This window comes from Mycobacterium sp. 050134 (assembly GCF_036409085.1).
In the GTDB taxonomy this organism is placed as follows: Bacteria; Actinomycetota; Actinomycetes; order Mycobacteriales; family Mycobacteriaceae; genus Mycobacterium.
Genome location: NZ_JAZGLV010000032.1, coordinates 1 through 47,133, shown reverse-complemented (window position 1 = coordinate 47,133; position 47,133 = coordinate 1). Strand labels below are relative to the sequence as shown.

Genomic DNA, 47,133 nt, shown 5'->3' with positions numbered 1-47,133 from the left:
ATCAAGGCCCACTGGGCATCGGTAAGCAACTGAAACCGCGACATACCCCAAGCCTCACGCACAACACCCGAAACCATTGTCAGACACGCCCTAGTGCCGCACGACGAGCACGGAGCAGTCGGGATAGCCCACGATCGGATGACAGTTCGGCGTGACAAGCCCGGCGATCTCCCCGGCGTCGGCGCTGCCGACCACGGCCAATTCGATTGCGCTGCCGTGCCTCTCGCCGCGCCTGGCACCAGTGCCCGCGGCCACGGTCTCGACGTGGACGTCCGGATACCGTCGCACCCAGCTGTTCAGTCGGCGATCGATCTGCCGCACGGTGGCGCGGCGGCGGCGCCCCTCCTCCATCGCGGTGCGCACGACCTCGTCGTTGTCCGGCTCGTCGTTGAGCACCACCGAGATCACCCCGAGCTCGGTCGGTGATCCGTCGGGATTCGTGCGGATGATCGCGACCGGGCAGTGCGCACGCGCCACCAACCCGGCGGCGGTCGGGCCCAACAGCCCGTCGGACGCCCATCCGCGCCGGGAGGTTCCGACGCAAACCATTGCCGCCCCCAGTGATTCGTCGACCAACACCTCGGCGGGGTCACCCGAGAGGATCGCGGTCTCGATCTCGACCGGCTTGTGTTCGCTGAGCACGGCGCTCTGCGCCTGGGTCAGCGCCATTTCGCCGCGCTCGATCTCCCAGTCGGACGGTGGGCTGGCCACGTGCGGGCGCGCGGCGACGTACACGAGGCGCAGCGGCAGCTGGCGGCCGATCGCCTCGTCGACCGCCCACTTGGCGGCGTTCACCGCGGCCGTCGAACCGTTGACGCCCACCACCACCGACTTGGCGTCCAGCTCACTCATTTCGGCTCCTGACTGTCCTGGCTCAAGGCTATTGCGCCGCCGCGGGCCGCGAAGGGGCCGTTAGCCCTCTCCGGCGATGCCGTTCGTCCCCGGGACAGCGCTGAGATCGGCCGGTTCGCCGACGAGCTCGAACAACTTGTCCACGTCGGCGCGCTCGCAGGCCGCCGTGCCGGGCGTCATCAACATCGCCGCCCCAGCGGCGATCCCGTAGCCGACGGACTTGACCAGGGTCCATCCGCGGCTGAGCCCCACCGTGAGGGCGGCCACCATCGCGTCGCCCGCTCCGACTCCACTACCCTCGGGCATCGGGATGGCCGAAAAGCGTTGACTGCCATGCCGAGTCGCGAGCAGCGCGCCCTGCGATCCCAGGGATACCAGGACCACCTCGGCCCGGCGACTGTCGACGAGCTCGTGGGCGGCGGCCAGTTGCTCGGCCTCGGCGCCCAGGGGCCGCCCGACGCATTCGCGCAGTTCCCGCACGCTGGCCTTGAGGAGAAACACCCCCGACGAGACGTGCCGCAGTCCGCCTCCGGAGGTATCCAGGATCAGGCGGGCGTCCAGCTGCAGGCACATGTCGGCGACCTGTTGGTAGAAATCCGGGGGCGCGCCCGGCGGCAGGCTGCCGCTGGCCACCACGAAGTCGGCCGACTCCGCCGCGGCCCGCAGCTCGTCGAGGCAGCCCTCCTGTTCGGCGAACGTCAACTGCGGCCCCGGCAGGACGAACCGGTACTGCTCGCCGCTGCCGGTCTCGTTGACCGTGAAGCTTTCTCGCGTCGCGGCCGCGATGGCGACGTGTCGGAACGGCACCCCCGCATCCCGAAGGAGCAAGAGGACCACATCGCCCGTCGGTCCCCCGGCCGGGATGACCGCGGTGACCGACGCCCCGAGCACGTGGGCGATCCGGGCGACGTTGATGCCGCCGCCGCCGGGGTCGTAACGCGGCGGGTCGCAACGCAGCTTGTCGGTGGGCCGAACGACGTCGACGCTGGTCGTGATGTCGAGCGCGGGGTTCATCGTCAGGGTCACTATCTGTGACCGGCCGGGCGCCGCCGAAGTCTCCATCATGTCGTCGGGTGTGTCAGAGGCCGCTGGGGTAGGTTTCCGGCGTCTCGCCCGCGATCCACCGGCTCGTCACCTCGAGGGGCTCCAGGGCGCGGGTCCGGTCGATGTGGATCATCGCGTCGAACTGATCAGACGGGCGGACATGGAAGTAATGGCTCTGCCGTTCGGTTTCCGGTCGGTAGATCACCCCGATCGCGCGACCCAGCCGCACCGCGCTCATCGGCTCGCCGGCCTCCGGGCAAAGCGCCGCCGAGACCAGGAACGCGTCCTTGCCCGCCTCGTGCAGCAATTCCTCGATGCTGCCGTTGAGCGCGGGGCGCACGGCCTTTCGCTCCGCCACGCCGCCCCAGTCGGTGGCCGCGGTGACCGTGCCCGTGTAGGTGCTGAACCCGATGAGGCGCGACTCGTCGCCGAACCGCTCGCGCGCGAGCTGACCCAGCGTGAGCTGCCCGTCGGCGAAAACCTCGGTGGCGCGCGCGTCGCCGACGTGGGAGTTGTGCGCCCACACGACGATTCGTGCCTCCGGCGCCGCCCCGGCGTCCTGGTGGCGGTCCAGGTGATTCAGCAGCGCCTCCAGGGTCTGCCCCATGTGCTTGTCGCGCAGGTTCCACGACGTAACGCGCCCGGCGAACATTGCCCGGTAGTACTCCTCCGCGTCGCGCACCGTCTGCGCGTTCTGTTCGGCGTAGAACAGTTCGTCCTCGGCGAGCAGGCCGTCCCGGCGCGCGTAGGCCAGGGCGTTGCGCTGGATCTCGACCAGTTGTTCGATCGCTTCTCTTTCGCAGGACGGGCCCGCGCCGAATGCCGCGGAGAAGCCGTACGCCTGGCCGTCGTCGGCCGAGGCGTGGTCGAAGCAGGAGTAGCGTTCCCGCGCCCGCGCGGCCGCCTTGGGGTCGATCTTGTCGAGGTAGGCGATCACTTCCTGCATCGACCGGTGCAGGCTGTAGAGATCCAGCCCGTAGAAGCCGGCCTGGCGTCGATTGTCGGACTCCTGGCGCCGGTTGTGATCGCGCAGCCAGTCGACGAAGTCGCGGACCACGACGTTGCGCCACATCCAGGCCGGGAAGCGCTCGAAGCCGCTCAACGCCTCGTCGGCTCCGCGGTCTTCGCCGAGCCCGCGCACGTAGCGGTTCACCCGGTAGGCGTCCGGCCAGTCCGCCTCCGCGGCGACGGCGCAAAACCCCTTCTCCTCGATCAGCCATTTGCTGATGGCGGCGCGGGATTCATAGAACTCGTGTGTGCCGTGCGAGCTTTCGCCGATCAGGACGACGCGGGCGTCACCGATGAGCTCTTCCAGCGCGTCCCGCGGTGGGATGCCCTCGGGCGCATTGATGGCCACCTCCCTGATCACCTCGGCCGGCGTCCGCGCTGCGGGTCCTCGGGTTGGGCCGCCGGTGGTGGGAGTGGCCAGCAGCCGGCGCACCTCGTCGTCGGTGACCTGGCGGAAATCCCAGAACGATTCGCCGACGGCGAGGAACGGGGTCGGCATGCTCGCGCACACGACGTCATCGACGATGCCGGCGAACTCCCGGCAGGTCGATTCGGGGGCGGCCGGAACCGCGATCACGATGGCGGCGGGCTCGGCTTCGCGCAGGGCCTGCACCGCCGCGAACATGCTTGCGCCGGTGGCCAACCCGTCGTCGACGAGGATGACGGTCTTGCCGGTCACGTCGAGGGGCGGCCGTCCGCCGCGGTAGGCGGCCTCGCGCCGGACGAGCTCTCGTCCCTCGCGCTCGGCGATGGCGCGAAGTTCCTGCGGGGTGATCCGCAACCCGCGCACCACGTCGTCGTTGACGACGACACGCCCTCCGCTCGCCAGCGCCCCCACAGCGAACTCCTCGTGGCCGGGTGCGCCGAGTTTGCGGACGATGAACGCGTCCAACGGGGCGTGCAGCGCGGCCGCCACCTCCCACGCCACCGGGACGCCGCCGCGGGCCAATCCCAGGACAACGACGTTGCGCCGGTCGCGGTAGGCGCCGAGCAGGTCGGCCAGCACCCGTCCGGCCTCGCCGCGATCACGGAACACGCGGCGCGGCGAGCGCCGCCTGACATCAGCCGCTCTGGTCATGATGCGACAACCTCCGTCTGCTCGCTTGACGAGTCCATCGGATCAGCCACCTCGGAATCGGCGATAGGGACCGAAGTCCCGGCCTCGCGGGTCGTTCGTCGGCTCAGCCGCGACGGCGAAGCTCGCCGATGTAGGACATGACCCGATTGAGGATCAGCTCGTATGCGTCGCCGTCCTCGGCGAGGCGGACCAGCCCCCGGTGACGCAGGAAGCCCTCGACGCGTCTATCCAGCGTCCAGTCCGCATAGGTGTCGGTCGCGTACGCCGAGTGTAGGAACTGGAACGCGAGCCCGTCGACGTCGGCGTCGGTCAACAGCGGCGAACCGCCTACACAAGTGGCCATTTCACGTCCTCCGCGTTTGCTGGGCGGTCTCATGATGTCGGCGCCCGGAGTGTCGCGACTAGGGACTGAAGTCCCCTCTTGGCGGGGCTTAAGCGGTTCGCCTGTGCGGTGCTGAGGCGTCCCGCCGCTCAGGCGCGGTGGGTGCGTTCGGTGATCGCAGCTTGCACCGCGGCGAACCGGGACCGCGCCCGCTCGTCGGCGGCCTCTTGCTGGGCGGCGGTGACCACGATCGCGTCGGGCCCGGGATAGACGGTCGCCTCCTCCCCGGTGGCCAGCCACCGGACGCGGTAGGGCGGCACACCGTCCGGTGAGCGCACCGCGGTGATCAGGCCGCGCAGGTCCGGATGGCCGATCGTGCCGCTCTTGATCACGAGCCAGTCGCCGACGTCAGCCTTCATCTGCGATCCTCCCAACCACGTTGCCCTGCAACATTTTTGCTTTAGCGCCGAATCTCCAGGACCTCACGCAGGGGTCGCCGCGGCGTCGGCTCCGACGCAGCCTTGGTCGGCGGCTCGGTGCCCACTCGAACGAGCACCTGCGGCACCCCGGACCCGGCCGGCAACACATCCCGGACGATGTCGCGGCTGGCGCCCAGCTCGGTTATGTGAGTCACCGTGCAGGTAGCCAGCCCCGCCATGGTGCATTCCAGCAGCACCGCCGACAGCGCCTGGCCGGCGTTCAGCGCGTCCGTGCGGGCGTCACCGGGCGTGGACAGGGCAATGATCTTCGCCTCGTCGGGGCTGCCGGCGGAGCTCTTGCCGTTGTGATGTCTGGCCGGGAAACTGCGGTTCAAGCCGACGCCGCCGCCCCGCAGGTCGGGGGGCAGGGCGCTTTCCGGTATCCCTTCGTCATCCCTGGACGGCGCTGTCCACCAACTCAATTCGTGATGGTAGAGGTCGTCGTAGCGGCGCAGGGCCTCGGTGAGCCGCGAGGCCTCGATCAGGCGCGGCCGCGCGTCGTCGGCCAGCACCTCGAGGGAGACGAGATCGGTGTCGAACGCGCTGCGCAGCACGGGCTCGAACGACGCCCAGCCCTTCGGTGCGTGAAAAGGCCGCCGATCGGTGCGGCGCCGGGAGATGGCGGCGGCGCGATCGCGCCGGGCCTCGGCGACGTACTCGGACGGGGAGAAGTCGATCGAGGCTAGGTGGTCGAGGTTGTTCGGGTTGGGGAACGCGTCGACGCCGGTCTCCCAGCCCACCGCGGCCATGGCGACGCGGAAGTGATCGAGCACCGCCCCGCAGCTGATGATCGACTGCCGGCCGGAGCCGTCCGCCGAGACCACGATCCGGTGGGGGTCGGCGAACAGGTCAACGGTCGGGCCGCCGGCCACCCACCGCCAGGGCTGGCTGTTGTGCAGCGAGGGGGCGCGGCATGCCAATTCGACCGCTTTCTCGAGCACGTCGGTGTCCACCATCGTCTGCGTCATCGCCTTCCCTTTCCCGTCTGCTGTCTCACCCTCGGTCATGCCACGCCCCGGACGCCAGAGTCCTTGGTCCCCCGGGCCGCGCCTTAATGCCCGAGGGAAAACGTGGCGGCGACTGGTGACTTTCGTCTCTATTGCGGCGTCCGGCGCCCGGCAAACGATGAAGGCGCCCAAGCAAGAAGGAATCGGGACCCCATTATGGACGTCATCCGCAAAACCCCACATGACCTCGGCGTCCGGCCCAACCTGACGGACTATGCACAAGCCCGGACCCAGTTCCGGTGGTCCGACGTGCCGGCGTTGTGCGAGGGCATGGGGCCCGACAGGTGCAACATCGCCTACGCGGCGGTCGACAGGCACCTCGGGAACGGACCGGCCGCCACGCGCACCGCACTGCGGTTCGTCGCCGACCAGGGCTGGGACGGCTCGGTGGCCACCCGGGACCTCAGCTACGGCGAGCTCGGCCGTCTCATCAAACGCTTCGCGAGCGTGCTGCGCTCGCTGGGCATCGACAAGGGCGACCGGGTCTTCACGATCATGGGGCGCTGCCCCGAGCTCTACATCGCGATGCTCGGCTCGCTGCACAACGGCAGCGTCGTCTCCCCCCTGTTCTCGGCCTTCGGGCCCGAGCCGATCGCCACCCGGGTCAACATCGGTCAAGCCGACGTCCTGGTGACCACGCGGGCGATCTATCAGCGCAAGATCGCGAAGATCCGCGACCGGCTGCCGTCGGTGCGGCACGTCCTCGTCGTCGACGACGGCACGGCCGGTGATCCCCCGGCCGGAACGCTGAACTTCTGGCATTGGATGGACGCCGCCGACGAGAACGCGCCGATCGAGCAGACCACCGCCGACGACCCAGCCTTGTTGCACTTCACCAGCGGCACCACCGGCACACCCAAGGGCGCCATTCATGTCCACGGCGCCGTCACGATGCACTACGTCACCGGCCTCTACGCGCTCGACCTTCACCCCGACGACATCTATTGGTGCACGGCCGATCCCGGCTGGGTGACCGGCACCTCCTACGGCATCATCAGCCCCCTGCTGCACGGGGTCACCTCGATCGTCGACCAGGCCGAGTTCGACGCCGAACGGTGGTACCGCATCCTGCAGGACCAGGCGGTGTCGGTGTGGTACACGGCGCCGACCGCGATCCGGATGCTGATCAAGGCCGGCCCGGAACTCCCGGCGCAGTATCGCTTTCCGCGGCTGCGCTTCATCGCCAGCGTGGGGGAACCGCTCAACCCGGAGGCCGTCTGGTGGGGTAAGCGGGTGCTGGGGCTGCCGATTCACGACAACTGGTGGCAGACCGAGACGGGCGGCATCATGATCGCCAACACCCCGGCGTTCGACATCAAACCGGGCTCGATGGGTCGGCCTCTGCCCGGCATCGACGCGTACATCGTGCACCAGAATGACTCCGGCGCAACGGAAGTCGTCGACGAACCAAACGTCGAGGGCGAGCTCGCCCTCAAGCCGGGCTGGCCCTCGATGTTTCGGGGCTACCTGAATGCCGAGGAGCGCTATCGGAAGTCGTTCGCCGACGGGTTCTACCTGACGGGCGACCTCGCGAAGAAGGACGCCGACGGCTACTTCTGGTTCGTCGGGCGCAAAGACGACGTGATCAAGTCCGCCGGGCACCTCATCGGGCCGTTCGAGGTCGAGAGCGCGCTGACCGACCATCCGGCGGTGGCCGAGGCGGCGGTCATCGGCAAGCCGGATCCGACCGTCGGCGAGATGATCAAGGCTTTCGTCACGCTGAAGAACGGGGTGGTCGGCGACGACGACCTGCGGCTGGAGCTGATCGGCCACGCGCGCAAGCGGCTCGGGGCGGCGGTGGCGCCCAAGGAGCTGGAGTTCGTCGACTCCCTCCCGCACACCAGCAGCGGAAAGATCATGCGGCGCCTGCTCAAGGCCCGCGAGCTCGGTCTGCCCGAGGGCGATACCTCCACGATCGAGCGACAACCCGCCCAGCAGTCCGAAGGTGTGCTCTCATGACGGACACGAAGCTGGCCCACGAGCTGTTGTCGGACATGATCCGGGTCCGCCGCATGGAAGAGAAGTGCGCGGAGCTCTACAGCGCGGCCAAGATTCGCGGTTTTCTGCATCTCTATGTCGGCGAAGAGGCCGTCGCGGCCGGATCGCTGCGGACGCTCGCGGACGACGACGCGGTGGTCGCGACCTACCGCGAGCACGCCCACGCGCTGCTGCGTGGCATCCCGATGACGTCGATCATGGCCGAGATGTTCGGCAAGCAGGAGGGTTGCTCGCGCGGCCGCGGAGGGTCGATGCACCTGTTCGACGCGGGCAAGCGGTTCTACGGGGGCAACGCGATCGTCGCCGGCGGCCTGCCGCTGGCGGTCGGCATCGCGCTGGCCGACGCCATGTTGCGGCAGAAGCGCGTCACCGCCTGCTACTTCGGCGACGGGGCGGTGGCCGAGGGCGCGTTTCACGAGTCGTTGAACATGGCCGCGCTGTGGCATCTGCCGGTGCTGTTCTGTTGCGAGAACAACCTTTACGCGATGGGCACCGCACTGGACCGCGCGCAGTCGCAGACCGATCTCACCGTGAAGGCCGCTTCGTACCGCGTCCCGACTCTGGCCGTCGACGGCATGGACGTCGAGGCCTGCCACGCCGCCGCGCAAGAGGGCGTCGACCACGTCCGCGACACGGGCGGGCCGTTCTTCATCGAGTTCCGCACCTATCGGTTCCGCGCGCATTCGATGTTCGACCCGGAGCTGTACCGCGAGAAGGACGAGGTGGAACGGTGGCGCGAGCGCGACCCGATCCGGTCTTTCGCCCAGCGCGGCCTGGCCGACGGCACGATCTCCGAGGCGGACGTGAGCGAGATCGAGGACGCGGCCGCGGCCGAGATCGAGGCGGCGGTGGCGTATGCCGAAGCCGGAACGTGGGAGGACACCGCGGACCTGGAACGGGACGTGCTGACACCGGCCGCGGAGGCGACGCGATGAAGACCACCTACCGGACCGCCGTGCATGACGGGCTGCGCGACGCCTTGCGCGACGACTCGCGCGTCCTGCTGATGGGCGAAGACGTCGGACGGTACGGCGGAACCTATGCCGCGTCCAAGGGCCTGCTCGAGGAGTTCGGCCCCGAGCGGGTGCGCGACACCCCGCTATCGGAGCTGGGCTTCGTCGGCATCGGGATCGGCGCGGCCCTCGGCGGGCTGCGGCCGATCGTCGAGGTGATGACGGTGAACTTCAGCCTGCTCGCCCTCGATCAGATCGTCAATACCGCTGCGGCGCTTCGGCACATGTCCGGGGGGCAGTTCTCCGTTCCCCTCGTGGTGCGGATGGCGACCGGCGCGGGCCGCCAGCTCGCCGCCCAGCACTCGCACAGCCTGGAGCCCTGGTACGCCCACATCCCCGGCATCAAGGTCGTCGCCCCCGCCACCGTCGAAGACGCGTACGGCATGCTGGGGCCCGCCCTGGCCGACCCCGACCCGGTGCTGATCTTCGAGCACGTCCAGCTCTACAACACCTCCGCCGACATCGAGACGCTGGCCTCCACCGACATTTCCCGGGCGGCGATCCGGCGCACCGGCACCGACGCCACGATCGTCGCGTACGGCGGGTCGCTGTGGAAGGCGCTCGACGCGGCCAACGAGCTGTCGCTGGCCGGCATCGACTGCGAGGTCATCGATTTGCGGGTGCTGCGGCCACTCGACGACGACACCATCCTCGGGTCCGTCCGCAAGACGCACCGGGCCGTCGTCATCGACGAGGCGTGGCGCAGCGGCAGCCTGGCCGCGGAGGTCAGCGCGCGGGTGATGGAGGGCGCTTTCTACGACCTGGACGCGCCGGTGGCCCGCGTCTGCAGCGCCGAGGTCCCGATGCCGTACGCGAAGCACCTGGAGCAGGCCGCCCTGCCCCAGACCGCGGCCATCGTCGCCGCCGTGCACGGGTTGTTCGGTGATCCGTCATGATCGAATTCACCATGCCCGCATTGGGTTCCGACATGGACGAGGGCACCCTGAACGAGTGGCTGATCAAGCCGGGCGACAAGATCACGCGCGGCCAGATCGTTGCCGTCGTCGAGACCACCAAGGCGGCCGTCGAGGTCGAATGCTGGCAGGAGGGCACGGTCGGCGAGTTACTCGTCCCGGTGGGCGACACCGTCCAGGTTGGAACGCCGTTGGCCACCCTGCTGGCGCCCGGCGAACACGCCGAGAAGCGGCCCCGGGCGGCGGCGCGCGCCGCCGCTAAGGCCCCCGCGGCCGCCGCGCCGTCCGCACCCGTCGCCCGCCCGGGTACCCTCACCGCGCCCGGGCATCGCCGCTGGGTCTCGCCGGCGGCGCGCCGCCTGGCGCAGAGCCTGAGCGTCGATCTGGACGCCGTGACGGGCACCGGCCCCCAGGGGGCCGTTACCATCAACGACGTCGAGCATGCGGCCGCCGTCCGGGAACCGGCCAAGCCGGCGACCCGACCGGCGGCGACGTCGGCGGCCAAGCCGGGCGCCGAGCGCGCGGCGCAGATGCGCAAGTCGATCGCCGCCGCCATGAGCCGGTCCAAGCGGGAGATACCGCACTACTACCTCGCCGACGAGATCGTGCTGGAGAAATCGCTGGCCTGGCTGACCGCGCGCAACGCTCAGCGCTCCATCGACGAACGGGTGCTCCCGGCCGTCCTGCTGCTCAAGGCCGTGGCCCTGGCCGCGCAGCGGTTCGGCGAGTTCAACGGGTTCTGGCGGGAAGACGGTTTCGAACCCGCGACCGGCGTCCACGTCGGCGTCGGGATCTCTCTGCGCGGCGGTGGTCTCGTCGCACCGGCAATCCACGACGTGCCGGACAAGAAGCTCGACGAGTTGATGGACGACCTCACCAACCTCGTGGCGCGGGCGCGCTCCTTCTCGCTGCGGAGCTCCGAGATGTCGGACCCGACCATCACCGTCACCAACCTGGGCGACAAGGGCGTCGACGCGGTCTTCGGGGTGATCTACCCGCCGCAGGTCGCCATCGTCGGGTTCGGTCAGCCGGCCCAGCGCGTCCGGGTCATCGACAACGGCATCCGAATCGTCCCGACCGTGCACGCCACGCTGGCCGCCGATCACCGGGCCAGCGACGGACACCGCGGCGCGCTCTTCCTCGGCGCCATCAACGAGTTGCTGCAACAGCCCGACCTCCTGGAGAAGTGATGTGCGATGACGACGACGAATGAAGACACCCGGTCGGTGGTGCTGTCCGTATTGACCAGCATCGCACCGGAAGTCGAGCCCGATGACATCAGCGACGACGTGCTGCTGCGCGACCAGGTCGACCTCGATTCCATGGACTGGCTCAGCTTCCTGCGCGGCATTCACAAGCGCCTGCACGTCGACATTCCCGAAGCGAACTACGCCTCGCTGCGGACCCTGGCCGATGTCGTCGGATACGTGGACAAGAACGCGCCGCCGCCCGGCGCATGAGCGCGCCGTCCCGGGGCACGTCGAGGACTTTTGCCACCGAACGGCCCTGCTGGCGGGGACGAACGGCCCTTGGGACGAAGTTTGCTGGGCCGTAACGTCGATGACAACTGGAAGGCAGGTTGAGCCCATGCAGACGACGGTGGATGCCCGAGTTCTGCAGAAGGCCGTGCACCTGGCCTGCCGGGCCCCGTCGGTGCACAACAGCCAGCCGTGGCGGTGGGTCCGCGACGGCGGGGTTCTGCACCTATTCGTCGATCGTCACCGCACCGTGCCGGGTACCGACAGATCGGGCCGGGAAACGATCCTCAGCTGCGGCGTCGTGCTGGACCACCTTCGCGTCGCCATGCTTGCCGCGGGCTGGGATTCGCTGATCACTCGGTTTCCCGACCCGCACGACCCGGACTACGTGGCATCGGTCGCGTTCCGGCCCGCCACTCAGGTGACCGGCGCCCAGCGCGACCGCGCCCGGGCGATCCTGCAGCGCAGGACCGACCGCTTGCCGCTGGGACGGCCCACGTATTGGGATTTGTTCGAACCCGTCCTGCGTGAAGCATTCGACGACGGCCCGGTGGCGCTGGACGTGCTCTCCGATGACGTGCGGCCGCTGCTCGCCAAGGCGTCCCAGCTGACCGAGATCATTCGCGGTGATGACGCCTCGTATCACGCCGAACTCGAATGGTGGACCTCGCCTTTCGCCCTGGCCGATGGCGTGCCGCCCAGCGCGCTGGTATCCGACAGGGAACGGCAGCGGGTCGACGTGGGGCGCGAGTTCCCGATCCGGGGCCACCAGGATCGGCGGCCCGCGGTCAAGGCGGACTGGTCGAAGATCCTCGTCCTGTCCACCCGCGGTGACACCCGGACGGACGTGTTGCGGTGCGGGGAGGCGTTGTCCGCGTTGCTGCTCGAGTGCACGACGGCATTCATGGCGACCTGCACCCTGACCCATCTGATCGAGGTGGACGAGAGCCGGGACATCGTGCGCAGCCTGCTCGACGAGCGTGGGCACCCCCAAGTGCTGATCCGCACCGGGATAGCGCCGGCGACGGAACACCCACCGGCACCCACGCCGCGTCGTCCGCTGCGCGACGTCCTCGAGATCCGCTAGGTGCGGCCGGTGGTCGAACAACTTTGGTCCCTGCAGGGCATGACCTTCGGCCGGCGCACACGCGGCCCCCTGGCAATAAACTGGCTGCGTATCAACGCATTCCAATGGCTTGCAATGGCTTGCAATGGTTTCCAATGGCTTTCACAAACCTTCACAAGGGGAACGGCTGATGTCGGTAATCGATGACGGAATCAATATCCTGCCGGTGAGCGAATGCTGGGACCTGATCTCGGGGGTGACGTTGGGACGGCTGGTCACCAGCGTCGACGGTCAGCCCGAGATATTCCCGGTCAACTACGCCGTCCAGCGCCGCACCGTGCTGTTCCGCACGGCCGAGGGCACCAAGCTGGTGAGCACCGCGATCAACCGTCACGTCCTGTTCGAGGTGGACGACCACAACGTCGCGGAGGGCTGGAGCGTGATCATCAAGGGCACCGCCCGTTCGCTGCACACCTTCGAGGAACTCGAGGACGCCGAGCGCGCCCAGGTTCTGCCGTGGACCTCGACGGAGAAGTCGCACTTCGTGCGGATCGTTCCGGAGACCGTCACGGGTCGCCGATTCCGGTTCGGCGTGCCCACCGAATAGCGAATTGAGCGGCGGGCGCGCGACGCCGAGATCGCCGAGGTGGTCACGCCTCGCCGGAAAACCCAACCCACAAGGCAATCTCGGCGATCGGCCGGTCAGGCACCAACCGGCCGGCCCTAACCCGCCCGCGGGTGGCGTGGGCGTGGCACGAACTCCAGCGACAGCAGCACCATCAGCGCCGCCGGGATGTGGTGGGCGCACAGGACCACGTATCGCCGCTCCGACAATGCGTGGAACTTGCGCAGGTATCGGTACAGCGACTCGAGCCGGATCAGCGGGTCGAGCAGGTGGATCAGCCGCAGCGCGGCCCGCTGCGACAGTCCGGGGTCCACGGCTTCAAAGATCTCTGGGAACGCCGCGAATGCCAAGGAAAGACGCTCCCCACCATGGCTTTTGGCGTTGGCGATCATGTCGACGGTGAGACGTTCGTCGACGCCGTTGGGGGCGTCCGGGCGGCGGAACGGCACGTCCAGACTGACCTCGGAACCCTGGCCCGCGGTCGGGTACCGGTGAAAGGCGACCACCCTGCCCGACCGGTCGCGGGCAATGGCCAGCGTGACGCCGGGGAAGCGGCCCTGCAGGGCGCCGTCGAGGTTCATGCAGAAGCCACGCTCGGTGCGTGCGGCGCGGTGGGCGGCGTAGAGCACCTCGGTCAGCTCGCCCACCAGCGCGTCGCCGAGGCGCTGCTCGTCGGCGAATTCGGTGGTGACCCCGAAGTTATGGGTGCGTTGCACCGCCTGGCGCAGGTTGCGATAGCGGCGGCCCTTCAGCGTGAAGTGGCGGACGTCGACCACGACATCACGGCCCATCGGTACGGCCAGCATCGGTTGCCCCACCGTCTCCCTGCGCCACAACCGCAGGTGGCGCTCGCCGCCCGCCAGCACGATGATCTGCCAGCCCCGGCCGCGGCACATCCGGACGAAATCGGCCGCCAGGTCGTCGAATCGGGACGCATCGCCGATCGGGTCGCCGCTGACGACGGCGAACCCCAGCCGGGTGCGGTACGCGATCGCCGCGGTGTCGTCGGCGTTGAAGTGGTAGCTCTTGCTCGAATGCATGGCGAACGGCGCCAGCGCATCGGATCGCGTGGCGTCGACCAACGCCCACACCCGCTCCAGCAGCTCGGGCTGCGGTCGCGCCGTGGTGGGCGACATCAGCGCGAGCCCACCAGCAGCGACCAGCACGTTGCCCACCACCGGGAACGCCAGGAAATGCGCGAACACCCCGGCGCCCAGCGTGGCGGCCGCGATCAAGGCGTGCCCGATGGTCACTGGACGGCCCAGGAAGATGCCGCGGGCGATGAGGGCCACCGCGGCCAGCAGCGCCACTGACCAGCCGAACCTGCCCGGCGCCACCCGGTCGTATCCGAGGTGCTGGCGCGCGACCAGGACCGTCAGCCAGCCCAGCACGCACAGCAGCAGGAACACACTGGCGAAACGGATCATCGGGGCGTCGGCACGGACGAGGACGCGCTCGCGGCCCCGCGCTGTGACGGCGCCGCCGCCCCGGCTGGCATTCATATCCGTCCACTTTCGGTCGGCCGCATCATAGGCAGGCTAACCGGCGCCGCCGCGCGCCCGCGAGTGCCGTTCGTCCCCAGGCGGCGACCTAATTGCCCGTCTTGCGGCGGCCCCCGAGTGCGGCGTCGATCTCTTCCCGGGCCAGGCGCACCGCCTCCGGCACGGCCCGCGCGACCGGCGGGGTCAACCCGGCGCCATGTCCCGTGTCGGCCGCCTCGACCGCAAGCACCACGAGGTCGTCGGGCAGCCGCCCCAGCGCCTCCCCCAGCCGATGGGTCTGCGCGACATCGACGCTGTGCGAACTCAATCCGACGCGCGCCGCGGTCAAGTCGGCGAGCGTGCAGCGCCGTACCCGTCCGTGGGCCGGCGGGGTGGCGACGGCGGCGTCGATCACGATCGCCAGCCCGGCACCGGACCACGCCTCCAGGAGCGCGAGCGGATCCGCGATCCCCGTCACGACGGCGACGTCGGGGAGGCCGAGGGCGCCAAGCGCCGCCGCGACGGCCGGTCCCACGCCGTCGTCGCGGCGGTGCTCGTTGCCCAGCCCGACCACGACGACCGGGGCGGTCACCCCCGGTCCACGGTCAGCGTCAGGAAATGCGCCGAGCAGGATATGCACGGGTCGTAGCTGCGAATTACGCGCTCGCACAGGTCGGTCAGCGCACCATCGTCGAGCGAGAGGTTCGTCGAGACCACGCGGGCCAGATCGGCTTCGATGGCCGCCTGGTTCTGCGACGTCGGCGGGACGAGCGTCGCCGCCGTCACCAGCCCGTCCGCGTCGATCTCGTAGCGGTGATACAGCAGGCCGCGGGGCGCCTCGCTGACGCCGTGACCGACGCCCGCGCGCGCCGGCACCTCGACGAAGGGCCGCGCCGGCCGCTCGTATCCGTCGATGATGCGCAGCGCCTCCTCGATCGCGTACACGACTTCGACCGCACGGACGACGATGCTGCGAAACGGGTTTCGGCATTCGCCCGAGAGCCCGGCCGCAGCCGCCGCCTGCGCCGCGATCGGCGAGAGGGCCGCGGAGTTCAGGCAGTAGCGCGCCAACGGGCCGGTGAGGTAGCGGCCGCCGTCGAGCGTGGCGTGCAGGGCGGTGGAATGCGGCACCTGCGCTTCCCGCACGTGCTCGGGGAAATCGGACACGGGGAACTCCGGTCCGGCGCTGCGGGCGATCACACCGTCTTCGATCGGGTACTTCCCGTCCTGGCGCAGCGCGAACATCTCGTGGTCGAGCTCGAGGTCGGGAAAGTCGAACCCGGCGACCCACTCGACCGTTGCGACCGCGTCGTCGAGCGCGCTGCGCAATTGCTCTGTCACCGGCGCGAATTGCCGACGGGTGGGCACCGAGTAGAAGCCACCGAGGCGCACGTTGATCGGGTGGATCGCCCGGCCGCCGACGAACTCCATCAGCCGGTTGCCGGCCTTCTTCAACCGCAGCCCGCGCTCGACGACTTCGCGATCGTCGCGGGCCAGCGCGATCGCGTCGGGGTAGCCGAAGAAATCGGGCGCGTGCAGCAGGTAGATATGCAACGCGTGGCTGTGAATCCACTCGCCGCAGTACAGCAACCGGCGCAGCGCGACCAGCTCGGGGTTCACCTCGACGCCACAGGCGCTTTCGATCGCGTTGCAGGCGCTGAGCTGGTAGGCGACCGGGCAGATCCCGCACACCCGGGCCGTCAGATCCGGGGGCTCGGTGTGGGCGCGCCCGCGCAGAAATGCCTCGAAAAACCGTGGCGGCTCATAGATGTTCAGCTCGACGCTGTCCAGAGCGCCGTCCTTCAGTGTGACGTGAAGCGCCCCTTCACCTTCGACCCGGGTGAGTGTCCCGACGCTCAGCGTTCGCCTGCCCTGCGTCACCGCGGTCCCCCCTCGCCGCCGCGTTCGGGGGCGAACGCCGCGACGTTGAACGTCGAGAACACCCGCTCGACCCCGCCCTCGGACATCCCGTCTCGGCGCAGCAGCGGGATCAACGTCGCGGTGCGCGGTGCCGCGGAGGGGCCGAAACACCCGTAACAGCCGCGACGATGGCTCGGGCACAGCGCCCCACACCCCGCGTGGGTGACCGGGCCCAGGCACGGCGTGCCGTCAGCCACCAGGACGCATGTGACGCCGCGCATCTTGCACTCGGTGCACACCGTCTTGGCCGGCAGCCGCGGCTTGCGCCCGATCAGCAGGGCGGCCAAGGTGTCGAGCAGCTGACCGCGGTCGATCGGGCAGCCCGGAATCTGGTAGTCGACTTTGACGTGCGCCGAGGCGGGCGTGGAGGTCGCCAACGTGTCGATGTATTCCGGCCGCGCGTAGACGACGGAGACGAACTCGTCGACGTCGACGAAGTTCCGCAGCGCCTGCACTCCCCCGGCCGTCGCGCACGCCCCGATGGTCACCAAAATCTTTGACTGCTGGCGGATTTCGCGGATGCGCTGCTCGTCGTGGCGAGTGGTGACGGAGCCCTCGACCAACGACACGTCGTAGGGACCGCCAACCATGGCGCTGGACGCCTCGGCAAACGTGGCGATGCGCACCTGGTCGGCCAGCGTGAGCAGTTCGTCCTCACAGTCGAGCAGCGTGAGCTGGCACCCGTCGCACGACGCGAACTTCCAGACGGCCAGGCTGGGGGCCATTCACAGCTCCTTGACTCGCAGTAGCGGCCCGGCGACGTCGTAGCCGACGACGGGGCCGTCGCGGCACACCAGCAGCGGACCCAGCTGGCAGTGCCCGCACAGCCCGATCCCGCATTGCATGTTCCGCTCCAGGGAAACGCGAACATTATGCGCGGCAACGCCTTTGGCGACCAAGGCCTCGGCGGCGAAGCGCAGCATCGGCTCCGGGCCGCACAGGAACGCGGTGGTGCGTGCCGCGTCCAGCGCGAGCCGGCGCAGCGGCTCGGTGACCAGCCCCACTTCGCCCCGCCAGCCCTGTACCGGCACGTCGACGGTCACGTGCAGCTCGATCTGGGGGTCGTCGGCCCACTTCTCGAGCTGGGCGGCGAACACGAAGTCCGACCGCGAGCGGGCGCCCACGATCAGCGTCACCTTGCCGTAGCGGGACCGCCGGGCCAACGCACCCAACACGGCCGGACGCAGCGGGCACAGCCCGACGCCGCCCGCGACCATGACCAGGTCCCGCCCGGCGGCCTCGTCCAAACCCCAGGTGGTGCCGAAGGGGCCGCGCACGCCGATGATCGAGCCCGGCGCCGAGTCGTGCAGTGCTCGGCTCACCGCCCCGACCGCGCGCACGGTGTGGGTGATCGACCCGTCGGTCACGGTGGGGTCGCCGCTGATGGAAATCGCCGCCTCGCCCACGCCGAAGGCGTAGAGCATCATGAACTCGCCCGGTTGCGGCGTCCGTAGGACGTGGCCGACCGGCTCCAGGCATAGCGTCGCGGAATCGGGGCTCTCCACGACGCGGCTGCGGACCCGGTATGGGACGGGCGCCATGGCCGACGGCGGTGGCGCGACACCGACCGCCTCAGTCATCGTGGGCCATTTTGTTCATTTCTTCGGTGATGTCGATGCCGGTGGGGCACCAGGCGATGCACCGGCCGCAACCCACGCAACCGGACATGTCGAACTGGTCGTGCCAGGTGCCGAGCTTGTGGGTCAGCCAATGGCGATATCGCGAGGCCCCCGACTGGCGGACGCTGCCGCCGCCGTGCACGAAGGTGAAGTCGAACTCGTAGCAAGACGACCAGTTCTGCCACCGTTCGGCGTGCTGACCGGTCAGGTCGCTGACGTCCTCGGTGCTGGTGCAGTAGCAGGTGGGACAGACCATCGTGCAGTTACCGCAGGTCAGGCAGCGGCCCGCCACCTCCTCCCATTGCGGCGATTCGCGCGACGAGATCAGCAGGTCCCGCAGATCGGTCTCCGGCATCTGGCGGCCCATCCGCCCCGAGGCCGCCGCCACGTCGGCCCGCGCGGAGGCGGCCTCGGCTTCGCCGGCCGGCCGGTGTGGGACGGCCGCCAGCACGCCGGCGCCCTCGGGGGTGCCGACCTCCACGAGGTAACGCACGCCGTCGGCGTCGACGCGCTCGGTGAGCGCGAGGTCGTAGCCGGGGCCGGCCGCGGGGCCGGTTCCCATCGACGCGCAGAAGCACAATCCCCCAGGTTCCGTGCAATTGACGGCCACCACAAAGATCTGGCGATGGCGCCGGACGAAGGAGGTGTCGGGGTACTGTCCGCGGCCCAGCACCCGATCCAGGGTCGCGATCGCGGCGAGGTCGCAGCCGCGCACGCCCAGGAAGGCGTACCGCGGCGGTTCGGGCTCTGGCTCGCCGAAGCCACCTGGGGCGCCGTCCCGGTCCCCCGCCCACAGGCGCCGCCGGGGCGGGTGCAGGAATTGCTTGAAGGACTGCGGTCCCGATGAGTGCCCGAAGGCCGCGTCGTCGTCGCGCCGGCGCAGCCGGTAGCTCCCCGGGGCCACGTCGACGCCCCAACCGTTGGGCAGGTCGGCGGCCGACTCGAGCTCGTCGAGCACGATCGCGTTGTCCCGCAGGGTCGGCCCGACCACCCGGTAACCGCGTTCGATCAGTACCTCGACAAGCCGGTGCAGGGCGGCCGCATCGAACACCGCGGCGTCGGACGTCATCGCCACATCATCCGCCTAATTCGACTGCGCTGTATAGGGTTACTGTGCTCGGCCCGGCAAAATTCATTGCCAATTTGTCCGGCCACCGTCTTCCACCAGGGACCGGATCTCACGCTCCCATGCCGCGTCACGCATCCGATTCAGCCGCGAATACACCACCGCCAGAGCCGATGTCATCGCGAAGGCCACGAACAGCAGCGTCACCGTGACCACACCGGCCGCGTCGGTGACGGCATGCCAGCCCGGGGTGGGCGGCAATACCGAATTGCCGTCCCTGTCGATCCAGATGTCGACGGTCTGGCCGGCTTTGACGGGCGTGAACAGCTCCAGCGTGCCCGTGCGCTCGCCGGGTGGTACCGGCCACCTGGCCTGCACCACCGCCGTACCGGACTCCTGCAGCAGGGTGTCGGTGACGGTTGCGACGACGCGATGCCGCTCGTGCGCCTCCTGGGCGTAGACGCGCTCGCGCGCGCCGTGTACGACGGCGCCGACCACACCGGTGAGCGGTACCGCCAGCATCGCCACCACGAGCGCAACCAGCACGACGAAGGCCTCGACGCGGTCGCTCCGCCGCAGCAGCGGATTGCGGCCGACGATGCGGGCGATCTGCCAGCGGCGGGGGTCCAACGTGAACGTCTCCATGCCATGGTCCTTGCGCGTCAGCGGATTGAGATTGTGAGAACTAGTGGACGACGTGCGGCTCGTGGTCGACCAGCCACTCGGCGAAATCGGAGATTTCACGGCGCGGCGTCGCCGGCAACGGGTCGGCGTTGATCGGCGCCCAGCCCACCCGCAGCAGCATCTGCGGATAGTCGTTGTCCCCGAAGATGTCCGAGCGGACGGCCTCGCGAGTCCCGGCCATCTCCAACGGTTCGGTGACCGGGCAGCTGGCCAACCCCAACGACGTTGCGGTCAGGAGCACGACGCTGGTGGCCTCACCGGCGCGCAGCCGGGCCAGCCGGTCGTCGTTACGGGTGCCCAGCGCGAGCACCACGGCGTTGTCCTCCTCCGGTGACGAATCCGGCGGCATGGGCAGCACCGCCCCGGCGAAGTACCGGCCCGGTATTTTCGCGTGCGGGTCCGGCACCGGCGTATTGCGCGCCGGAACGCCGGCCACCGACGCGTAGCGCCCGCTCCACGCCGTGAGTTCGGCGAGGTAGTCCTCGGTCCGGTGGTCCCGGACGGACTGGGCGACGATGTCGTGCAGCTTGTCGACGTCGTCGACCCGGCACAGCGTCACGCCGTTTCGTGCCGCCCGGGCCGCCATCAGGGCGATGTCCGCGACAGGCACCGGCCAGTGACTGTAGTAGCGCCGGTCGGTGCGCCGCCGCGGTATCGCCGCCGCAAGCGCGATATCGACGGGATCGGCGGGATAAGGTGCCAGCTCGATCGCGGCGAGGTGATCCGGGTCGGCCGGGTTCGGCAGCCGGTGCACCTTGGACCGCCAGCCGACCGCGGCGAAGGCGACTAGGCAGTGATGCAGCGCCGCGCCGCAACTCAGGATGAGGTCGCGGCCATCGGGGTCGGTGTTGGGCAGTTGCCGGCTGGCGTCCGCGTACAGGTGCAGGCTCGACGCGCCCACCCGCCACCGCCAGGGTTGGGTGTTGTGCACCGACGGCGCCCGAGATGCCAGAGTCAGGGCCGTCCGGGTGGTGCCTGCATCCGGAAACCGCGCGTTCATGACCATTGATCCCTTCGGTAAAGCTCTGTGTCGTCCACCATCGCGGAACGGTCCGGCCCGGCGCGAGGGCACGACGGCACTAGCCGGAAGGACTTTGTTCCAATGACGCCGGACACGGTGGTTTGCGCTCTACGCCGCGGCCGCGGGGGTCACGTCGACTGACAGCCGCTCCCCGACCGCGTAGGCCGTTGCCCAGTCACCGATGCACGCCGCTCGCGCCAGGTCGTCGACCAGTGGGGTGTGCACGCCCAGCTCCGCCAGCCACGCCGACACGGTGGCGGCGATCTGATGGCCGGGCACCGCAACGGTGCGCTCGCTGTGCAGGCGGTCGGTGACGCGATACATCGTCACCGACGATGCGGCGGGCCGAGGTTCGCGTCGCACATGTGCCGAAAACCTCATGATGGCCTCCTCGCTCAGCCTGAAAGGTTCATCCGACCATGTGACCGCGCCGCGACGTAGGGCCGAACGAAATGCGTGGGGGGTGCTTCGGTCGCACGTCAGACGTGCCGAGGTCCCTGGCGGAAAGGTCTTTGGTCACATCGCGTGGGTGGCGCGGCCGCGGGCGGCCAACGCCCCCGCGACCGAGGTGGTGGTAACCGTCAGCAGCGCGCCGAGCATCAGCGCGGCCGACTCCCCCACCCCGAGGAGGTGTTCCTCGGTACCGATGGTCGCGGCCGCCACCGGCACGCCGAGCTGCCCGGCCGAGAGCACCGCGAGCGTCAACGGCTGGCCCATCAACCGTCCCACCGCATGCGCGAGGATGGCGCCGAGCCCGAGGGCCAGCCCCAGCGCGATGAATTTGGGTTGTGCAGCCAGTTCGCGAACCTGCAGGGAGGCGCCGAGCCAGACGAAGAAGAGCGGGCTGAAGAAGCCCTCGGTCATGCCGAAGAGCTGACGTGCCAGCCGTCGTGGTTCCCCCACCACCGAGACCACCAGACCCGCCGCGAAGCCCGCCAGCATGATCGAGACGTGGGACGTCAACGCCAGTGCGGCCAACGCGAAGACGACGATCAGGTTGGTCCGTAACTCCAGCGCGAACCGGTGGGTCTCGGAATAGACGTGCAGGCGCCGGCGCCAGCCCCGGCGGTCGACCGCCCGCATCGCCACGAAGAACGCCGCCGCGCACGCCGCGACCGCAGCGGCCCCCAGCGCCGCCGCGGGCGCCCGCCGGATGTCTATCACCAACGGCAGCAGGACAATAGACGCGGTGTCGGCGATCGCGATCTGGGCCGTCACGGATAATACGGCGGGTCCCTGCAGCCGCAGCGAATCGATGACCGGCAGTGCCAGCGCCGCCGACGACGACGCCATCAAGACGGCGTACAGCGCCGCGTGGCCGGTGCCGAACGCGGCGGCCACCACGACCCCGAGCGCCGCCGCGACACCGCCTGCCAGGGCCGCCCGCGCGACCGCTGACGGCAACGTCGAGCGCAGCTGCATACCCCGGATCGGCACGTGGGTGCCGACGACGAACATCACCAGGGCGAAGCCGATGTTGGCAAACAGCTGGAAGGTGGGATCGCTGACTTCGACCAGGTGAAAGCCGGTCCGGCCGATCACCAGGCCGGCGACGAGCTCCCCGATGACCACCGGTATCCGCAGGCGCGGCAGCGCGGCCAGCAGCGGCCCGGTCAGGCCGATGGCGGTCAGCAGCGCCAGCGTGTGGAATCCGAACGCGTGCACTCAGGTCGCCTCGAGGTCAGTTTCCACGGGGTTATTCTGCATTCTTCGACGGCGCGGGCAACGTTCCCAGGCCGAACGGCGGCCATTCGGCCACGACAACTCGGCCCTCGGTTGCTAGCGAGGCGGCCGGTTACCCCATTGCAACGGCAGACCGGCCAGCGTCATCGAGCCGCCCTGCGTGAACAGGAAACGTGGAGTGAAGCCCTCTTCCAACGTGAAATCCGGTATCGCGCTTAGCCATTCGGACACGACGACGCTCAGTTCCATGCGAGCCAGGGCCTTGCCCAGGCAGCGGTGGACGCCGGCCGCGAAGCTGCGGTGCGACTTGGGACGGATCCGGCCGTCTTCGGCCACCGTCACCCATGCCTCCTCGCTGCCGTCGAGATTGGTGGACGCCAGGCACAGGCGCACCACGCAGCCCGCCGGTATGGTGACGCCGGCAATGGTGACGTCGCGCGTGGTGAACCGGCCGATGAACGGAAGCGGGGTCTCCAACCGCAGGAGTTCCTCGACGAAGGCCCACATCTGATCGGGCTCGCGACGAAGCAGGTTTTGCAGGTCACGGTCGCACGCCAAGTGCAGCAGGGCCGAGCCAATCCCCGCCTGCATCCCGTCCTGGGCGAAGCACAGCAGGGCGTAAAACCCGATCACCTCGTCTTCCGTAAAGGGGTCGGCACCGGATTGCAGGTGTGCCGCGAGCGCCGGCGGCTCGTCGCTTTCGATCGCGGTCACGAGATAGTCGAGTAGCTCGGCCGCGGGCGCCGAGCCGGGAACGTCCCAATCGACGGCTTCGGCCCACGTGGCCAGCATCTCTCGATCTGACCAGGGCAGCCCGCAGAGCGTCACCAACACCCCGAACGGAAAAGGGTTGGCGACGTCCCGGATGCCGTCACACGCGCCGTCGGGCGCCACGGACCCGATGAGCTCCGCCGCCTGCCGGCGCAGCTCGGGCATCAGCTCGGCCACGGCCTGCGGGCTGAAGAACGGGTGGAGCAATCGACGGAAGCGCGAGTGCTCGGGTGGGTCGTAGCCGATCGGGACCGGGATCGGCAGCGTCCGCACCCCGGGCCGCGGCCGCGCCATCTGCCGCCGGCGGGAGGCGAAGGTGGTGTAGTCGTGCAGCGCCGCGAGCACGTCCTCGCGGCGGGTCACGTAGTAGTAACCGCTAGCGTCGAGGAACACGGGGCTCCCCTGCAGCGCGCGCCAATGAGCCCGGGGGTTCGCCGCGATGAGTGACCTGTCGGCCTCGACGAACGGCGGCGGCGGAGGGGCGAAGTATCTCACCGACTCACCGCGGCACAGCGGAGCTGATGTCGTTCATGGCGAGATCGTAGAGCAGGGTTCCCGCGCCGGACTGCCGTGTTGGCTCGACGCTTCCAAATACGGGCGATGACCGTTTGACAAGTGGATGCGGGGGCGTGACAACGCGCGTTGCCACGCGTCACACGGAGACCGCGGCAAAACAACACCGGCACAAGCGTTCCCGCTTGAACCAAATCCCCTTTGCCACCGTCAACCTGCAAGCAGCGCCGCCAACCCACCTTGGAGAGTCGATGAGAACCCAGTCCACGGAGCAGTTCATCGACGGCATCCGCATCGAGTCATATGGCACCGCGTCGGACTCGCCACCGTTGCTGTTCGTCCATGGGGGATGCCAAGGCAGTTGGGCGTGGGAAAAGGTTGCGCCGCGGCTGGCCGAACCGGGCCGGCATGCGGTGTGCCTCAATTGGTATGGCCACCATGGCTCGAAGTCTCTCGGCAAGTCGCGGGCGCTCCGACGGTCACTGCTGGACGTCAGGACCGAGATCGCCGCCGTCGCACGCTCGCTGGACAGCGCACCGGTACTCGTCGCTCATGGCATGGGCGCGGTCCCCAGCCTCGCTTATGCCGCGGAGAACCCGGTCACCGCGCTGGTTCTGCTCGCACCGGTGCTGCCCGCGGGGTTCGGGGGTGGGTCCATCGACCTGATGGTCGACGGGTCGTCGATGTGGTTGCCGCCCCGCGGATTGATCAAGCCCCTTTGGTGGTCGCACGTGACCGACGACGAATCCCGGCGGTACGCGTCGCTACTCGTCCCCGAATCGCCCCTGGCCATCCTGGAGGCGACACGATGGCTTTGCCAAGTGGAGACCGGGAAGGTTCGGGCGCCGGTGCTGGTGATCGCTGGCGGCGCCGACCCACTCGTCCCCGCCGAGGTGGAGTCCCTCGCCGAAGCGATCGGTGCGACGTTCCTCTTACATGAGGGGGAAGGGCATGGAATGCCCCTCAATCCGGTCTGGTCGGAGGTCAGCGCCGAGATCGACGAGTGGCTCTGCGCGCTGAACTGAGCGGTGAGCCGGGATCCGCGTGCACGTCAGCTTGGTTGTCGTGGGAGTAGGCGCTGCCGATGCCGACTCCGAGGTTGAAGGACCCGAAGTTGCCGACGGGGTGAACTCAAGGGCCGGACCGGGAAGCGGGCAGCACGCGACGGAGGACCCGGGCCGCGACCCTCGGGTGTTGCCGCCAGCCCTCGGTGTCGCGATGGTCCCAGGCGTAGGCGGGCACGGCGCCCGTCACCAGCGTGGTCGCAGCGGGGATGCCCAGTTCGGCGGCGGACCAGGCATAGAGCGCATCGAGCCGCGGCGTGATCACCCCGATGTCGAGGAGGCGCCCAATCCTGTTCTCGTCCTTGACATATTGGCCGAGGTCGCCGTGCAACGGGTACTGGTCGGGCAAGACCCGCGACAGGGACATGAAGATTCCCGTCATCATCAGACGGGGGTCACCGAGCGACGGGGCGATCGGCCACAACCAACTCATCGCCAGCCGGGGCGCCGCCACTAGCGCGTGGGCATAGAGCACCCGGATCAGGACCAGGTTGATGAAGAACCTCTCCACGCGCGTCTCGGCTTCGGCCAGGTCACGATGGTCGAGATAGCCCTGGACGATGCTGGCGTTGTGCGCGCGATACCACGCCCGCACGGACGGGCTGCGTGCGAATTCGAACGAATGGGCCACGCTTGCCGACGACGGCGCGCCGCCAAGACCTACCAGGAGGGCGCGCGCCTCGGCGGTGTCGCGCAGCAGGCGCTCGTTGATCGCCCGCCACCAGGGACTCCCGGGCCTGGGCCCGAGTACGGGCTCCAGCAGCCCGCGCCGCAACTCCCACGCCATGAATGCCAGGGCCGCGCGCCGGTAGCGCAAGTGCAGCTCCGGCCTGCCGGAGGGCGCCTCATACAGCGATTCCATCAACGCAAGCCGCGCCGCGGGTGCGTCCCGCACCGCGGCGACTTGCGCCTCGGCGTGTTCAGCGGCGGTGGGCACGGTGCTCACACACTAGGTGGGTAATCCCACATCGCCGTCCCCAAACCGGCGGGAGCGTACGAGAAGTCGATGGCCCCCGCACGAATGGGTAGAAACCGGCGCTGAATCCGTCAGAGACAGAACCGATGTTGGTGGCATCGCCCCCGCCCGCGGTCGTGACCGTCGCCGTGTAAAGCTCCGTTCCGTCGGGCGTGAATACCGAGATCATCGTTCCCACCGGGAGATTGTCGCCCTCGGACAATCCCGAAAGGGTCGACGGCAGCACAAAGTTCTTCGGGAAGTCGCCGCCCAGGCCACCGGAATCGATGATCGCGTTCCCACTTCCCTGGCAGGTGATCGGCTGAATGGCCGATTGGGCACCGTCGTAACTGATCTGCACGTCCAGGGTAGTGGAATACCACCCGCCGCCGACAGAGGTGACGGCCGGCAACGGGTTGGGACCGAATTGGAGCTGGCCCGCCGGCTCGTTGATGGGGAAGCCCTGGCCAAGGTTGCCAGGCAGGTCGCGCAACGAGCTGACGAGCCCCTGGTCGTCCGCGGCGCCGATGCCGACGCCCCTATCCGCGCTGATCGCATATTTCGGGTTCGACCAGTCGGACTGCGGGATGTTCACCCAATTCCCCTTGCCGTCAATCTCTTCCACCCTAGTGAAGACGCCGATGGCGGTCGGGGCGGTCGAGATGCCATTGCCGAAATTCGCCGGCGTCTTGCATTCGGTGTGGTAGAACTTGCCCCAACCGCCGTAGCCGACTTCGCCCGAACCGGTTGCCGGGCCGAGGTTTTGGGGGACGTCCGGGATGAGCTGGGTGACGGTGCCGCCGGTGCCGTCGGCGCCGTTGCCGATCAGGGCCGGCCCGTCAGGTACGTCGCCGTCGAGTACGCCGCGAGGGCCTGCAGGTCGGACTGCAGCGGCATGGCGGCGGCCACCTCGGCGGCGACGTACCCGCCCTCCGGCCCGTACACCGCCTGCACGAACTGCCCGTGAAAGGCCGGCGCCTGGGCGGTCAGGCCTTGAAAGAGCTTGGCTTGCTGAGAAAACAGCGACGCGACCGCCGCCGACACCTCGTCCTCCGCGGCGGCGAACACCGCGGTGGTCGGAGCCGTGGCCGCCGCGTGGGCCTCGCCGAGGGACGAGCCGATGCCCGCCATGCGCGCTGCCGCCGACCCCAGGGCATCCGGCGCCGCGATCGATTACGACATTGCTGGACCCCAATCCGCACGCCTCTGTGCACGTCAAGCGATATGAATTTGGCCATACGTAACACGCGAGCGTGACGATTTGCCATTTCGGTGGGCCTTAATTTGCCGTTAAATCTGGTGACGGGCGGGTGGCCGGGCGCGTGGCAGTATCGGGGCATGTTTCGCGGAGAGAGCATCGGCGTCGCGCGACGCGTAGGGTCGCTGCCCAATCCCGACCGCTTTGCCGAAGGGGACCTCGAGCTGTACCACGTCACCCCGCCGTTGTGCGGCTACAACGTCGTGGCCGCGTCCAAGGCACTCTGGGCCGTGCGCGTCCAGCCCGCCGGTTCCCCCGAACCTCCCGAGGATCCGGTGTCCACCAGGCTCTACGGTGTGGTCGGCGAAGGCCTGCACGTCTTCCGGGAGGCGCCGCTGCCGGGAAGTGCCGACGGCCGGACCCCCGCCCGGGCGCTGGCCGACCTCGGCTATCAGGTCACGCCCGGCGAGGAGTAAAGCGGGAGGACGAGCCGGGTTGAGCCCAGTGCCCGATACGGCCGGCCAGCGTGTGGGGCGCCCGGCAATCGTTGGAAGGGGCGCCGCTGGCGTAGAACTACCTGCCGCCGCGGCGTGACTTGATGATGTCGAGGCGTTCCTTGAGGAGTTCGTCCAGTTCCTCGATCGAGCGGCGTTCCCGCAGCATGTCCCAATGAGTGCGCGGCAACTTGACCTTCTTGGGTTCGGCCGGGTCACCACCCTCGATCAGGTTGCCCTCCATGCCGTTGCGGCACAGCCAGGTGCCGGGGACCTCGGCGTCGGCGGCAAAGGGCATGTCGAACTCGTCGCCGTTCTCGGTGCGGTACCGTGCGATCCTTCGGGCCGCCAGGTCATGGTTGCGGTCGACCTCGTAGCTCAAGGCCCCGAGACGACTGCCCCTCATGAGGCGATCAGCCATCATCACCACTCCGCCCATGTTCCAGTCGGTCGGCGGTGGCCCCCATCCGGCCGGACAATCCTAGGAGGTCGTGCTCGCCCAGACCTGCGGGCAGCGGGTAGGCAAGGCGCCAGAATCCGACGGCGTAATTGCGCAAATCCTGGCGGAGCTGTGCCTCAACGGTGGGCATGACTTCTTCCTGTGGCAGGGATTTACTGAGACGCTCGGATTTACGTGCAGCCGGACTTGAAATCTGATGCCGTCCAGCCGTCAATCCGCAATACACCAGGCGGTGCTGTTTCGCGTCTCCCAACCGCTTCACCACCATACACCGGTAACTGGGGTAACCGGCCTGAATTGCCCCGGGCGCTGCGGGGCGCGAAAGCCGGCCGTCAAGGCGGTCGAACAAAGCGGGATTACGAAGATCCAACTGAGCGGCTGGCCGCCCGAACTGCCCCGTGCGACAGAACGATTCGACCGCTATGCCGACCGTCCGCTGGGCCGGTATCGATTACTGCGACTGAGTATTGCCGTCGCCAATCCGCGTCGCCCCAGGTCATTGCCCACGCTTGAGACGTGTGATCTATTGACGTCATTCCGGAATCTGTGTTCGGAGGCGGTCTCTGGTGCGTCGTGAGAGGTCGCAACAAGGAATTGGTCCGGAAGCGCTAATTTGCAGATCGTGCGCGCGGTGAGGAGGTACTGGCGTAGCAACGAACCCGTCGTGTACGGCAGGTCGTAGGTGTCACATAAAGCGCGCACCCGCTCGGCGATCTCGGGATATCGATTGCTTGGCAGATCGGGAAAGAGGTGATGTTCGATTTGGTAGCACAGATTTCCACTCATGAATGCCAGCACCCTGCCGGCGCGGAAATTTGCGGTACCCAACATCTGCCGGAGGTACCAATCGGGCTCTCCTTCGCCCTCCAGCACGGATGGGGTGAACTTTTCCGCCCCGTCCGCGAAGTGACCGCAGAAGATCACGCCGCATGCCCACACGTTGCGCAGCCCGTTGGCGACCACGTTGGCCCCCAGTGTGCGCCCCCACCGCCGGCGACTCAGCGCGGGGAACAGCAGATAGTCCTTGCCGACCTGCCGACCGATCTTGCGGAGCAGCGCCGTCTTGTGAGCCGCTTTACCCGCGGCTGTCGTCTCGCGCTCCTGCACTGAATACAGGCCGTGCAGCGCGACGCCCCACTCGAATAGCAGCGCCAGCAGCACCGCGCGCAACGGCTGCAGCAATGCACGCGGTCGCCACTCCTCGTCCCGAGTGACCCGCAAGACCCCGAATCCGAGATCGTCGTCCACGCCGACGACGTTCGCGAAGACGTGGTGGCGGTAGTTGTGGGAGTTCTTCCACTGGGACGTGAGGCCAGCCATGTCCCACTCCCAGGTACTGGAATGGATTTCCGGGTCGTTCATCCAGTCCCATTGACCGTGAGTGATGTTGTGGCCGAGCTCCATGTTCTCGATGCACTTCGCCGCGGCCAGGGCGGCGGTTCCGACGGCCCAGCCAAGCCTGCCCTTGCTGGTGCCGATGACCAGCCTCGCCGAGAGCTCGAGCGCTCGGTGAAAAGCAATGGCGCGCTTGATGTATGCTCGATCGCCCGCGCCGCGTGACGACTCGACATCAAGACGGATCGTTTCCAACGCGGCAGCGAGCTCCGCGAGGTCCGTCTCACTCAGATGGGCGTATTCAGGTACCTCGGTGATGGCCACGGAATCTCAATGAGACTCGGGCACGATGCCGCGCGGCGTCTGGGCGGCGACGCGCGGCCAGGGAAGAATTACGAACCTCAGCAATGTGGGTTCCGTCCGATCTTTTTGGATGGTTGTTTGTGCGCACGAGGCGAGGGGCGGCGCGGGTCAGGTAAGGGAGAGCTACTCGATCGGGCCGCGATCGTTGTTGTCGTGTGGATTCACCAGTACGGCTGCAAAGCCGATTCGAACGCCGTTGTCCCCCGCGTCACGGGAGCCCGGCGGCCCGGCGACCTGCCCGGAACCACGAGGTCCGGTGTACGGCTGTGCCATCTTGGAGCACCCGCCTTGTCGCCCTAGTCGTTAGTTGACATCTGAGGCTACATGAGCCGCGCGGATTTTACGCCTGGCCGCCGGTCCAGAGGTCAACCTTGCCCACCGAGGACGCCAGCCGATCAGCCTGCGGCGACGCGGTCGATGTGGGCGAGAAAGTGCGTCAGGACCGCCTCGGGCGCCTCGAGTTGTGGCCAGTGACCGATGTCGTCGGCGAGCATGACCACGTCCGGTTCGGGGATCACCTCGGCATAGCGGCGCGCCATGTGGGCGCCTGAGTTCGGGTCCACGGGCCCGTCGATCAGCCGCATGGGGACCGCGGTCTGCCGCATGGCGCGCACCCACCGATTGCGGTGCGTGTAGCGATCGTTGATGAACCGGCCAACCTTGTGCAGCACCCGGCGCCCGTCGTTGTAATCGAGGATCTGGTTGAATACCTCCATCATGTGCCGGGTCGGCTTGGTGTTCGGCCCGAACATCTCGCGCAGCGTCGGTTCCAGCAGCCGACGGGACAACGGACTGCCCTGCACATGACTGAGGATGCCGCCCAACGGAGTTCGCGACATCAGCTGCTGCGCCGCCCTGGGCGTGTAGGCCTCGATGAACATCCCGCCGTTGAGCCAGGTGATCGAGTCGATGTGCAGCGCGCCGTAGGCCTGCTGGCCAAATTCGTGACGGGCCAATAGCTCCTGACCCACGGAATCCCCGATGTCGTGGGCGAGGATGTGCGCGTTGCGGATTCCGAGGTGGGCAAGCAGCGCCTCATGCATGTCGGCGTGGTCGGCCACGGTGTATTCGTAGGCCACGGGCTTCGCGGAGAATCCCATGCCCATCATGTCCGGCGCGATGACCGTGAACCGCTGCGACAGCGTCGGCCACATCGGCGCCCAGTCGAACGAATTGAACGGGTATCCGTGGATCAGCAGCAGCGGCGGACCGCTGCCCTCGACGCGGTAGAAGATGTCGAAACCGAGGTAGTCGAAGTACTCTCCGTCGGTCAGCCAGCGTTTCAGATCAGCATCCATGCGGTCATTCTCCCTGTGCGGCCCGGGTGCGGGCTGCCGCCGTGGGTTATGTTCGCCTGTGGCGAGAGGGGACGAATCATGACGACGGGCAATTCGATACCGGCAGCGCGGGTCACCAGCACGGACCGTCGATGATCGAGTTCACCCTCACGAGGACCTCGACGGCGCCGATCGGGACCGTGTTCGACGGCATGACCGACCACCGCGCGATCGCGGAACACGTCTGGGCATGCCGGCGCAGCACACTGGACCGTGAAGGAATCCCCGCCCCGAACGGCCTCGGCGCGATCAGACGCCTGGTGGTCATCGGACCCCCCTTCGTCGAGGAGATCATTGAGTACGAGCGCCCCACGCGTTACGCGTACAAGATGCTGTCGGGTGCACCGACCCGGGATCACGTCGGCACGATCCGGCTGCGTGAGACAGGCGCCGGGACCGAGGTCAGCTGGCAGCTACGGTCGACGCTCAGGATTCCCGGTGTGGACCACCTGATGCTGCCGGTGTTCAAGAAGGTCATCGACGAGTTCCTCAAAGGCGGGATCGCCGCCGGCGAAAGCCGTGCCTGACGACGGTTCCCCTCGCTGCACCGACGCGGCTCCGACGATCGGCATCACCGCAGAGTGAAGCAACTGTTACAGTAACGAGGTGCCCGAGGTCATCGCCCAGGACGGGCGCGAGGTCTGCCCGCCAATCGCGACACGGCCCCTGGCAGCGGTGGCGGTGGTCGCCGGAACCGTTGCGTTGTTGTCCGCCATGCGTTATGGCTATTACTACGACGAGCTGTACTTCATCGCAGCGGGCAAACGACCGGCGTTCAGCTATGCCGATCAAGGCCCGTTCGTGCCGATGCTCGCGCGCGGGGTGGATTGGCTCTTCCCAGGATCTTTCACGGCACTGCGGATTCCGGCCATCATTGCGGGTCTGGTAGCGGTGGTCTTCAGTGCTGCCATCGCACGCGAACTCGGCGGCGGACGCCTCGCGCAGACCCTTGCCGCGCTGGCTTGCAGCACCGCCCCCGGCATCCTGGGCGAAGCTACGACGCTGAGCACCAATATTGTCGATACCGCGTTGTGGACCCTGCTGTCATGGCTCGTGGTGCGCTGGGCCCGGACTCGGTGCGATCGTTTGCTGCTGGCAGCCGGTTTGATGACTCTCGTGGCACTGCAAGTGAAGTGGCTCGTCCCGGTCTTCTGGATCACAACCCTGCTGGCCGCTGCAAGCATGGGGCCAAGGGAATTGCTCCGCCGCCCCGCGCTGTGGTGCAGCGCCACGGTGGTTGCCGCTTCGGCGATCCCGATGCTGATCTGGCAGGCACAGCACGGCTGGCCACAGGCCGGTATGGGTGCGGTGGTGCGGGGACAGACCAGCATGCTGTTCGGCCCCTTCACCTTCATTCCCCGAGCGGTGCAAATGTGCGGCGTGCTCGGCGGCGCGCTGCTGGCGTACGGGATATGGCAGCTGTGGCGGTCCCCGCGGTTGCGCCCGTACCGGTTTTTGGGCCTGGCGTTTTTGACCGTGGTGGCGGTCTTTGCGGTTACCGGCGGTCGCATCCAGTACGGCGCCGGGATTTACGCGGCCATAATGGCCGCGGGAGCAGTGGAAGCGGCGGCGGCGCCCGGCCGCTGGACCACAGTGGTCGCCGTGCCGGCCATCGCGGTGTCGATCGCCGCTTTCGCGTATCAGACCCCGTGGCGGCGGGCTACCCAACTCACTCCTGCCGCCGATTTCGCCGCCGGGATACAGGGACAGGCCTACGGTGAATTCGGCTGGCCGCAGCTGACGGAGGCTGTAGCCGAAGCCTACCGGAGGCTGGCGCCCCGGCGGCGCCGCGGCGCGGTGGTCGTGACCGAGCACTATCCCCAGGCCAGTGCGCTGGATTACGAGCGATCGGCCGCGGGTCTGCCGGCGGTCTACAGCCCCAAGCGCGGCTTCGGATACTTCGGCACCCCACCTGACACCGCCGAAACTGTCCTCTGGGTCGGCGGCACCGCACCTGAATTGCAGAAGTGGTTCGCCTCCGTCGTGCCGCTGGAGACGTTTGGGGTTCGCCTGGGCATGCCGCTGATCGCGCGCGGCATCACCATCTGGGAATGCGACGGCCCCAGGCTGCCGTGGTCGTCGGCATGGCCAAGAATGATGAGTCTCTGATCCGTGCAACGATTTCGCGCTTTGACGCCGGGCGCGGCCGAATGCCACGGGTTTCGCGAGTTCAGCGGCCGGTTCTCTTGGCGCTGGGGGCACCTTCCGCGTTGTCCCATGGCGCGAGCAGGAATTCGTTGACGAACCGCACAAATGTGTCGTCGACGTAGCTGGGATCGTCAGCGGTGAAGTATTCGATGATGAAACCCTGAAATGCCGCCAGCGCGATCCGGGAACGGGTTTCGGCGACATAGGCCGGAATACCCAGAGCCTCGAGCCGCGCTTGCGAGTTGCGGGTGAGCAACGACAACGTCTCCCAGGTATATGTGCGGTACGCGCTGTCGCGCCCGCAGGCCGCGCCGAACACCTGCAACACGATGCGGAGGGTTTCGCTGCGCTCGCCCCGGGTGCAGGCATGCCAATCCTCGAAGCACCATTTTCGATGCGCCGCCAGCGAAGTGGGACGCTCGACGTGTTCAGTCTCGGGGATGGCGGCACGCTGCTGGCTGTTGAGCACCGCAAGGATCAGTTGCTCCTTGCTGCCGAAGTAGTACACCAGCATCCGTGCGCTGGTCCCCAATTCGGCGGCCAAGGTTCGCAACGAAGTATCCAACACGCCTGTGCGCGCGAGGACAGCACTGGCGGCATCGACGAGGTCCGTGCGCTTTGCGTGGTCGATTGGCCGAGGCACGCTTTAATGTAGCACTGCTTCACTAATGCATAACGCGGGAACTGGGCTATGAAGGGGCGGCGATTCGCTCCTCTCTGATCGGACGACGCATTCGCAACAGCGGCGTGGCCCACCAAGGCGCCTCGGCCGCCAAGTGACTTTCGCCTCGCGCACGTGATCCAGATTGGCAAGCGGCGCGTCGTCGTCAGATCTCGATAACGATCTTTCCGATGGTGCGGTGGCTTTCGAGCAATGCGTGGGCGGTTTTCATGTTGTCGGCCGTAAGACCGGTGAGCAGGGTCGTGACAATGGGGCGTATTTGTCCACCGCTGGCGTAGCCGCTGACTGTCTCCAGGATGTCGCCTTGACTGGAGGGGGCGGCCCCGCTGGCGCGTTGGCTGAACACCAGTTCGGTGTGCAAGGACGCGGATTTTTGTACCAAAGGGGTGAGATCAACTGGGGTTCCAATGTCGATCGTCGACACGTGCCCGAATGGGCGTATCACCGCCGCGCTCGGTCTCGTAGCTGCACGTCAGCGCGATCACCGTCCGTCCTGTCTCGGCGGGTCCCGCTTGCCGCATCGATTCCATCTTGTTCTGTGGCCCAATCCGTGGCCAACCGCAGCGATGACGGGTCGGGTCGGCGCCATTGCGCGCGACGCACGGCTGAGGGCGCTAAATGCTGCCGCCGTCTCCCAGCCGCCAATCCCAATCACTTCCGGCCACAGTTCGATAAGCAGTTAGATCCGACCGCGGTGGGCCGCTGGTAGCCGTTGCTCGACCCACTGCCAATCGATTCGCTCCTGTTCGAGGCGCACTCGTTCACCCAGCCCGTCGCCAACCAGCTCCGAATAAAGGTCATACTCATCAGGCGTCAGCCGCGTCAGGACCGACTTCGCGGGCTGCGCTTCGATCACCCAGCGATTACGGTGGGTCAGCAGCGTGTCGCGGTCCATCATTACCGAGCGCGCTCGCGGGAGCCACGCCCGCAAACGGTCGAGAATGGCGAATCCGTGAGTGTCGATGTCCCCCCAGTAGAGGACGTCGGCCTCCGCCAGCCACCGCAGCCGACCTATGCTGTCGACTTCGAAGCCCTTTCCCCAGAACACAATTCCGTCTTCAGGGACATCCACACTCAGATAGCTGATCTCGTTCTCGACGATTACCGCGACGCGCGGTTCGACAGTGAGCTGTGTCAACTCCTCGGCACGCGCCGCAAGCTCAGTCAACGTCGGCCCCGGGAAACCCAGCGAGGGCGAGGGCCGGAACCGTACCAATCCGGGCTTGCACCTGAGACCGAGATCGGCCAGGAACCCCGTGGCCGTCGCTGAAACACGAAGCATCGCAGCCAAGACCGGTCGATGCCTCTCGGCGAACTTGGTGTCAACGCCGGGTGCGCTGATCTCGCGAAGGTATCGCTGCGACTGACGGTGACTGTCGAGCCAAACGTAGGCGGCGATCAACTGTGGCATCTCGGGCCCCAGCTCGAGCGCGCGATGCGGATGGCCGACGACCCAATCTCGGACCCGCGGATGCGGGTCTACCAGGGCCAGGAGTTGCTCGAACCGACGGACCGTAGTCATCACGCCCAAGACCGCGCACGCCTGCTCGATCGAGGACACCACGGCGCGGGTGGGCAAGCGGTTACGGCCGATCCGTCGACCACCAATCGACTCCCATTGCAGGGCATATCGAGTGTCGTCGCGACGGCCGGCGTCGAGAGCGGCCACCCACTCGCGGGCCGCGGCAATGTCGTCACCCACCTGCGATGGCTTGGGGCCGCGCAGCGGTACTTCGATCGGCTGAAAGGGATCGCCATTGGCGTAGGCCCGCAGCAGCGATCCATCGTCCCACCGTCTCCTCACCCTGGCGGCAACGTCGTCCGGTGTAGTCCATCCCGTAATCACGACTGCCGTGCGTCTCGCCGTGTCCGGTATTCCTCGATGGTCATCGTCTGGAGCCGCGAGGACGTTCCGGTGGGATTGTCCACGAACCCGATCGCCTTGACGTAGGGCTCTATGACGTGAACCTTCTGCAGAGGCGTGACGATGAGAAGTTGCAACCCCAGCGTCGCAAAGAGTTGCAGCGCGTACCGCGTGGAGACATCCGAGCCGCGGCCGAAGGCCTCGTCAATGACGGCGAAGCGGAAGTCGCGTGACTGCTCGGCGCCCCACTCAAGCCCGAACTGGTATGCGAGTGAGGCCGCGAGGATCGTGTAGGCGAGCTTCTCTTTCTGACCGCCCGATTTGCCGTCGGAATCGCTGTAATGTTCCCATTCATCACCAGTCTCGGCGTCGCGCTCGGATGCCGAGAAGACGAACCAGTTGCGCACGTCGGTAACGCGTCGGGTCCACGTCTTGTCAGATTCGGCGTAGCCGTCACGACCCCGGAAGCGCTCAATGATCCGCTTGACGTCGATGAAGCGCTGCTCCGAGTATTGGTCGCCGTCGAGCGCAAGGCTGTCGTTGGTCAGGTTACGTAGGTCCGAACGGAACTGTGCGACATCCTGATTCGTCGTAGGTTCTTTCTCCAGCCGAATGTAGCGACCCGGGTTGTAGGGCACCGCACCGAGCGCCTCGTTGATCCGATCTACCCGATCATCGATTGCCGAAGCCTGCCGATTGAGCCAGTTGTTGAAGCCCGCCAGCTCCTGGATGGCATTCTTGTTGAGCTGCTCCTTGAACTCCGCCTCGAACCGCGGGAGGTCGTCGGTCGCGACGCGATCACGGAACACCAAAAAGTCCAGTCGGGCCTCGACATTGGCGTCCATGTCCGCGCGAAGCTCGGGCCACCGACGCAAGACCTCGCTCATGTACTGGCCGAGGTTTAGCGCATGGCCGTTGAGTTGGCCAGTGAGGCGCTCGATGCGCCGATGGAGATCCGCCGACAGCGCTACCTCCGCGTCGGCGCACTCCGCCGCCCGCACCGGGCGGTTCTTTCCAACGCGTTCTTCGAGGGCGGCGTACGACCCGCGGGCGGTGGCCAGCTCTTCGTCTGGCTGCGCCGCGACAAACTCGTCGTCGCGCGCCTTTCCTTCCTCCGCCTGCCTTTTCGCTGCCGCCGTGGTGGCGAGCTTGCCGGTGAGCTCTTCGATCGACTCCCCCACAGCGTTGGCTTGCGCTTCATTCTCGTCAAGCGCCCGTGCGATCTCCACCAGTCGCGAAGAGCCGGCCAGCAGGCGATCGCGTTCGGCGTCGTGGTCGTTCGCACGCGACTGCGCCTCACCGACGTCGAGATCAGCCCATGAGCGGTACTCCTCAAGCCGAGCAACTGCTTGCAGCTTTGCCTGCACCGCATCACGTTGCGCATCGAGCCTGGTCAACTCGGCAGCAGCCTGCGCCTGCTTTCCCTCCAGCTCAGCGAGTTCGTCGCGAAGCGCGGCCATCTTTCGCTCGTTCGCCCAGCCAAGGACCCAACGACGGGGATCGTCGACGCGGTGTCGGTCGTCCTTCTCATGGCGCTCGCCCGAGCGCACCTGGCCCTCACGGGTAACGGCCCGGCGCTGGCTACGGAACTCCTCAAGGCTCGACGAGCACCGGAAGTCGGCCCGCTTCGCGAGCTCGTCGACCAAGTACTGATGGAAGGGCCCATCTCGGACCTCGATGCAGTCAGCGAGCCAAAGGCCCTCGCGCCCTGGCGATTGCAACGGAAGCCGTTGTCTGGCAACCCTTTCATAAACGAGCTTGGCGCCGATCGCCTTGCCGCCGCGGCCACGAAACGTCAGCCTTCGGCCGTTCACCCAACCAGCCACGGCGTCGTAGTGCTGTTGCGGCACCAGCAGCGAGAGAGCGAACCCCCGCAGCACCCGTTCCGCGGCGCCCCGCCACTCGGCGTGCTCGTCGGTCACGTCAAGCAGTTCGCCCGCATACGGAAGGTCGTCCGGCGTGAGCCCGAGGGCCGCGCACAGCTCCGCGCGCACCTCGACCTGCTCGACGGGCAGGTTGCTAGTGCGTTGCTCCAAGCTGGTGAGTTCTTCGGAGATGAGGTCGCACTGCCGTCGAAACTCCCTCTCCCGTCCGATCACGTCGGCTGTGGCCGTGTCGAGGGTGCGCTTCTCCGCGGTGAGCCGTGACCGCTCGGCAGAGGCCAAGGCGGCGAGCGCCGCGAAACTTTCGCCGTTGGCGACCGGGTCCAACCCGGCCTCGGTGACGGCGGCGTCGAATCGCGTCCGGGCGTGACGACGACTCTCGGCCTGAGCACGGGCCTCGCCGGCGAGTCGCTCCAGCTCGCCGATGCGGTCGCCGCCGGCCCTGGCGCGTTCCTCGATGAGGGAGTCGCGCTCGTCCTTTAGCTTCTGTTCCTTGGCTTTTGCGGCGTCCTGCTCCTTCCATAAGCCCAAGCCCTCGGCCTCCAGTTTGGCGATCTCATGGGCGAGCAGACTGGAACGAAGCTCGGCGACGAAGAGCCGGACGGCGGACCGCTCGCGCTCCAACGACTCACGTTCGGCGAGCCCGGCGTCGTACTTTGCCGCGGTCTGCACGACAGGTTCGAGCGCTTCGAGCTGCTCTCTCGCTCGCTTGACGGCGTCGTGAGCCTTGGTCAGGTTGTCGAAATGGCCGATGATTTCAGAGACGCGCGAGCCGGCATCGCTGGGTTCGAGCATGTGGTCGCGCACGAAGTCGTTGAGGTTGCCGACTGACTTCATCGAGACGGTCTGATGGAACAGCTCGAGCGCCTGCTCCGATCGGATTCCGAGCAGGCGACGTAACGAAGTTGCGTACTTGGGGAACTCGTCGAAGATCTCCGCTCCGGTAGCACGCAGCCTCTTGCGGAGATCGCGCAGGTCCGTGCCGAAGTCGGCGAAATCCGTTGCGATCGAGAGCGCTTTGGTTGCGGTGAGAAAGAAGCGGTAAGGCTGTCCCGTGCTCTCGCGCTGCTGGAAAACCTGGGCCAGGGTCACCGTCTCGTCGTAGCCGTGGTTGGTGAACACCCCGAGGACAACCGAGTATGTCCGCCGGTTTTCGCGCAGCCCCTTGGCGCGTGACCGTCCGGTGGTTTCGTTTCGCTCGGACTTGTAGTGGCCTTCGACGTACGAGCGTAGGGTGCGTTCCTTAGCCTCGGCGCCCGCAGCCTTGTTATAGGCCGCCTTGTGGGACGGCATCAGCAATGTGGTGAGTGCATCGACGATCGTCGACTTGCCGGAGCCGATATCGCCGGTGAGCAGTGCGGTCTCGGTGTCGGGAGTGAGGCGCCAGACTTGGGAGTCGAACGTGCCCCAGTTGAATACTTCCGTGTACTGAAGCCGGTAGCCGGCCCTTCGGGCATCGCCGAGTCCGACCATCGAGAAGAGTCCGTCACTCATCGCTGGGCGCCGATCCCGCGTACTCTCGTAGCTTGGCTGCGAAGTCCGAGAGGGTATGGGCGTCGACGTATGCCTTGAGGATTCGCCGCACTTCCCAGTGGTCGCTTTGACCGCGTAGCTGCCGCAGAAACCCGAGTTCGACCGCCTTCTTGATGGTCGTCTCCGCCTGGTCGACGACTCGTGCGTCGTTCGTGGATTCGGCCTGGAAGAGCCTCAGCATCTCGACGATCTGGTCGGTGGTCAGCACCAGCCGGCCGTCACCGCCGGTCGTCTCGAACTCGACGAGCCGCTTGCGCAGTAATACCAGCAGCAGGCTGACGTTGTAGGTCAGTGCACGCCTGCGCACCAGCCGCGGGACCGCCTCTACACCCTCGCCATCTTCCTCGGGCCGGGATCGAAGATAGGCGTACCCTTCTGCTTCGTCTACGACCACGTCGACGCCGATCGTGGCGAAATGGTCGCGGACACCAGCGCCCAGGCGTTCCAGCGTCAACCAGGTGTCCTCGTCCGACTCCCGGTACACGACACCTTGCATCAGCCGGATGGTCGCGCTGGCGACTGCATACTCGTTGCTCATCGCCGCCTCACCGTCACTTTTGGCAGCCTCGCTCGCTTGGTCACGTCCGGGTCGCCCGGGTCGGAGTACTCCAGAAAAGTCTCGTCGGTGTCGTCCTTTTCGACCACCATGTCTTCGTCATCGAGCGCAAGGTAGCCGACGATCTCTGCCGCCCCCTGCTGGATGGGGTGCATCGCGACGACGTCGGAGAGGAGGGCCGAGGAGTTCTCGGGCAGAACGGTGCGGATGATCTCGGCCAGGCGAGCCTGGTCGACAAACGTCTGAGCGAAGAGCAGATCAGCGTCGACCTCCCCGGTCGGCTCTGCGATCCGGCTCTCAACCGTTACCGCCGCGGGGGGTTGGTAGAGCGGGCGCTCGAACGGGAGCACGATCTCGATGCCCGGCTGATCGACCTCGAGGCCGAATCTGGGAGGATTGTCGCGGAGCTCAAGAGCGACACTCTCCACTGCGCGGACCAGGTCGAGCACGCGCCGGTTCTCCAACCAGACCTGGTCGTCGAGGAAGCGGCGCAGTTGTTCGGATATCTGCCGGACGGTGCGCTGTGCCCGATCGGCAGCTTCAGACCAGTCGTGGTGTATTCCACGAATCCTGTGGTCGGCCTCGATGGTATCGATGGCTGACACCCTGGCGAGCAGATCAGCGAGCTCGGCCTGGCGGGACTCGGAGAGCAGAAAGTCGTAGAACGACTGGAAACTGCGCCCTTGGTCAGAGCCGGCAATCTGAGAGCGACTTCCGACCAACTCGGCAAGCAGGTCGCCTTTGGAGCCATCCCATGCCGCGATCTTTTCTCGCGCGGCGCGGTCCAGGAGCCGGAAGTTCTCTTCAACCTCCCGAAAGTCCGAGAGCAACTCCCGCGCAGTTGTAGAGAGCTGTTGGTAGCGGTCGCGGACCCCGGTCGCATCTAGCACTGTGAAGACACCGGCTTCAACGGCCGCGATCTCGGCATCAAGTTCGTCGCGCCGGCGGCGTAGTTCGGTCAGCCGGACGTCGGGTTCGACTTCGGTTCCATGCACGATCTGTCGGAGCAGCTCGACCACGGTATGCAACCTGGACTCGGTTCCTACGAAGGACCTGCCCTTGAGGGTCATCACCCAGGCGTACGCCTTCTCGAATGCCGGGGTGACCTCGTAGTGCACTTCGTCGTCGCCAGGTGGGTAGAACCGCCGCAGATAGCCGGCGTCGGTCGCCGCCCAATCCTCCAAGTAGGACCGCGCGTCCTTGGGAAACCGTTGCTCCCCGTTCTCGGTGAGGATTTCGGCGTTTAGCGCGTGTAGGTGGTCGTCCAACTCCGCCGCGACCTCGCTCGCTGGGCAGGCGCCGCGGTTGCCCTCGACGAAAAACCTCCCGAGGAAAGAGAGGATCAGTGCGGAGTTGCCGGCGCGCAGCAGTCGCCAGGCGGGGTGTCGTTCCCGCAGCGCGTCGATCGCCGCATATTCCATCTCCGAAAGCGTAGAGAATCCCACCGACGAATTCCCGCGTGCTCGCGGGAAAAGACCGCTTCTTCCGGATCTGCCGATTTGGTTGCGGCGGCTCCGGGCGTGACATGAGATCGCATGACGACACCATGTTGGGAAACCAACATCCCCCCGTCGGACGCCGTGTGCTGATTTCTTGACATCAAGAGGGAGGCTGGCTCAAGTGCGGCCTGATCGACGACGCCGATGGAACGACCGTCGAGATGTTGCAGATCACGGAAGTCCGTCAGGATGGCCTCCTGCGGGCATGCGTGAGCTTCGGTCGCGACGACATCGACGGGTCCTCACTGCTCGCCGATCGGTTCGGCAGATGCCGCGCACCCCGACGCCGTCGGAGCAACCCGAATGCCTTGTCTTCCAACTTCTCCGTCAGCCCGGCAATCCGTTCTGCCCGTTCGGGCCGAAGAAGTAATACGCGCCGAAGCCGCCGGGGCCGCCGACGCCCGGGACGGCCCCGGCGCCGCCGTTGCCGCCGCCGCCCCCGATGCCGAAGAGGAGGCCGCCGTAGCCGCCCTGGCTGCCGTTCCCGCCGAACGCCAAGCCGGGCGCGCCGAAGCCGTTGCCGCCGTGACCGCCGAGGCCGAACACCAGCCCGCCGAGCCCGCCGAGGCCACCGGTGCCGCCGTGGCCGCCGGCCTGCGCCACCCCGCCGTCCCCGCCGGCTCCGCCGATGCCGAATAAGGAACCCCCGGCGTAGATGCTGCCGGCGCCATCGCTGAACACGTAACCGTTGTCGCCGCCATAGCCGCCGGGCCCGCCGGTGCCGCCGGGCGTCAGGGCGGTCCCGCCGGCCCCGCCGTGGCCGCCGAGTCCGAAGAGGATGCCGCCGCCCCCACCGCCCTGGCCGCCCTGGCCGCCGATGTTGCCCGCACCGACGGCCGCTCCGCCGGCGCCGCCGTCGGCCCCGGTGCCGATGAGGTTGAAGAGGGCGCCGCCGCTGCCGCCGCCGCCGCCGACGCCCGCGAGCCCGTTGGAGAAGTTGAGGCTGGACCCGCCCGCGCCGCCCGCGCCGCCCGCGCCGTAGATCAAGCTGCTGCCGTTGCCTCCGGCGGCGCCCCAGCCGGCAACGAAGCCGTTGCCACCGGCCCCGCCGATGCCGCCGTTACCGATCAGGAACCCGCCGTTCCCGCCGAAGCCGCCGTCGCCGCCGACCCCATTGACGCTGGCACCACCGGTCCCGCCGCCGCCGCCGTTACCGAGAAGTCCGACGGCACTGCCCCCGTTGCCGCCGAAGCCGGCCACCCCCGCGCCGATAGCGTTCCCACCGTTTCCGCCGCGGCCGCCGTTGCCGAACAGGAACCCGCCGCTGCCGCCGCTGCCGCCGTTCTGACCGGGCCCGCCGGAACCACCGGCACCGCCGTCGCCCCACAACAACCCGCCGTTTTGACCGTTGGCTCCTGTTCCGGGGGTGCCGTCGGCGCCGTTGCCGATCAGTGGCCTGCCCAGCAACGCTTCGAAGGGCGCATTGATGTCGTCGAGGAGTCCCTGCAAGGGATTGGCGTTGGCGGCCTCGGCGCCGGCGTAGGAGTTCGCCCCGGCCATCAGCAGCTGCACGAACTGCTGGTGAAATTCCGCCGCCTGAGCGCTGATCGCCTGATAGGCCCGCGCGTACTGGCCGAACGTCGCCGCGACGGCCACCGACACCTCATCGCCGGCCGCGGCCACCACCACCGACGTCGGGGCCGCCGCCGCGGCGTTGGCCGCATTGATCGTCGAACCGACATTCGCCAAATCCGAAGCCGCCGCCGTCACATACTCCGGGACCGCGATAACAAATGACATTCCGACCTCCGAACGACGCGGCGGCCGCCCGACGGTCACCGAATAGCAAGAATGGTCTCGTTGTGGTTGCCCTACCGATCCCAAGTTTCAGTCGGCATGTCCGCAACGGCCTGACTCAACTCGCCGTCGATGAGGCGACCCTAGGCGCACCCAAAGCTCACACTGTGAAACCCACGGCTTTCTGCTGTGGATGCTGATGCGCTATCTCGTCGTCACTGCCGTTCTGCGGGTATTCGTCGGGCGGCTCGGTGACATATTCGGCATCGCGTCGTCGTAAAGGGGCTCTTCGCAGTTGGGGGTGTGGAGGTGGTCGGCGCGTGCAGGATCACCCAAGAAGGATCGGTGGTGTCGCCGTCGCGGTGAACAGGGCATTGCGCGTGACAGCGTGACCCGCACGCTGGCCCAAACTACGCTGCTGCGTGTCGGTATCACTGGGGGCAGTGACATCCGTCCCGGACGCCCGGCCGACGTCTATGGTGATCCGTCGCAAAACGCCGGCTTGCCCGCTCCGAAGTTGTTGCTGTACTCGTCTTTTGGCGTGGTTTGCGACGTCAGCGCGGGCGTCGGACGGCGGCCGTCGGCTCGGACCGGCCGGTGAGGTCGATGGGCGCCCGGGCGGTGGCGTCGGTGCCCGCGGCCGCACTGGGGGACTCGAACGCATCTGCCCCTGCGGCCCAATCATCGCCGGGGTTCACCGAGTCGAGAGGGCTCGCGGGGTCCGGCCGCCGTTGTTGTCCGGTCACCGGATTGAGCGAGTCGGTGTGCCGCCGAGCCTGGCCGGAGGCCCCTTCCGCCCGTTTGGACATTTGTATCCATCCGCCCAGCGTCGGCATCGTCACGTTTGATGTGTGATCCAGTTGCTCGTCTTGGCGCTGCGGGCTGGCTGGTGTCTCACTCGCGCCCGTCGCCCCGCGGTCAGGCTCTTCTTGTGTCACCTTTTGGCGAGCCGATTGAGTGGCGGATGCGACCGGGATCGCGGACGGTCCAGTAGCGAGAACCCTGAAATCAGAAACCAGTGACTCAGCTACCGCGGAAACCTCGCTGCGGGTCGTCGACGCGATCGCGATTTGCGCCGCCCTAGCACCGGCGTGATCGATCTGGGAGGTCACATCGTCTGCCTTACTGGCGTTTTCTACCGACAAACCGATCAGTGCACCCAGCATCCCGAGCGCGGCTGCTATTGCAAGCGAGGACGCCGCGATAGCCCAAGCCGTTGTCCAAGCGGGTCCGCTCGGGACTAGGGCCAGAGCGATTCGAAGACCGGCTTCAACGATAATCGCCACGGCAAGGAGATTGAGCAAAATCCCGAAACCAAGACGAAAATGGGTCACCCATTCCGCTTGATCCGCGACTATGTCGGCCTGCTGACCGTCCAGGTCGGCGAGCGTCTGCGCGATGTCCCGCAGTGCCACCACCTGGGCTGCGAAGGTCTCGGAAGCCACGCCCTGCCAATTCTCGTCCGGAATGGCCGACTCGAGGCGCTCCCGAAGAGTGCCCCACAGCTGCGCGCCGGCTTTCAGGTCGTTCCCCTCGTTCGGGGGCCCGAACCCGGTCAACAGCTCCAAATATCCGACAATGGTGGCGGTCCACGGAAGAATATTGACGCTTGCGCCCGTGTTACTTTTTTCTACTTCACCGAAGGCGACTTGGCTGCCGTTTCGGGCAACTCCTGCCTTGTGGGCAGTTCCGGAGATGAAATTGTCATGGAATTTAATTCTCCACTCGGGGGCTTCGGCTGCACCTCTCATCATGAACTTGTTGTCCCATTCTTCGAGGGACTTGCCCCATTTGGCTACCTTGGTGACGATTTGACGCGAATTCAGGCTGCTCCCGAGCCCCCCCGTCATGCCAGCGATGTTGCCCGCAAGGTATTCAGGGCCGCCTGCCGAACTCGAAGTGGAAGGCGTCACGTTGCTATCCAAGCCGATGAATTGCGATCCGAAGTTAGCCAAATTACTGAGCACTCGGGCAGCGTCGGCCAAAATTGACATAGATGCGTCCTCGGCTTGGGTTGTCGCTGTTACCTTTGGGGTCTACCGTTGGGCAACGATAACACCGGCTGTTGTCCGGGATGGGCACCAAGATTCGTGAGCCAGCGCCGATCCGCCCGATCACCGGCTGCGGCGCGCGGATCGAATATCTGTCCCGCCGGGCACACTCGTCCCCATACACGCAGTCGAGTACGCGCCAGGCCGGTTGGCCGACGTTTACGGGCTCTTCGCCGTTGGGGCTGTAGAGGTGGTCGGCGCGTCGACGCCTTAGCAGAGGTCGAGGTCTTCCGATGATGGAGGTTCCTACGCCATCCATCCGAAAGACCTCGACGTGCCTGACGCTACCGGTCGGGCGGGCTTCGCCTGCGCAGACCTGACCACTTTCCGCCGCCTCCATGAGCTCGGGTTCGAGGTAACCGGGCAGCACCTCACCGCGGACCGCGCCGTGCCGGCGTGCAGGATCGCCAAGAAGGATCGGTGGTATCGCCGTCGCAGTGAACAGGGCATTGCGCGTGACAGCGTGACCCACACGCTGACCCATGAGCCGACGCGATCCGTATGGCCATGCGCGTCCGCGCAGCCGACAAAGAACTGGGCGACCTCACCCGGCAGATGACCGCCCTCCTCCAGGCCACCCCCGCAGCGGACCTGCTGGACAAGCCCGGCATCGGGCCCGTCACCGCCGCGATCGCCTACGCCGCATGGTCATGGCGTGTTTCCCGTGAATGAGACCAGGAGGTTTTAGAGTCCTGTGGCCCGATGTCGGGCTGGAAGGGACGATGGAACACATGGCTGGTCGGAAGCGGAATTCCGCGGAGGACATCGTGCGCAAGCTGCGCCGTGCGGATGAGCTGGCTGCCGAGGGCAAGACCGGTGAGCAGATCGCCGCCGAACTGCAGGTGTCACCGGCGACGCTGTACAACTGGCGGCGCACCTACGGCGGGATGGACACCGACGCCGCCAAGGAGCTCAAGGAGCTGCGTGAGCAGAACGCCCGCCTGAAGCGGCTGTTGGCCGATGCTGAGCTAGAGAAAGACGCGTTGCGGGAGGTCGCGAAGGGAAAATTCTGAGCCCAGCTGCTAAGCGGCGCGCCGTGGACATGCTCAAAGCTACGTTGAGCGTGTCGGAGCGGTTGGCGTGCAAGGCCGTTGGGCTGGCCCGCTCCACTTACCGCCGTCTGCCTCTGGCGCAGACCCCTGAGGATCCCGACGCACAGATGCGGGCCTGGCTGCGCGCCTACGCCACCAAACACCCCTGCCACGGGTTCCGGCGCGCCTGGGCAGCGCTGCGCTACGACGAGCACCAGGAGGTCAACAAGAAGAAGATCCTCCGGCTCTGGCGCGAAGAGGGGCTGCAAGTGCGGGTGCGCAGCCCGCGCAAGCGGGCTGGGATCTCCTCGGTCCCGCCGATCGTGGCCGACGCGCCCGGCGTGGTGTGGGCCATCGATTTCCAGTTCGACTCCACCGTCGATGGCAAGGCCATCAAGATCGCCTCGATGATCGATGAACACACCCGCGAGTCACTGCTGAACCTGGTGGAACGGTCGATCACCGGCGAGGCGCTCGTCGAGGAGCTCACCAAGGTGTTCGCCGCGGCCGGTGGCCCGCCGAAGGTGCTTCGGCTGGACAATGGGCCGGAGATGGTTTCGCAAGCGCTGCAACGGTTCTGCGAGAACAAGACCGGGATGGTCTACATTCCGCCCGGCTGTCCGTGGGACAACGGCTACATCGAATCGTTCAACAACCGGCTACGCAAGGAGTGCCTCAACCGCAACTACTGGAACACCCTGTTCGAGGCCCGCGTGGTCATCGGCGACTTCAAGACCGAACATAATCACCGACACCGGCACTCGGCACTGGGCTACCGAACGCCGGCCGAGTACGCTGCGGCGTGCAGCTGCACCCACACCCCGGTGGCCTGCAGCATCAACTGAGAACGGATCAAACCAACCCGACTCTAGAACCGGGTGGACTCAGAAACGGGGACTCGCCAGTCACACCCCGGGCGAGTTCGCTCCGAGGCCGCGTTCGCGAGCCTGGCAGGCGTCAACCCGATCCCCCCTCGTCCGGTAACAGCGTGCCGGATCAACCGCGGCGGCGACCGCCGGCTCAACCGCGCCCTCCACATCGCCGTCGTCACGCGCATGCGCATGGACCCCAAGACCCGCACCTACGTCGCCAAACGCTAAGCGCAAGGGCGTACCCCGCGAGAGATCCGGCGCTCGCTCAAGCGCTACCTCGCACGCCAGATCTATCGGCAACTCAAAGCCGCGAACACCTCTGCAGCAGCCGCTTTGAGAGGGACCCGGTTGGTGGTCCAGTCGCTATGCGGCTTGGGGTTGATGGGTCGTGGTCCACTGTAGGGCGAACTCGGCTGGGGTGAGTTCACC

General features: G+C 67.5%; 45 protein-coding genes and 2 pseudogenes. 15 read left to right on the top strand and 32 right to left on the bottom strand.

Features of this window, described 5'->3' with window-relative positions; genetic code table 11:
• Positions 1-90: 90 nt before the first annotated feature.
• The 6 genes from SKC42_RS25690 to SKC42_RS25665 form a co-directional block, all read right to left on the bottom strand.
• Complete coding sequence (locus SKC42_RS25690; RefSeq protein ID WP_330967056.1) at positions 91-852, bottom strand: universal stress protein; 762 nt, start codon at positions 850-852, stop codon at positions 91-93.
• Between the two features lie 60 nt (positions 853-912).
• Entirely contained in the window at positions 913-1,914 is a 1,002-nt protein-coding gene (locus SKC42_RS25685; RefSeq protein WP_330967059.1) for a 1-phosphofructokinase family hexose kinase, read from the bottom strand.
• A 16-nt stretch (positions 1,915-1,930) separates the two neighbouring features.
• On the bottom strand, positions 1,931-3,982 hold the full coding sequence (locus SKC42_RS25680; RefSeq protein ID WP_330967055.1) for an erythromycin esterase family protein: 2,052 nt from the start codon (positions 3,980-3,982) through the stop codon (positions 1,931-1,933).
• A 103-nt stretch (positions 3,983-4,085) separates the two neighbouring features.
• Entirely contained in the window at positions 4,086-4,325 is a 240-nt protein-coding gene (locus SKC42_RS25675) for a hypothetical protein (protein ID WP_330967054.1), read from the bottom strand.
• 128 nt (positions 4,326-4,453) lie between these two features.
• On the bottom strand, positions 4,454-4,723 hold the full coding sequence (locus tag SKC42_RS25670) for a DUF1918 domain-containing protein (RefSeq protein WP_330967053.1): 270 nt from the start codon (positions 4,721-4,723) through the stop codon (positions 4,454-4,456).
• A gap of 41 nt (positions 4,724-4,764) precedes the next feature.
• Positions 4,765-5,751 (bottom strand): Acg family FMN-binding oxidoreductase, encoded by a 987-nt coding sequence (locus SKC42_RS25665; protein ID WP_330967052.1) that lies wholly within the window; start codon positions 5,749-5,751, stop codon positions 4,765-4,767.
• A gap of 195 nt (positions 5,752-5,946) precedes the next feature.
• Here SKC42_RS25665 and acsA point away from each other — a divergent pair, with 195 nt between their 5' ends.
• The 7 genes from acsA to SKC42_RS25630 all read left to right on the top strand — a co-directional run bounded on the left by acsA (position 5,947) and on the right by SKC42_RS25630 (position 12,866).
• Positions 5,947-7,749 carry an acetate--CoA ligase gene (gene acsA, locus SKC42_RS25660; protein WP_330967051.1) on the top strand — a complete coding sequence of 601 codons (1,803 nt, stop codon included), beginning with the start codon at positions 5,947-5,949 and terminating at the stop codon, positions 7,747-7,749.
• The gene (gene pdhA / locus SKC42_RS25655) at positions 7,746-8,723 is read left to right on the top strand and encodes a pyruvate dehydrogenase (acetyl-transferring) E1 component subunit alpha (RefSeq protein ID WP_330967050.1); all 978 of its coding nucleotides are present in this window, start codon (positions 7,746-7,748) and stop codon (positions 8,721-8,723) included. The genes acsA and pdhA overlap by 4 nt, the downstream gene beginning before the upstream one ends.
• Positions 8,720-9,697 carry an alpha-ketoacid dehydrogenase subunit beta gene (locus SKC42_RS25650; RefSeq protein WP_330967049.1) on the top strand — a complete coding sequence of 326 codons (978 nt, stop codon included), beginning with the start codon at positions 8,720-8,722 and terminating at the stop codon, positions 9,695-9,697. The genes pdhA and SKC42_RS25650 overlap by 4 nt, the downstream gene beginning before the upstream one ends.
• Positions 9,694-10,905 (top strand): dihydrolipoamide acetyltransferase family protein, encoded by a 1,212-nt coding sequence (locus SKC42_RS25645; RefSeq protein WP_330967048.1) that lies wholly within the window; start codon positions 9,694-9,696, stop codon positions 10,903-10,905. Before SKC42_RS25650 ends, SKC42_RS25645 begins: the two co-directional genes overlap by 4 nt.
• A 6-nt stretch (positions 10,906-10,911) precedes the next feature.
• Positions 10,912-11,175 carry an acyl carrier protein gene (locus SKC42_RS25640; RefSeq protein ID WP_330967047.1) on the top strand — a complete coding sequence of 88 codons (264 nt, stop codon included), beginning with the start codon at positions 10,912-10,914 and terminating at the stop codon, positions 11,173-11,175.
• A gap of 127 nt (positions 11,176-11,302) precedes the next feature.
• Positions 11,303-12,280: an Acg family FMN-binding oxidoreductase gene (locus tag SKC42_RS25635; RefSeq protein WP_330967046.1), complete on the top strand. Its 978-nt coding sequence runs from the start codon at positions 11,303-11,305 to the stop codon at positions 12,278-12,280.
• A gap of 169 nt (positions 12,281-12,449) precedes the next feature.
• A complete protein-coding gene (locus tag SKC42_RS25630) occupies positions 12,450-12,866 on the top strand; it encodes a pyridoxamine 5'-phosphate oxidase family protein (RefSeq protein ID WP_330967045.1) in 417 nt (138 codons plus the stop codon).
• A 116-nt stretch (positions 12,867-12,982) separates the two neighbouring features.
• Here SKC42_RS25630 and SKC42_RS25625 read toward each other — a convergent pair whose 3' ends face one another.
• The 11 genes from SKC42_RS25625 to SKC42_RS25575 form a co-directional block, all read right to left on the bottom strand.
• Positions 12,983-14,386, bottom strand: a complete 1,404-nt coding sequence (locus tag SKC42_RS25625; RefSeq protein ID WP_330967044.1) for a bifunctional lysylphosphatidylglycerol flippase/synthetase MprF — start codon at positions 14,384-14,386, stop codon at positions 12,983-12,985.
• A gap of 88 nt (positions 14,387-14,474) precedes the next feature.
• The gene (locus tag SKC42_RS25620) at positions 14,475-14,957 is read right to left on the bottom strand and encodes a hydrogenase maturation protease (protein ID WP_330967043.1); all 483 of its coding nucleotides are present in this window, start codon (positions 14,955-14,957) and stop codon (positions 14,475-14,477) included.
• Positions 14,954-16,246: a Ni/Fe hydrogenase subunit alpha gene (locus SKC42_RS25615; protein ID WP_330967042.1), complete on the bottom strand. Its 1,293-nt coding sequence runs from the start codon at positions 16,244-16,246 to the stop codon at positions 14,954-14,956. Before SKC42_RS25615 ends, SKC42_RS25620 begins: the two co-directional genes overlap by 4 nt.
• Positions 16,243-17,010 (bottom strand): oxidoreductase, encoded by a 768-nt coding sequence (locus SKC42_RS25610; RefSeq protein WP_330967041.1) that lies wholly within the window; start codon positions 17,008-17,010, stop codon positions 16,243-16,245. Before SKC42_RS25610 ends, SKC42_RS25615 begins: the two co-directional genes overlap by 4 nt.
• Positions 17,011-17,865: an FAD/NAD(P)-binding protein gene (locus SKC42_RS25605; RefSeq protein ID WP_330967040.1), complete on the bottom strand. Its 855-nt coding sequence runs from the start codon at positions 17,863-17,865 to the stop codon at positions 17,011-17,013. It abuts the gene before it with no gap.
• Positions 17,858-18,973, bottom strand: a complete 1,116-nt coding sequence (locus SKC42_RS25600) for a 4Fe-4S dicluster domain-containing protein (protein WP_330967039.1) — start codon at positions 18,971-18,973, stop codon at positions 17,858-17,860. The genes SKC42_RS25605 and SKC42_RS25600 overlap by 8 nt, the downstream gene beginning before the upstream one ends.
• A 63-nt stretch (positions 18,974-19,036) precedes the next feature.
• Positions 19,037-19,615: an Rv1733c family protein gene (locus SKC42_RS25595; RefSeq protein WP_330967038.1), complete on the bottom strand. Its 579-nt coding sequence runs from the start codon at positions 19,613-19,615 to the stop codon at positions 19,037-19,039.
• Between the two features lie 40 nt (positions 19,616-19,655).
• Positions 19,656-20,654 (bottom strand): Acg family FMN-binding oxidoreductase, encoded by a 999-nt coding sequence (locus SKC42_RS25590; RefSeq protein WP_330967037.1) that lies wholly within the window; start codon positions 20,652-20,654, stop codon positions 19,656-19,658.
• 129 nt (positions 20,655-20,783) lie between these two features.
• Positions 20,784-21,056: a hypothetical protein gene (locus tag SKC42_RS25585; RefSeq protein WP_330967036.1), complete on the bottom strand. Its 273-nt coding sequence runs from the start codon at positions 21,054-21,056 to the stop codon at positions 20,784-20,786.
• A gap of 135 nt (positions 21,057-21,191) precedes the next feature.
• Positions 21,192-22,340 carry a cation:proton antiporter gene (locus tag SKC42_RS25580; protein WP_330967035.1) on the bottom strand — a complete coding sequence of 383 codons (1,149 nt, stop codon included), beginning with the start codon at positions 22,338-22,340 and terminating at the stop codon, positions 21,192-21,194.
• Between the two features lie 114 nt (positions 22,341-22,454).
• On the bottom strand, positions 22,455-23,624 hold the full coding sequence (locus tag SKC42_RS25575; RefSeq protein ID WP_330967034.1) for a cytochrome P450: 1,170 nt from the start codon (positions 23,622-23,624) through the stop codon (positions 22,455-22,457).
• Positions 23,625-23,893: 269 nt separating this feature from the next.
• Between SKC42_RS25575 and SKC42_RS25570 the strand changes: the two genes are divergently transcribed.
• Entirely contained in the window at positions 23,894-24,667 is a 774-nt protein-coding gene (locus tag SKC42_RS25570; protein WP_330967033.1) for an alpha/beta fold hydrolase, read from the top strand.
• Between the two features lie 106 nt (positions 24,668-24,773).
• Here SKC42_RS25570 and SKC42_RS25565 read toward each other — a convergent pair whose 3' ends face one another.
• From SKC42_RS25565 to SKC42_RS25555, 3 genes are read right to left on the bottom strand one after another with little or no spacing between them, the layout of a single operon-like run.
• On the bottom strand, positions 24,774-25,652 hold the full coding sequence (locus SKC42_RS25565; protein ID WP_330967032.1) for a hypothetical protein: 879 nt from the start codon (positions 25,650-25,652) through the stop codon (positions 24,774-24,776).
• Complete coding sequence (locus SKC42_RS25560) at positions 25,627-26,442, bottom strand: hypothetical protein (RefSeq protein ID WP_330967058.1); 816 nt, start codon at positions 26,440-26,442, stop codon at positions 25,627-25,629. The genes SKC42_RS25565 and SKC42_RS25560 overlap by 26 nt, the downstream gene beginning before the upstream one ends.
• A gap of 44 nt (positions 26,443-26,486) precedes the next feature.
• Complete coding sequence (locus SKC42_RS25555) at positions 26,487-26,792, bottom strand: PE family protein (protein ID WP_442932264.1); 306 nt, start codon at positions 26,790-26,792, stop codon at positions 26,487-26,489.
• A gap of 207 nt (positions 26,793-26,999) precedes the next feature.
• Between SKC42_RS25555 and SKC42_RS25550 the strand changes: the two genes are divergently transcribed.
• On the top strand, positions 27,000-27,335 hold the full coding sequence (locus SKC42_RS25550) for a hypothetical protein (RefSeq protein ID WP_330967031.1): 336 nt from the start codon (positions 27,000-27,002) through the stop codon (positions 27,333-27,335).
• A 97-nt stretch (positions 27,336-27,432) separates the two neighbouring features.
• On the opposite strand, the gene SKC42_RS25545 is transcribed toward SKC42_RS25550, so the two are convergent.
• The 4 genes from SKC42_RS25545 to SKC42_RS25530 all read right to left on the bottom strand — a co-directional run bounded on the left by SKC42_RS25545 (position 27,433) and on the right by SKC42_RS25530 (position 30,809).
• Complete coding sequence (locus tag SKC42_RS25545) at positions 27,433-27,774, bottom strand: RNA polymerase-binding protein RbpA (protein ID WP_330967030.1); 342 nt, start codon at positions 27,772-27,774, stop codon at positions 27,433-27,435.
• Positions 27,767-28,078, bottom strand: coding sequence for a hypothetical protein (locus SKC42_RS25540; RefSeq protein ID WP_330967029.1), 312 nt, complete (start codon positions 28,076-28,078; stop codon positions 27,767-27,769). The genes SKC42_RS25545 and SKC42_RS25540 overlap by 8 nt, the downstream gene beginning before the upstream one ends.
• Before the next feature lie 155 nt (positions 28,079-28,233).
• Positions 28,234-29,472 (bottom strand): fatty acid desaturase family protein, encoded by a 1,239-nt coding sequence (locus tag SKC42_RS25535; protein WP_330967028.1) that lies wholly within the window; start codon positions 29,470-29,472, stop codon positions 28,234-28,236.
• A gap of 434 nt (positions 29,473-29,906) precedes the next feature.
• Positions 29,907-30,809, bottom strand: a complete 903-nt coding sequence (locus SKC42_RS25530) for an alpha/beta fold hydrolase (RefSeq protein WP_330967027.1) — start codon at positions 30,807-30,809, stop codon at positions 29,907-29,909.
• A gap of 131 nt (positions 30,810-30,940) precedes the next feature.
• Between SKC42_RS25530 and SKC42_RS25525 the strand changes: the two genes are divergently transcribed.
• Entirely contained in the window at positions 30,941-31,375 is a 435-nt protein-coding gene (locus SKC42_RS25525) for an SRPBCC family protein (RefSeq protein ID WP_330967026.1), read from the top strand.
• A gap of 79 nt (positions 31,376-31,454) precedes the next feature.
• Positions 31,455-32,957, top strand: a complete 1,503-nt coding sequence (locus SKC42_RS25520; RefSeq protein WP_330967025.1) for an ArnT family glycosyltransferase — start codon at positions 31,455-31,457, stop codon at positions 32,955-32,957.
• Between the two features lie 61 nt (positions 32,958-33,018).
• On the opposite strand, the gene SKC42_RS25515 is transcribed toward SKC42_RS25520, so the two are convergent.
• From SKC42_RS25515 to SKC42_RS25480, 8 genes are all read right to left on the bottom strand, one after another.
• Positions 33,019-33,639 carry a TetR/AcrR family transcriptional regulator gene (locus SKC42_RS25515; protein ID WP_330967024.1) on the bottom strand — a complete coding sequence of 207 codons (621 nt, stop codon included), beginning with the start codon at positions 33,637-33,639 and terminating at the stop codon, positions 33,019-33,021.
• Between the two features lie 184 nt (positions 33,640-33,823).
• The gene (locus tag SKC42_RS25510; RefSeq protein ID WP_330967023.1) at positions 33,824-34,123 is read right to left on the bottom strand and encodes a zinc-binding dehydrogenase; all 300 of its coding nucleotides are present in this window, start codon (positions 34,121-34,123) and stop codon (positions 33,824-33,826) included.
• A gap of 234 nt (positions 34,124-34,357) precedes the next feature.
• Positions 34,358-35,524, bottom strand: a complete 1,167-nt coding sequence (locus SKC42_RS25505) for a Wadjet anti-phage system protein JetD domain-containing protein (RefSeq protein WP_330967022.1) — start codon at positions 35,522-35,524, stop codon at positions 34,358-34,360.
• Positions 35,521-38,919, bottom strand: a complete 3,399-nt coding sequence (locus SKC42_RS25500) for an ATP-binding protein (protein WP_330967021.1) — start codon at positions 38,917-38,919, stop codon at positions 35,521-35,523. Before SKC42_RS25500 ends, SKC42_RS25505 begins: the two co-directional genes overlap by 4 nt.
• Positions 38,912-39,496, bottom strand: a complete 585-nt coding sequence (locus SKC42_RS25495; protein ID WP_330967020.1) for a DUF4194 domain-containing protein — start codon at positions 39,494-39,496, stop codon at positions 38,912-38,914. The genes SKC42_RS25500 and SKC42_RS25495 overlap by 8 nt, the downstream gene beginning before the upstream one ends.
• Positions 39,493-40,935 (bottom strand): DUF3375 domain-containing protein, encoded by a 1,443-nt coding sequence (locus SKC42_RS25490; protein WP_330967019.1) that lies wholly within the window; start codon positions 40,933-40,935, stop codon positions 39,493-39,495. Before SKC42_RS25490 ends, SKC42_RS25495 begins: the two co-directional genes overlap by 4 nt.
• A 405-nt stretch (positions 40,936-41,340) precedes the next feature.
• Positions 41,341-42,753 (bottom strand): PE family protein, encoded by a 1,413-nt coding sequence (locus SKC42_RS25485; RefSeq protein WP_330967018.1) that lies wholly within the window; start codon positions 42,751-42,753, stop codon positions 41,341-41,343.
• Positions 42,754-43,304: 551 nt separating this feature from the next.
• Positions 43,305-44,744 carry an EspA/EspE family type VII secretion system effector gene (locus tag SKC42_RS25480; protein WP_330967017.1) on the bottom strand — a complete coding sequence of 480 codons (1,440 nt, stop codon included), beginning with the start codon at positions 44,742-44,744 and terminating at the stop codon, positions 43,305-43,307.
• 331 nt (positions 44,745-45,075) lie between these two features.
• Here SKC42_RS25480 and SKC42_RS25475 point away from each other — a divergent pair.
• From SKC42_RS25475 to SKC42_RS25460, 4 genes and pseudogenes are all read left to right on the top strand, one after another.
• Positions 45,076-45,291 (top strand): annotated as a pseudogene (locus SKC42_RS25475) (ISL3 family transposase); the annotation flags it as partial.
• A gap of 17 nt (positions 45,292-45,308) precedes the next feature.
• Positions 45,309-45,473, top strand: coding sequence for a hypothetical protein (locus SKC42_RS25470; RefSeq protein ID WP_330967060.1), 165 nt, complete (start codon positions 45,309-45,311; stop codon positions 45,471-45,473).
• A gap of 59 nt (positions 45,474-45,532) precedes the next feature.
• A protein-coding gene (locus SKC42_RS25465) for an IS3 family transposase (protein WP_330967016.1) occupies positions 45,533-46,677 on the top strand; the annotation gives its coding sequence in 2 pieces (ribosomal slippage) (positions 45,533-45,800 and positions 45,800-46,677; 1,146 coding nt in all).
• Between the two features lie 60 nt (positions 46,678-46,737).
• Positions 46,738-47,106: pseudogene (locus tag SKC42_RS25460) on the top strand (transposase); the annotation flags it as partial.
• Positions 47,107-47,133 lie beyond the last annotated feature (27 nt).

Excerpts from the sequence above, each read along its gene's own strand:
- SKC42_RS25490 (WP_330967019.1), bottom strand. The coding sequence starts at position 40,935 with ATGGAATATGCGGCGATCGACGCGCTGCGGGAACGACACCCCGCCTGG.
- SKC42_RS25645 (WP_330967048.1), top strand. The coding sequence starts at position 9,694 with ATGATCGAATTCACCATGCCCGCATTGGGTTCCGACATGGACGAGGGC.
- SKC42_RS25685 (WP_330967059.1), bottom strand. The coding sequence starts at position 1,914 with ATGGAGACTTCGGCGGCGCCCGGCCGGTCACAGATAGTGACCCTGACG.
- SKC42_RS25670 (WP_330967053.1), bottom strand. The coding sequence starts at position 4,723 with ATGAAGGCTGACGTCGGCGACTGGCTCGTGATCAAGAGCGGCACGATC.
- SKC42_RS25550 (WP_330967031.1), top strand. The coding sequence starts at position 27,000 with ATGTTTCGCGGAGAGAGCATCGGCGTCGCGCGACGCGTAGGGTCGCTG.
- acsA (WP_330967051.1), top strand. The coding sequence starts at position 5,947 with ATGGACGTCATCCGCAAAACCCCACATGACCTCGGCGTCCGGCCCAAC.
- SKC42_RS25555 (WP_442932264.1), bottom strand. The coding sequence starts at position 26,792 with ATGGCGGGCATCGGCTCGTCCCTCGGCGAGGCCCACGCGGCGGCCACG.
- SKC42_RS25640 (WP_330967047.1), top strand. The coding sequence starts at position 10,912 with ATGACGACGACGAATGAAGACACCCGGTCGGTGGTGCTGTCCGTATTG.
- SKC42_RS25600 (WP_330967039.1), bottom strand. The coding sequence starts at position 18,973 with ATGACGTCCGACGCCGCGGTGTTCGATGCGGCCGCCCTGCACCGGCTT.
- SKC42_RS25595 (WP_330967038.1), bottom strand. The coding sequence starts at position 19,615 with ATGGAGACGTTCACGTTGGACCCCCGCCGCTGGCAGATCGCCCGCATC.
- SKC42_RS25590 (WP_330967037.1), bottom strand. The coding sequence starts at position 20,654 with ATGAACGCGCGGTTTCCGGATGCAGGCACCACCCGGACGGCCCTGACT.
- SKC42_RS25530 (WP_330967027.1), bottom strand. The coding sequence starts at position 30,809 with ATGGATGCTGATCTGAAACGCTGGCTGACCGACGGAGAGTACTTCGAC.
- SKC42_RS25585 (WP_330967036.1), bottom strand. The coding sequence starts at position 21,056 with ATGAGGTTTTCGGCACATGTGCGACGCGAACCTCGGCCCGCCGCATCG.
- SKC42_RS25665 (WP_330967052.1), bottom strand. The coding sequence starts at position 5,751 with ATGACGCAGACGATGGTGGACACCGACGTGCTCGAGAAAGCGGTCGAA.
- SKC42_RS25545 (WP_330967030.1), bottom strand. The coding sequence starts at position 27,774 with ATGGCTGATCGCCTCATGAGGGGCAGTCGTCTCGGGGCCTTGAGCTAC.
- SKC42_RS25630 (WP_330967045.1), top strand. The coding sequence starts at position 12,450 with ATGTCGGTAATCGATGACGGAATCAATATCCTGCCGGTGAGCGAATGC.
- SKC42_RS25625 (WP_330967044.1), bottom strand. The coding sequence starts at position 14,386 with ATGAATGCCAGCCGGGGCGGCGGCGCCGTCACAGCGCGGGGCCGCGAG.
- SKC42_RS25690 (WP_330967056.1), bottom strand. The coding sequence starts at position 852 with ATGAGTGAGCTGGACGCCAAGTCGGTGGTGGTGGGCGTCAACGGTTCG.
- SKC42_RS25610 (WP_330967041.1), bottom strand. The coding sequence starts at position 17,010 with ATGGCCCCCAGCCTGGCCGTCTGGAAGTTCGCGTCGTGCGACGGGTGC.
- pdhA (WP_330967050.1), top strand. The coding sequence starts at position 7,746 with ATGACGGACACGAAGCTGGCCCACGAGCTGTTGTCGGACATGATCCGG.
- SKC42_RS25605 (WP_330967040.1), bottom strand. The coding sequence starts at position 17,865 with ATGACTGAGGCGGTCGGTGTCGCGCCACCGCCGTCGGCCATGGCGCCC.
- SKC42_RS25480 (WP_330967017.1), bottom strand. The coding sequence starts at position 44,744 with ATGTCAATTTTGGCCGACGCTGCCCGAGTGCTCAGTAATTTGGCTAAC.
- SKC42_RS25485 (WP_330967018.1), bottom strand. The coding sequence starts at position 42,753 with ATGTCATTTGTTATCGCGGTCCCGGAGTATGTGACGGCGGCGGCTTCG.
- SKC42_RS25470 (WP_330967060.1), top strand. The coding sequence starts at position 45,309 with ATGCGCGTCCGCGCAGCCGACAAAGAACTGGGCGACCTCACCCGGCAG.
- SKC42_RS25500 (WP_330967021.1), bottom strand. The coding sequence starts at position 38,919 with ATGAGTGACGGACTCTTCTCGATGGTCGGACTCGGCGATGCCCGAAGG.
- SKC42_RS25525 (WP_330967026.1), top strand. The coding sequence starts at position 30,941 with ATGATCGAGTTCACCCTCACGAGGACCTCGACGGCGCCGATCGGGACC.
- SKC42_RS25650 (WP_330967049.1), top strand. The coding sequence starts at position 8,720 with ATGAAGACCACCTACCGGACCGCCGTGCATGACGGGCTGCGCGACGCC.
- SKC42_RS25495 (WP_330967020.1), bottom strand. The coding sequence starts at position 39,496 with ATGAGCAACGAGTATGCAGTCGCCAGCGCGACCATCCGGCTGATGCAA.
- SKC42_RS25680 (WP_330967055.1), bottom strand. The coding sequence starts at position 3,982 with ATGACCAGAGCGGCTGATGTCAGGCGGCGCTCGCCGCGCCGCGTGTTC.
- SKC42_RS25570 (WP_330967033.1), top strand. The coding sequence starts at position 23,894 with ATGAGAACCCAGTCCACGGAGCAGTTCATCGACGGCATCCGCATCGAG.
- SKC42_RS25635 (WP_330967046.1), top strand. The coding sequence starts at position 11,303 with ATGCAGACGACGGTGGATGCCCGAGTTCTGCAGAAGGCCGTGCACCTG.
- SKC42_RS25675 (WP_330967054.1), bottom strand. The coding sequence starts at position 4,325 with ATGGCCACTTGTGTAGGCGGTTCGCCGCTGTTGACCGACGCCGACGTC.